62 protein-coding genes, 2 tRNA genes, 1 other RNA gene and 1 riboswitch (1 of these 66 cut by a window edge) are annotated in these 54,552 nt (G+C 63.9%); of the genes, 35 read left to right on the forward strand and 30 right to left on the reverse strand.

The window, feature by feature from the left end:
- Positions 1–150: 150 nt before the first annotated feature.
- A complete protein-coding gene (locus tag M3465_RS08420; RefSeq protein WP_349305032.1) occupies positions 151–450 on the reverse strand; it encodes a DUF1127 domain-containing protein in 300 nt (99 codons plus the stop codon).
- Between the two features lie 110 nt (positions 451–560).
- On the opposite strand from M3465_RS08420, the gene M3465_RS08425 reads away from it, so the two are divergent.
- The gene (locus tag M3465_RS08425; protein WP_249501292.1) at positions 561–1,628 is read left to right on the forward strand and encodes an Mrp/NBP35 family ATP-binding protein; all 1,068 of its coding nucleotides are present in this window, start codon (positions 561–563) and stop codon (positions 1,626–1,628) included.
- Positions 1,629–1,683: 55 nt separating this feature from the next.
- Here the strand turns inward: M3465_RS08425 and M3465_RS08430 are convergent, their stop codons facing one another.
- From M3465_RS08430 to M3465_RS08460, 7 genes are read right to left on the reverse strand one after another with little or no spacing between them, the layout of a single operon-like run.
- On the reverse strand, positions 1,684–2,484 hold the full coding sequence (locus tag M3465_RS08430) for a TonB family protein (protein WP_249501293.1): 801 nt from the start codon (positions 2,482–2,484) through the stop codon (positions 1,684–1,686).
- Entirely contained in the window at positions 2,484–2,864 is a 381-nt protein-coding gene (locus tag M3465_RS08435; RefSeq protein ID WP_249501294.1) for an ExbD/TolR family protein, read from the reverse strand. The genes M3465_RS08430 and M3465_RS08435 overlap by 1 nt, the downstream gene beginning before the upstream one ends.
- Complete coding sequence (locus M3465_RS08440) at positions 2,861–3,235, reverse strand: ExbD/TolR family protein (protein WP_249501295.1); 375 nt, start codon at positions 3,233–3,235, stop codon at positions 2,861–2,863. The genes M3465_RS08435 and M3465_RS08440 overlap by 4 nt, the downstream gene beginning before the upstream one ends.
- Entirely contained in the window at positions 3,228–3,854 is a 627-nt protein-coding gene (locus tag M3465_RS08445) for a MotA/TolQ/ExbB proton channel family protein (protein WP_249501296.1), read from the reverse strand. Before M3465_RS08445 ends, M3465_RS08440 begins: the two co-directional genes overlap by 8 nt.
- A complete protein-coding gene (locus tag M3465_RS08450) occupies positions 3,851–4,636 on the reverse strand; it encodes a cobalamin-binding protein (RefSeq protein ID WP_249501297.1) in 786 nt (261 codons plus the stop codon). The genes M3465_RS08445 and M3465_RS08450 overlap by 4 nt, the downstream gene beginning before the upstream one ends.
- Positions 4,633–5,391: an ABC transporter ATP-binding protein gene (locus tag M3465_RS08455; protein WP_249501298.1), complete on the reverse strand. Its 759-nt coding sequence runs from the start codon at positions 5,389–5,391 to the stop codon at positions 4,633–4,635. Before M3465_RS08455 ends, M3465_RS08450 begins: the two co-directional genes overlap by 4 nt.
- Complete coding sequence (locus tag M3465_RS08460) at positions 5,388–6,347, reverse strand: FecCD family ABC transporter permease (RefSeq protein ID WP_249501619.1); 960 nt, start codon at positions 6,345–6,347, stop codon at positions 5,388–5,390. The genes M3465_RS08455 and M3465_RS08460 overlap by 4 nt, the downstream gene beginning before the upstream one ends.
- A gap of 133 nt (positions 6,348–6,480) precedes the next feature.
- Positions 6,481–6,662: riboswitch (cobalamin riboswitch) on the reverse strand.
- Positions 6,663–7,316: 654 nt separating this feature from the next.
- Here M3465_RS08460 and mraZ point away from each other — a divergent pair.
- From mraZ to M3465_RS08555, 19 genes are all read left to right on the forward strand, one after another.
- Positions 7,317–7,826, forward strand: a complete 510-nt coding sequence (gene mraZ, locus M3465_RS08465) for a division/cell wall cluster transcriptional repressor MraZ (protein WP_249501299.1) — start codon at positions 7,317–7,319, stop codon at positions 7,824–7,826.
- Between the two features lie 4 nt (positions 7,827–7,830).
- A complete protein-coding gene (rsmH, locus tag M3465_RS08470) occupies positions 7,831–8,814 on the forward strand; it encodes a 16S rRNA (cytosine(1402)-N(4))-methyltransferase RsmH (protein ID WP_249501300.1) in 984 nt (327 codons plus the stop codon).
- Positions 8,814–9,158 carry a cell division protein FtsL gene (gene ftsL / locus M3465_RS08475; RefSeq protein WP_249501301.1) on the forward strand — a complete coding sequence of 115 codons (345 nt, stop codon included), beginning with the start codon at positions 8,814–8,816 and terminating at the stop codon, positions 9,156–9,158. The genes rsmH and ftsL overlap by 1 nt, the downstream gene beginning before the upstream one ends.
- A complete protein-coding gene (locus tag M3465_RS08480; RefSeq protein ID WP_249501302.1) occupies positions 9,155–10,942 on the forward strand; it encodes a peptidoglycan D,D-transpeptidase FtsI family protein in 1,788 nt (595 codons plus the stop codon). Before ftsL ends, M3465_RS08480 begins: the two co-directional genes overlap by 4 nt.
- A 36-nt stretch (positions 10,943–10,978) precedes the next feature.
- Positions 10,979–12,463, forward strand: a complete 1,485-nt coding sequence (locus tag M3465_RS08485; protein ID WP_249501303.1) for a UDP-N-acetylmuramoyl-L-alanyl-D-glutamate--2,6-diaminopimelate ligase — start codon at positions 10,979–10,981, stop codon at positions 12,461–12,463.
- A complete protein-coding gene (locus tag M3465_RS08490) occupies positions 12,460–13,917 on the forward strand; it encodes a UDP-N-acetylmuramoyl-tripeptide--D-alanyl-D-alanine ligase (RefSeq protein WP_249501304.1) in 1,458 nt (485 codons plus the stop codon). The genes M3465_RS08485 and M3465_RS08490 overlap by 4 nt, the downstream gene beginning before the upstream one ends.
- A gap of 7 nt (positions 13,918–13,924) precedes the next feature.
- Positions 13,925–15,007 (forward strand): phospho-N-acetylmuramoyl-pentapeptide-transferase, encoded by a 1,083-nt coding sequence (gene mraY, locus M3465_RS08495; protein ID WP_249501305.1) that lies wholly within the window; start codon positions 13,925–13,927, stop codon positions 15,005–15,007.
- A 107-nt stretch (positions 15,008–15,114) separates the two neighbouring features.
- Positions 15,115–15,594 carry a UPF0262 family protein gene (locus M3465_RS08500; protein WP_249501620.1) on the forward strand — a complete coding sequence of 160 codons (480 nt, stop codon included), beginning with the start codon at positions 15,115–15,117 and terminating at the stop codon, positions 15,592–15,594.
- A gap of 2 nt (positions 15,595–15,596) precedes the next feature.
- The gene (locus M3465_RS08505) at positions 15,597–16,046 is read left to right on the forward strand and encodes an arsenate-mycothiol transferase ArsC (RefSeq protein ID WP_249501306.1); all 450 of its coding nucleotides are present in this window, start codon (positions 15,597–15,599) and stop codon (positions 16,044–16,046) included.
- Positions 16,043–16,438 carry a ketosteroid isomerase-related protein gene (locus M3465_RS08510; protein WP_249501307.1) on the forward strand — a complete coding sequence of 132 codons (396 nt, stop codon included), beginning with the start codon at positions 16,043–16,045 and terminating at the stop codon, positions 16,436–16,438. The genes M3465_RS08505 and M3465_RS08510 overlap by 4 nt, the downstream gene beginning before the upstream one ends.
- Entirely contained in the window at positions 16,438–17,031 is a 594-nt protein-coding gene (locus tag M3465_RS08515) for a GNAT family N-acetyltransferase (protein WP_249501308.1), read from the forward strand. The genes M3465_RS08510 and M3465_RS08515 overlap by 1 nt, the downstream gene beginning before the upstream one ends.
- Positions 17,028–17,912 (forward strand): carbon-nitrogen hydrolase family protein, encoded by an 885-nt coding sequence (locus M3465_RS08520; RefSeq protein WP_249501309.1) that lies wholly within the window; start codon positions 17,028–17,030, stop codon positions 17,910–17,912. The genes M3465_RS08515 and M3465_RS08520 overlap by 4 nt, the downstream gene beginning before the upstream one ends.
- 82 nt (positions 17,913–17,994) lie before the next feature.
- Positions 17,995–18,213, forward strand: a complete 219-nt coding sequence (gene infA / locus M3465_RS08525; RefSeq protein ID WP_005978431.1) for a translation initiation factor IF-1 — start codon at positions 17,995–17,997, stop codon at positions 18,211–18,213.
- A 7-nt stretch (positions 18,214–18,220) separates the two neighbouring features.
- The gene (locus M3465_RS08530) at positions 18,221–18,799 is read left to right on the forward strand and encodes a Maf family protein (protein ID WP_249501310.1); all 579 of its coding nucleotides are present in this window, start codon (positions 18,221–18,223) and stop codon (positions 18,797–18,799) included.
- Complete coding sequence (locus M3465_RS08535) at positions 18,796–19,818, forward strand: ribonuclease E/G (protein WP_249501311.1); 1,023 nt, start codon at positions 18,796–18,798, stop codon at positions 19,816–19,818. The genes M3465_RS08530 and M3465_RS08535 overlap by 4 nt, the downstream gene beginning before the upstream one ends.
- A complete protein-coding gene (locus M3465_RS08540; RefSeq protein ID WP_249501312.1) occupies positions 19,815–20,006 on the forward strand; it encodes a DNA gyrase inhibitor YacG in 192 nt (63 codons plus the stop codon). The genes M3465_RS08535 and M3465_RS08540 overlap by 4 nt, the downstream gene beginning before the upstream one ends.
- A gap of 32 nt (positions 20,007–20,038) precedes the next feature.
- On the forward strand, positions 20,039–20,782 hold the full coding sequence (locus tag M3465_RS08545; RefSeq protein ID WP_249501313.1) for a 5-oxoprolinase subunit B family protein: 744 nt from the start codon (positions 20,039–20,041) through the stop codon (positions 20,780–20,782).
- Positions 20,779–21,798: a 5-oxoprolinase subunit C family protein gene (locus M3465_RS08550; RefSeq protein WP_249501314.1), complete on the forward strand. Its 1,020-nt coding sequence runs from the start codon at positions 20,779–20,781 to the stop codon at positions 21,796–21,798. Before M3465_RS08545 ends, M3465_RS08550 begins: the two co-directional genes overlap by 4 nt.
- A 2-nt stretch (positions 21,799–21,800) precedes the next feature.
- The gene (locus tag M3465_RS08555) at positions 21,801–22,586 is read left to right on the forward strand and encodes a LamB/YcsF family protein (RefSeq protein ID WP_249501621.1); all 786 of its coding nucleotides are present in this window, start codon (positions 21,801–21,803) and stop codon (positions 22,584–22,586) included.
- Here M3465_RS08555 and M3465_RS08560 read toward each other — a convergent pair.
- Both M3465_RS08560 and M3465_RS08565 read right to left on the reverse strand, forming a co-directional pair.
- On the reverse strand, positions 22,562–23,827 hold the full coding sequence (locus tag M3465_RS08560) for a glycerate kinase type-2 family protein (protein ID WP_249501315.1): 1,266 nt from the start codon (positions 23,825–23,827) through the stop codon (positions 22,562–22,564). The genes M3465_RS08555 and M3465_RS08560 overlap by 25 nt on opposite strands.
- A gap of 58 nt (positions 23,828–23,885) precedes the next feature.
- A tRNA-Tyr gene (locus M3465_RS08565) sits at positions 23,886–23,969 on the reverse strand.
- Between the two features lie 121 nt (positions 23,970–24,090).
- On the opposite strand from M3465_RS08565, the gene rlmB reads away from it, so the two are divergent.
- The 6 genes from rlmB to M3465_RS08595 all read left to right on the forward strand — a co-directional run bounded on the left by rlmB (position 24,091) and on the right by M3465_RS08595 (position 27,967).
- Positions 24,091–24,870 carry a 23S rRNA (guanosine(2251)-2'-O)-methyltransferase RlmB gene (gene rlmB / locus M3465_RS08570; RefSeq protein WP_249501316.1) on the forward strand — a complete coding sequence of 260 codons (780 nt, stop codon included), beginning with the start codon at positions 24,091–24,093 and terminating at the stop codon, positions 24,868–24,870.
- A 49-nt stretch (positions 24,871–24,919) separates the two neighbouring features.
- Complete coding sequence (locus M3465_RS08575; protein WP_249501317.1) at positions 24,920–25,258, forward strand: hypothetical protein; 339 nt, start codon at positions 24,920–24,922, stop codon at positions 25,256–25,258.
- Between the two features lie 147 nt (positions 25,259–25,405).
- Positions 25,406–26,530, forward strand: coding sequence for a 3,4-dihydroxy-2-butanone-4-phosphate synthase (gene ribB, locus M3465_RS08580; RefSeq protein ID WP_249501318.1), 1,125 nt, complete (start codon positions 25,406–25,408; stop codon positions 26,528–26,530).
- Positions 26,530–27,081 carry a 6,7-dimethyl-8-ribityllumazine synthase gene (locus tag M3465_RS08585; protein WP_249501319.1) on the forward strand — a complete coding sequence of 184 codons (552 nt, stop codon included), beginning with the start codon at positions 26,530–26,532 and terminating at the stop codon, positions 27,079–27,081. Before ribB ends, M3465_RS08585 begins: the two co-directional genes overlap by 1 nt.
- On the forward strand, positions 27,078–27,560 hold the full coding sequence (gene nusB, locus M3465_RS08590; protein ID WP_249501320.1) for a transcription antitermination factor NusB: 483 nt from the start codon (positions 27,078–27,080) through the stop codon (positions 27,558–27,560). Before M3465_RS08585 ends, nusB begins: the two co-directional genes overlap by 4 nt.
- Positions 27,561–27,643: 83 nt before the next feature.
- The gene (locus M3465_RS08595) at positions 27,644–27,967 is read left to right on the forward strand and encodes a hypothetical protein (protein ID WP_249501321.1); all 324 of its coding nucleotides are present in this window, start codon (positions 27,644–27,646) and stop codon (positions 27,965–27,967) included.
- 3 nt (positions 27,968–27,970) lie between these two features.
- Here M3465_RS08595 and ssrS read toward each other — a convergent pair.
- A non-coding RNA gene (ssrS, locus tag M3465_RS17190) (6S RNA) lies at positions 27,971–28,126 on the reverse strand.
- 98 nt (positions 28,127–28,224) lie between these two features.
- Here ssrS and M3465_RS08600 point away from each other — a divergent pair.
- Entirely contained in the window at positions 28,225–28,692 is a 468-nt protein-coding gene (locus M3465_RS08600; RefSeq protein ID WP_249501322.1) for an MmcB family DNA repair protein, read from the forward strand.
- A gap of 40 nt (positions 28,693–28,732) precedes the next feature.
- Here M3465_RS08600 and M3465_RS08605 read toward each other — a convergent pair whose 3' ends face one another.
- Positions 28,733–28,921: a DUF6324 family protein gene (locus tag M3465_RS08605; protein ID WP_249501323.1), complete on the reverse strand. Its 189-nt coding sequence runs from the start codon at positions 28,919–28,921 to the stop codon at positions 28,733–28,735.
- Positions 28,922–29,089: 168 nt separating this feature from the next.
- Between M3465_RS08605 and M3465_RS08610 the strand changes: the two genes are divergently transcribed.
- Positions 29,090–29,166, forward strand: a tRNA-His gene (locus M3465_RS08610).
- A gap of 3 nt (positions 29,167–29,169) precedes the next feature.
- Here M3465_RS08610 and M3465_RS08615 read toward each other — a convergent pair.
- Positions 29,170–29,475 carry a DUF6476 family protein gene (locus M3465_RS08615; RefSeq protein ID WP_249501324.1) on the reverse strand — a complete coding sequence of 102 codons (306 nt, stop codon included), beginning with the start codon at positions 29,473–29,475 and terminating at the stop codon, positions 29,170–29,172.
- Between M3465_RS08615 and M3465_RS08620 the strand changes: the two genes are divergently transcribed.
- Together M3465_RS08620 and rpoH are read left to right on the forward strand one after the other, a co-directional pair.
- Entirely contained in the window at positions 29,474–30,499 is a 1,026-nt protein-coding gene (locus M3465_RS08620) for an RluA family pseudouridine synthase (protein WP_249501325.1), read from the forward strand. The two genes, M3465_RS08615 and M3465_RS08620, sit on opposite strands and share 2 nt — an antisense overlap.
- A gap of 157 nt (positions 30,500–30,656) precedes the next feature.
- Positions 30,657–31,550, forward strand: coding sequence for an RNA polymerase sigma factor RpoH (gene rpoH, locus M3465_RS08625; protein WP_249501326.1), 894 nt, complete (start codon positions 30,657–30,659; stop codon positions 31,548–31,550).
- 5 nt (positions 31,551–31,555) lie between these two features.
- On the opposite strand, the gene M3465_RS08630 is transcribed toward rpoH, so the two are convergent.
- Positions 31,556–33,175 carry a DUF1217 domain-containing protein gene (locus M3465_RS08630; protein WP_249501327.1) on the reverse strand — a complete coding sequence of 540 codons (1,620 nt, stop codon included), beginning with the start codon at positions 33,173–33,175 and terminating at the stop codon, positions 31,556–31,558.
- Between the two features lie 131 nt (positions 33,176–33,306).
- Complete coding sequence (gene phaZ, locus M3465_RS08635) at positions 33,307–34,593, reverse strand: polyhydroxyalkanoate depolymerase (protein ID WP_249501328.1); 1,287 nt, start codon at positions 34,591–34,593, stop codon at positions 33,307–33,309.
- A gap of 110 nt (positions 34,594–34,703) precedes the next feature.
- Between phaZ and M3465_RS08640 the strand changes: the two genes are divergently transcribed.
- From M3465_RS08640 to phaR, 3 genes are all read left to right on the forward strand, one after another.
- Complete coding sequence (locus M3465_RS08640; protein WP_249501329.1) at positions 34,704–36,497, forward strand: PHA/PHB synthase family protein; 1,794 nt, start codon at positions 34,704–34,706, stop codon at positions 36,495–36,497.
- 123 nt (positions 36,498–36,620) lie between these two features.
- A complete protein-coding gene (locus M3465_RS08645; protein ID WP_249501330.1) occupies positions 36,621–37,076 on the forward strand; it encodes a phasin, PhaP in 456 nt (151 codons plus the stop codon).
- Between the two features lie 186 nt (positions 37,077–37,262).
- Positions 37,263–37,826 (forward strand): polyhydroxyalkanoate synthesis repressor PhaR, encoded by a 564-nt coding sequence (gene phaR / locus M3465_RS08650; protein WP_249501331.1) that lies wholly within the window; start codon positions 37,263–37,265, stop codon positions 37,824–37,826.
- A gap of 3 nt (positions 37,827–37,829) precedes the next feature.
- Here phaR and M3465_RS08655 read toward each other — a convergent pair whose 3' ends face one another.
- From M3465_RS08655 to secG, 14 genes are all read right to left on the reverse strand, one after another.
- Positions 37,830–39,134 carry an NAD(P)/FAD-dependent oxidoreductase gene (locus M3465_RS08655; RefSeq protein WP_249501332.1) on the reverse strand — a complete coding sequence of 435 codons (1,305 nt, stop codon included), beginning with the start codon at positions 39,132–39,134 and terminating at the stop codon, positions 37,830–37,832.
- Positions 39,135–39,233: 99 nt separating this feature from the next.
- Positions 39,234–40,598, reverse strand: a complete 1,365-nt coding sequence (locus M3465_RS08660; protein WP_249501333.1) for a glutamine synthetase family protein — start codon at positions 40,596–40,598, stop codon at positions 39,234–39,236.
- A complete protein-coding gene (locus M3465_RS08665) occupies positions 40,595–41,278 on the reverse strand; it encodes a type 1 glutamine amidotransferase (protein ID WP_249501334.1) in 684 nt (227 codons plus the stop codon). The genes M3465_RS08660 and M3465_RS08665 overlap by 4 nt, the downstream gene beginning before the upstream one ends.
- 61 nt (positions 41,279–41,339) lie before the next feature.
- A complete protein-coding gene (locus M3465_RS08670) occupies positions 41,340–42,674 on the reverse strand; it encodes a glutamine synthetase family protein (RefSeq protein ID WP_249501622.1) in 1,335 nt (444 codons plus the stop codon).
- Positions 42,675–42,754: 80 nt separating this feature from the next.
- Positions 42,755–43,561, reverse strand: coding sequence for an ABC transporter permease (locus M3465_RS08675; protein WP_249501335.1), 807 nt, complete (start codon positions 43,559–43,561; stop codon positions 42,755–42,757).
- Positions 43,558–44,439 (reverse strand): ABC transporter permease, encoded by an 882-nt coding sequence (locus M3465_RS08680; RefSeq protein ID WP_249501623.1) that lies wholly within the window; start codon positions 44,437–44,439, stop codon positions 43,558–43,560. Before M3465_RS08680 ends, M3465_RS08675 begins: the two co-directional genes overlap by 4 nt.
- A 61-nt stretch (positions 44,440–44,500) precedes the next feature.
- Complete coding sequence (locus M3465_RS08685) at positions 44,501–45,229, reverse strand: transporter substrate-binding domain-containing protein (protein ID WP_249501336.1); 729 nt, start codon at positions 45,227–45,229, stop codon at positions 44,501–44,503.
- 32 nt (positions 45,230–45,261) lie between these two features.
- Positions 45,262–46,035, reverse strand: coding sequence for an ABC transporter ATP-binding protein (locus tag M3465_RS08690; RefSeq protein WP_249501337.1), 774 nt, complete (start codon positions 46,033–46,035; stop codon positions 45,262–45,264).
- A 130-nt stretch (positions 46,036–46,165) separates the two neighbouring features.
- Positions 46,166–46,606 (reverse strand): tellurite resistance TerB family protein, encoded by a 441-nt coding sequence (locus M3465_RS08695; RefSeq protein WP_249501338.1) that lies wholly within the window; start codon positions 46,604–46,606, stop codon positions 46,166–46,168.
- A 45-nt stretch (positions 46,607–46,651) separates the two neighbouring features.
- Positions 46,652–47,338, reverse strand: a complete 687-nt coding sequence (locus M3465_RS08700) for a hypothetical protein (protein WP_249501339.1) — start codon at positions 47,336–47,338, stop codon at positions 46,652–46,654.
- Positions 47,335–48,102, reverse strand: a complete 768-nt coding sequence (gene rlmJ / locus M3465_RS08705; protein WP_249501340.1) for a 23S rRNA (adenine(2030)-N(6))-methyltransferase RlmJ — start codon at positions 48,100–48,102, stop codon at positions 47,335–47,337. The genes M3465_RS08700 and rlmJ overlap by 4 nt, the downstream gene beginning before the upstream one ends.
- A gap of 39 nt (positions 48,103–48,141) precedes the next feature.
- The gene (gene cutA / locus M3465_RS08710) at positions 48,142–48,450 is read right to left on the reverse strand and encodes a divalent-cation tolerance protein CutA (RefSeq protein WP_249501341.1); all 309 of its coding nucleotides are present in this window, start codon (positions 48,448–48,450) and stop codon (positions 48,142–48,144) included.
- Positions 48,451–48,664: 214 nt separating this feature from the next.
- Complete coding sequence (pyrG, locus tag M3465_RS08715; protein ID WP_249501342.1) at positions 48,665–50,308, reverse strand: CTP synthase; 1,644 nt, start codon at positions 50,306–50,308, stop codon at positions 48,665–48,667.
- Between the two features lie 219 nt (positions 50,309–50,527).
- Positions 50,528–50,899 carry a preprotein translocase subunit SecG gene (gene secG / locus M3465_RS08720; RefSeq protein WP_249501343.1) on the reverse strand — a complete coding sequence of 124 codons (372 nt, stop codon included), beginning with the start codon at positions 50,897–50,899 and terminating at the stop codon, positions 50,528–50,530.
- Between the two features lie 295 nt (positions 50,900–51,194).
- On the opposite strand from secG, the gene M3465_RS08725 reads away from it, so the two are divergent.
- A complete protein-coding gene (locus M3465_RS08725) occupies positions 51,195–52,490 on the forward strand; it encodes an adenylosuccinate synthase (protein ID WP_249501344.1) in 1,296 nt (431 codons plus the stop codon).
- 16 nt (positions 52,491–52,506) lie between these two features.
- Positions 52,507–52,731: a DUF2842 domain-containing protein gene (locus M3465_RS08730; protein WP_249501345.1), complete on the forward strand. Its 225-nt coding sequence runs from the start codon at positions 52,507–52,509 to the stop codon at positions 52,729–52,731.
- Positions 52,732–52,761: 30 nt separating this feature from the next.
- Here M3465_RS08730 and M3465_RS08735 read toward each other — a convergent pair whose 3' ends face one another.
- A protein-coding gene (locus M3465_RS08735) for a hypothetical protein (protein WP_502846104.1) crosses the window boundary here: on the reverse strand, positions 52,762–54,552 show its 3' portion. Its footprint extends 372 nt past the window's final position; only the last 1,791 of its 2,163 coding nucleotides appear in the window; the start codon falls outside the window, past its right edge; the stop codon is at positions 52,762–52,764.

Genomic DNA, 54,552 nt, shown 5'->3' on the forward strand with positions numbered 1-54,552 from the left:
CAGGCCGTATGGCCCGGAATATGTTGGCGGCGGCACGAGGGAGGAGGAGACATGCCGCCGCCAGATACGGAGCGCCCCAGGGAGGAGGAGAAGGGCGTCCGATGGGGTGGGCGGCGGGCAATGATGCGGCCCGCCAGGCCCGATATTGGATCAGCTTTCGTAAGCTGCCTGATACGCAACGCGCGTCAGCATCGATCGGTTCAATCCAAGATCGGCCAATTCGCGCGTGTTGAGAGCATTGAGCTCGCGCAGCGTGACGCGATAGGTTCTGCGGCGTGCCGCTTTCTCGCGAAGCGTGGTGACCAGCGCGGCAAAACGCTCGGAAAGACCGTGCGGCGCGGCATGTGTCGAAGTGCTGTTGTAAGCCATTTTATCGCTCAAGTTCGGTTGTGTGTGTTTTCGTTCGCTTGAGGGGAAAATAGGCAAATGCTGCGTGTGCACAATGATCATTCCGGCAATTCTGCTATGCAGCATCTGCATAGGCTCGAAACGCGACGTCGGTCTTGCCTTTTCGCGCGCGGGGCGCACCTCGGATTATGGAACTTCAAGGAGGCTCATACATGGCTGTGACAGAACAGGACGTCCGAAACGCGCTCGCGACAATTGCGATTCCGGGCGGACAGGATTTGATATCGGCCGATATGATCCGCGCGGTTCAGATCGACGGCGCGACCGTGCGTTTCGTGATCGAAGCGCCTTCGCCCGAGATCGCCCGTCAGATGGAAGCGGTGCGCAAGGCGGCAGAGGCGGCGGTCGCCGATCTGCCCGGCGTCGTCTCGGTCTCCGCCGCGCTGACGGCGCATGGGCCTGCCGCCGCGCCTCCGGCCTCGGGCGTGAAGATCGGCGGGCATCCGAAGAAGCAGGCCGGGCCGATCAAGCCATCGGGCGTTGCACGCATCCTCGCCGTGGGCTCTGGAAAGGGGGGTGTCGGCAAATCCACTGTGTCCTCGAACCTCGCCGTCGCGTTGGCGCGGTCGGGCCGGCGTGTCGGGCTGCTCGACGCCGATATCTACGGGCCGAGCCAGCCGCGCATGATGGGCGTGACCGACCGGCCGACCAGCGAGGGCGACACGATCATCCCGCTTCAGGCGCATGGCGTGACGGTCATGTCCATCGGTCTTATGCTGCCCGAGGACAAGGCGGTGATCTGGCGCGGACCCATGCTGATGGGGGCGCTCCAACAGATGCTGTCACAGGTGCGGTGGGGCACGCTCGACGTGCTGATCGTCGATCTACCGCCGGGCACCGGCGATGTTGCTATGACACTGTGCCAGAAGGCGCAGGTGACGGGCGCCATCGTGGTCTCGACGCCGCAGGACGTCGCGCTGCTCGATGCGCGCAAGGCGCTGGATATGTTCGATACGTTGAAAACGCCGGTGCTCGGGCTGGTGGAGAACATGGCCGTCTTCACCTGTCCGCATTGCGGCGGGCAAAGCCATATCTTCGGCAGCGGCGGCGTCGCAGAAGAGGCCGCGCAGCGCGGCGTGCCGCTTCTGGCGCAGCTGCCGCTCGATCTCGATACGCGGCTGGCCGGCGATGGTGGCGTTCCGGTTGCGGCCGGCGATGGACCTCTTGCAGAGGCCTATGGCGCGCTCGCGGCGCGGCTGATCGAAGGCGGTATGGCGTAGGCGGCGCGATGCGTCCACGCATCGCCGCTTTCCGTCAACGGAAAGCTGCCAGCGTTTAGCGGCGCACCGTCAGACGCTGGCTGAAGCGATAGGCCGGTTCGGTCAAGCCCTTCGGCGCAGGCGGGAACCGCGCAAGGCGCACCGCCGCAAGTGCTGCTCTGTCGAGCCGTGCGCTTCCCGACGATGCCGTGATCGACACAGCGCTCACCTGTCCTGCCGGGGTGAGGGTCAGGACCAGATCAACCGTTCCCCGCCCGGCACCGCGCGGCACGCGATGCGCGCGGCGCAGCGCGGATGTGACCTGCGCGCCCCACTTCTGGACAAGGCGCGCGCGGTCCGCCGCCGATGGCCCGCTTGCCGCCCTTGTGGCCGCGCTTTGCCGCGCAGTGCTGCCTTGGCCGGCGCCGCGCGCTTTGCGCTCGGTTTGCGGCGTGCTTTGGGCTTTGGGTTTTGCAGGCTCGGCCTGCCGTTTCGGTCGAAGCTGCGGCGTGAGCGAGGCGCGCGGCGCGCTCGGGCTCGCGTGGTCGAGCTGCGGAAGATCGGCGCTTTGCTGAAACGGCATCGGCAGCGGCGAGGCTTCAGCGCGCAAAGGTCGGGTGATCGGGGCGGCGGGCGCGACCAGTGCGGACGGATCGCGCGGGGCCGGGACCGATTCCGGCGCCGCGCCGATTTCGGGGGGCGTTTCCCAGTCTGCCACCATCGCGGCAAGCTGCGGCGTGGCTGCCGACAGCGTCACGCTATCGCCGCCGCCCGCACCCTCGCTGCCGCCCCCGGACGATGCCGGGCCGAGCGCGAGCGCGGCGACATGCAGTGCGCCCGACAGCGACAGAAACCCTGCGATCTCGACGATGCGCATTACCGGCCCTCCGTCACCAGTTCGATCCGCGTAGCCCCGAGCGCGGCCAGATCCCCGAGCACCCGCGCCAACACCGCCGCGTCCAACCCCGCATCGGCCACAAGCCGCAAAGGCGCCTCTGCCCGCGCCGAACGCTCCAGCGCGGACGGGCCGCGCAACTCCCCGAACGCGATCTCGCCCGCGGCCGAGACATAGAGCGTTGCGCGCATCTCGTCCCCATCGCCTTGCGAGGACGGGAGCGCAATGTCGAAGGGCGCGGGCGGAGCGATTTGCGCCGTCATCAGGAAAAAGATCAGCAACAGGAACACGACGTTGATCATCGGCACGACCGGCTCGCGCGAGGCGCGGCGCGGGTTGGTGGTGGGCAGCCGCAAGGTCATTCGAGCACCGCCATCGAAGACAACCCGGCGGCGCGCAGATCTTCCATTACATCGAGCAGCCGCTGCACCCTCGCACCGTCCTCAGGGCGCAGGATCACGAGATCGGACGGTGCCGTCATCAACGGCCGCAGCGCGAGGACAGGATCCGCCGTCGCGATCCCGTTCACGCGCAACTCGCGCGGCCCGACCGACACGAGGCGCGGTGGTCCTTCGTAGGCCGCGGCCGTGCCGCCGGGCAGGGCGAGTGGGATCGCTTCGGTCACGCCGAACCGCGCGGCCAGCATGAAAAAGACCAGCAGCAGGAAAACGACGTCGATCATCGGCGTCAGCCCGATGCGCCGCCGCGCCGGGAGGGGGGCGAGATCAAGCATCGGTGCCCCGCGAAGCCGGGTTGAGAATACGCGTGGCCAGATCGTCGAAATCATGCGCCAGCCGCGCGTTCACGCTATCGAACCAGCTTAGTGCCATGGAAGCGGGGATCGCGACTGCCATGCCGGCTGCCGTGGTCAAAAGCGCCTGCCAGATACCGCCCGCAAGCGCGGCGGGATCGGCGCGGGCGCCGCTGTCCTGAAGTGCCTGGAACGCTTCGATCATGCCCAGAACGGTGCCCAGAAGCCCGATCAGCGGCGCGATGGTCGCGATCAGATCGAGCGCGCGCAGACCCGCGCCTGCCTCCATCAGCACCGCGCGCGCCACCCGTGCGGTTTCCTCTCGTGCCGGCGCGCCGGGCTCTTCGCGCTCCGCCTGCATCGCCGTTCGCACCACCCGCGCGCGCAGACCGCTCCGCCCGCGCAGCCGTTCGAGCGCCTCGTCCCGCCGACCATCCCGCCAGAGCGCGACCGCGCGTTCCGCCGGACCGCGCCGCCACGCGCCGCAAAGCGAGAGCCGCCAGAGCTTCCACAGGATCAGGCCCAGCGTCACGACGCTCAGCACCGCGATCGTCCAAAGCGCCGGACCGCCGCGATTGAGGAACTCGACCGCCTGTGTCATGCCCTTGCCTCCGCACCGTGTATCGCCGCGATCATCGCATCGAGCCCATCCGTCAGGGCCGCCGGGCCGGGTTGCAGGATCAGCGGCGATTTGATTTCCAAGATCCGCCCCGCCGCCACCGCCGGGATCGCGCCCCAACCGGGGCGGGCGGCGATCTTTTCCGGGCGCAGTTTCTTGCCGCACCAGGATCCCAGGATCACCTCTGGCGCAGCCTCGATGACCGCCTGCGGGGAGATAATCCGATCCTTCGCGGCCTTCTCATCGCGCAGATGCGCAAAACAATCCGTCCCGCCTGCGATCTCGATCAGATCGGAGACCCAGCCGACCCCGGTGATGATCGGATCGTCCCATTCCTCGAAATAAACGCGGGGGCGCGCCGCGCGCGGGACCGCCCGCAATTCGGCGATGCGCGCTTCGAACCTCTGCGCCAGCGCCTCGGCACGCTCCGCGCAATCGACGAGGCGTCCAAGCGTGCGGATCATCCGCAAGATCCCGGCCACGTCGCGCTGATTGAAGGCCATCACCTCGACACCCGCGCGGATCAACTCCGCCGCGATCTCGGCCTGTATATCCGAGAAGACCAGCACCAGATCGGGATCGAGCGCGAGGATCTTCGGGATATCGGCCGAGATGAATGCGCTGACCCTCGGTTTTTCGCGCCGCACACGCGCGGGGCGCACGGCATAGCCCGTCACACCGACGATCCGGTGCTCCTGCCCGAGCAGGTAAAGCGTTTCGACCGTTTCCTCGGTCAGGCAGACGATGCGCTGCGGGGCGGTCATATATGCACTCCCATTGGAACGATCACCGGGCCTTGCGGGGTGGCGAAGATATCGGCCTTCAGATGAAAGACGCGGGACAACAGCGCCGATGTCAGCACCTCACGCGGCGGTCCGTCGGCGACGATCCGTCCGGCCTGCATCACGAGCAGCCGGCTGCAATAGCGCGCGGCAAGCGACAGATCGTGCAGCGATACGATGATCCCATGCCCTTCGGCGGCCAGCGCGCGAAACTCGTCCAGCGTGGCGATCTGCGCTGCCGGGTCCAGCCCGGCGATCGGCTCGTCGGCCATCAGCAGGGGCGTGTCCTGCGCCAGCATCCGCGCGATCAGGACGCGGGCCTGTTCGCCGCCAGAAAGCTGCGTCGCGATACGGTGGCGGAACCCCTCCAGCCCCATGCGCCGCAACGCGGCATCGACGGCGCTCCGATCCTCCGGCCCGAGCCGCGCACCGCGCGCGAGATAGGGCAGGCGGCCAAGCGCGACGACACGCTCCACGCTCATCGGCCAGGCGATCTCCCGCCGCTGGGGGAGCCAGGAGACGCGTGCCGCGCGCTCCCGCGGTGACAGAGCGGCCAGATCGCTTGCGCCCTCGAAGGGCAACAGGCCCAACGCGCCGCGCAAAAGCGACGTCTTGCCGGCGCCGTTGGGGCCGATCAATCCGATGCATTCGCCGGCCCGAACGGCAAAGCCCGCGCGATCGACCACAGGACATTCCCCGCGCCGCACGGTCAGGTCCTCGACATGCAGAAGGCTCATGCGATCTCCCTCCGCGTCTTGTAGATCAGGTGCAGGAACAGCGGCGCGCCCACCAGCGCCATGACGACCCCGAGCTTCAGATCGCGTTCCGGCAGGATGAGCCGCACCGCCAGATCGGCGGCCAGCACCATCGCCGCGCCGCCCAGCGCCGAGGCCCAGAGCAACGTCGATGGTTGCCCCTGCGCAAAACGGCGCAGCAGATGCGGCACGATCAGCCCGACGAATCCCACCGCCCCTGCAACAGCCGTTGCCGCGCCGACGGCGGCGGCGGTGCCGAAGAGCAGTTGCAGGCGCAGCCGGGTCAGCGATACGCCGAGAGCCTCCGCCGCATCCTCGCCCAGCGTCAGCGCATCGAGCCCCCGGCCCAGCGTGGCCAGCGCCAGCCAGCCCAGCGCCATGATGGGAAACGCGAGCCAGACATGCGTCATCGCCCGGTCCGCGACCGATCCCATCATCCAGAACACGATTTCCGAGGCGGCATAGGGATTGGGCGACAGGTTCAACGCAAGCGCCGTCAGCGCCGCCGCGAAGGCTGACACCGCGATCCCGGCGAGGATCAGCGTCAGGGACGCGCCGCGCGGTCCGGCCAGCAGCAGGATCAGGCCGACCGCCCCGGCGGCGAACAACAGCGCGCTGAGCGGCAGCGCGAGGAAGAAGGCCGCCGCAAATCCGGTTTGCAGCGCGATCACCGCGCCCAGCGCCGCCGCGCCCGACACCCCGATCAGGCCCGGCTCGGCCAGCGGGTTGCGCAGGAACCCCTGCATCGCCGCGCCCGACAGGCCAAGCGATGCGCCCACCATCGCCGCCAGAAGCGTGCGCGGCAGGCGTATCTCGCGCATCACCGTCTCGAACAGCGGATCGCCCACACCGAAAAGCGCGGCAAGCCCATCGGGCACCGGGATCGCTGCATAGCCGACGAACAGCGACAGCGCGAAAATCGCCAGCGTTCCGGTCATCAGCGCAATGAAGAGTTTCACTCCAAAGGTCTCCCGCGCGCGGTGCAGTCATCTGTTGCCTGGGCCACGCCCCGGGAACGTCGATTTGCCACCACGCCGGAGAACCGTCACATCCCGCACGCCCCGTGCAGGTGTAGGGTGATCCGTCACGGCAGGTCTCCTGACTTGCGGGTCATCGCGAGGTTCGGGCCTTCCCGGTTTCCCAGTGGCATTTGCCGAACACGCTCGCCGCTTACAGTTGCGGGGGCAGTCGTGGGGTTGCACCACGTTCCCTATTCACCGGGCGTCGCCCGGACCGTGACAAGATTTGCCTACTAAGCGGCGCGGTGTTTTGCAAGCGCGGCGCGCTCATGGGAAATGACGGGACGGTTTGCGATCCACGCCCGGCGGCGCGGGATCTTGGGGGAATCGCGACTGGGACGCGCGCGGAATCGATACCGCGAGTCGGAGGGCGGACGCGCGATGGAGGGCAGGTTCCGAGAATGTTCCCGCATGTCGGTGCGCGTCACGGGAAATCATGGGAAGTTTTTTGCCCATCGCCAGAATTCAATATATGGTGGTTCGGCAACGATAAGGGGGATCATCTGCCAAAATCTCCCTGATTCCGCTGCATTTCCACTGTGGCAAAAAGGCCATCACCCTTTGGAGGCAAGGATTTCCCGCAAAAAACAGTTGCCGCCCATGAAATCCCATGTCATCCCTATTGGCACGAGATGAGAGCAGGCAAGACAAGGGGAAGACAACAAACCCCACCTTCCTACCAAAAACAAAAAAAGCAGGTTTCATACAGGCACCCGCTTTCATCCAAAACAGAGATCCGGCGCGCGGGCGAGCAGACATCCCCCCAGGTGGCGCGCGCAGTCGGACTTTCCCGGAGACGGGACGCGGACGGCGGGTTGATCAGTGGCAGCAGATCAACCCGCCGTTTCCGTTTCCAGGGATGAGGTGCAGGAAAGGACCATAGGGACAGTGGCCCGCAAGCTGAGGTTCAGAGGCGAGAGTCGTCACAAGGTTGACGCGAAGGGCCGGGTGTCCATCCCGGCCCAGTTCCGCCGTGTCCTCGAAGCGGGCGATCCCGAATGGAAAGAGGGGCTGAACCCCGAGCTGGTCGTCGTCTATGGCGACAAGCGCCGCAACTATCTGGAATGTTTCACAGTTCAGGCCATCGACGAGGTCGATGAGAAGATCGAGGCGCTGCCGCGCGGCTCGCGCGCGCGCAAGGCGCTGGAGACGCTGTTCAACGCGCAATCGCATCCCACGAGCGTGGACGAGACCGGGCGGCTTGTGCTGCCGGCCAAGCTGCGCGCCAAGATCGGCCTGTCGAGCGAGGCCGTCTTCGTCGGCTCCGGCGACACGTTCAAGATCTGGGAGCCCGAGACATACGAGTCCGAGCATCAGGCCGAGATGGATGAATGGCTCGAATCCCTGCCGCCCGATCAGGACATCATGACCTTCCTCGACAGTCCGCCCGAGGAATGATCCGATGCCTGCTGCCGCTGCCAAAGACCCCCACATCCCCGTCCTTCTCGCCCCGCTGCTGCGGGCTGTCGCGCCGGTGTCCGGCATCTGGATCGACGGCACGTTCGGCGCGGGCGGCTATGCACGCGGGCTGATCGAGGCGGGCGCCGAACGCGTCATCGGGATTGACCGCGATCCTTTGGCTCATGAGATGGCGCAGGGCTGGATCGCAGATTACGAAGGGCGGATCGAGTTGCACCGCGCAAATTTCGCGCAGATGGACGAGATCGCGGCGCAGGTCGATGGCGTGGTGCTGGATCTCGGGGTCTCCTCGATGCAACTCGATCAGGCAGAACGCGGGTTTTCCTTTATGAAGGATGGCCCGCTCGACATGCGCATGGGGCAGGAGGGGCCGTCGGCGGCCGATATCGTCAACGATGCCGATGCCTTCGATATTGCCGACATCCTTTACACCTACGGCGAAGAGCGCGCGTCGCGGCGGATCGCAAAGGCAATCGTCGCCGCGCGCGCCGAGGCGCCGATCACACGCACGTTGCAATTGGCCGAGATCATCGAATCCTGCCTGCCGCGCGCCAAGCCGGGCCAATCGCACCCCGCGACGCGCAGTTTTCAGGCGCTCCGCATCGCGGTGAACGACGAATATGGCGCGCTCATGGACGGGCTGATGGCTGCCGAACGGGCTTTGAAGCCCGGCGGGCTTCTGGCGGTCGTCAGCTTTCACTCGGTCGAGGACCGGATGGTCAAGCGGTTCATGCAGGCACGTGCCGGCCAGACCGGGCGCGCCAACCGCTATGCGCCCGAGATCGAGGCCGAGCCCCCCGCCTTCGAGATCGTCACCCGCAAGGCCGTCGGCCCCGATGCGGACGAGTTGGAACGCAACCCCCGTGCGCGTTCGGCCAAGCTGCGCGTGGCGCGGCGCACCGGCGCTCCGGCGGGGCGGATCGACGCGGGGCAGATCGCTTTGCCCAGACTGAAGGAGGATCGCTGATGCGGTCGATGCTCTATATCGTGACCTTCCTCGCCGTGATCGCGGCCGCGTTCTGGGCCTATCACGAGAATTACAAGACACAGGCCGCTTTGGGCGAGGCGCAGCAGTTGCGCGGACAGATCGCCGATGCCCGCGCCCGGCTGGCCGTGCTGAATGCCGAATGGGCCTATCTCAACCGCCCCGACCGCCTGCGCGATCTCGTTGACGTGAATTTCGACCGGCTCGGCCTGATGCCGCTGCAACCCGAACAGTTCGGCCGCGTCGATCAGATCGCCTACCCCCGCCCGCCCCGGCTCGACATCACCGATCCGGTGGACGTCACCAGCGCAGGAGCCGACGAATGATCCGTACACCTCTTCGCCCGCTTGCCCGCATCCTCGACGCCCGCCGCAAGGGCGAAAACCCCGACGCGATCGAGCGCGAGAACCTGCGCATCCGGCACGAGCAGATGCGCGACAAGGCCCGCACCCGCGCAGAGGGGCGGCTTCTGGTCATGGCGGTGATGTTCTTCTGCGCCTTCGTCGTCATCGGCGCGCGCATGGGCGTTCTGGCTGCCTCCGAAGCCGAGGAGCCGCGCGCGCAGGCCAGCGGCGCGTCGATCATCGCAAGCCGCGCCGATATCGTGGATCGCGAGGGGCGCATCCTTGCGACAAACATGGAGACCGTGTCGCTCTACGCGCATCCGCAGCAGATGATCGACCCGCTCGGCGCGGCGGAAAAGCTGGCTGCGATCTTTCCCGATCTGGATGAAGCGCGGCTGAAAAAGGACTTCACAGGCAAGCGCAAGTTCCTCTGGGTGCGCAAGAAACTCAGCCCCGAGCAGAAGCAACTCGTGCATGATATCGGCGAGCCCGGCCTGCTCTTCGGACCGCGCGAGATGCGGCTTTATCCCAATGGCGCAGTGGCTGCCCATATCCTCGGCGGTGCAAGCTTCGGCCGCGAGGGCGTGCATTCGGCCGAAGTGATCGGCACGGCGGGGATCGAGAAGTTCTTCGATGAGGAATTGCGCGATCCGGCCCGCGAAGGCGCGCCGCTGGAGCTGTCGCTCGACCTGTCGGTGCAGGCCGCCACCGAACGTGTCCTTCTGGGCGGTATGAAACTGCTCAACGCCAAGGGCGCGGCCAGCATCCTGATGGATGTGCATAGCGGCGAGGTCATCGCCATCGCGTCGCTGCCCGATTTCGATCCGAACGACCGGCCCCGCCCGCTCACCAAGGGCGATGCCTCCGACAGCCCGCTCTTCAACCGCGCGGTGCAGGGGGTTTATGAACTCGGCTCGACCTTCAAGATCTTCACTTCGGCGCAGGCGCTGGAGCTTGGGCTGGTCCATCCGGCCACGGTGATCGACACGTCCGGGCCGTTCAAGGTCGGCGGGTTCCGCATCGGCGAATTCAACAACAAGAACTACGGTCCGCTTTCCGTCTCTGACATCATCGTGAAAAGCTCCAACCGGGGCACCGGGCGGCTCGCGCTCGCCATCGGTGCGGAGCGGCAGAAATCCTTTCTCGAAAGTCTTGGTTTCTTCAAGCCCACACCGCTGGAGATCGTCGAGGCGGCGGGCGGCAAGCCGCTTCTGCCGAGCCGCTGGACCGATCTGTCGAGCGTGACGATCTCCTATGGGCACGGGCTGAGTGCCAGCCCGCTGCATCTGGCGGCAGGCTATGCCGCGATCGCCAATGGCGGGTTCGAGGTGAAACCGACCCTGCTCAAGCAAAGCGGTCCGCGTCTTGGACCCCGGTTGATGTCCGAGCGCACCGCGGCGCAATCGCTCGACATGCTGCGCAAGGTCGTCACCGAAGGCACCGCCAGCTTCGGCGAGGTTCCGGGCTATTATGTCGGCGGCAAGACAGGCACAGCCGACAAGCCGAAACGCAAGGGCGGGGGCTATTACAAGGACAAGGTCATCAACACCTTCGCCTCGGTCTTTCCGGTGAACGATCCCAAATACGTGCTGATCGTCACGCTCGACGAGCCGGTCGAAACCAGCGGAACCAAGCCGCGCCGCACTGCCGGCTGGACGGCCGTGCCCGTGGCCGCCGAAATGATCCGCCGTATCGCGCCGCTTCTGGGCTTGCGTCCGGAGACCGAAACGCGGCATCTGACACAGATCGTCAACACGTCGAACTAGGGGCGCCGGCCCCGCGCCAGACAAAGGGGGTGCGTGATGCGGGCAGAGGCGAAAAGCCTGAGCGAGCTTGGACTGACCGCGCGCGGCGGCGGCGATGTTCGTGTCACCGGGCTCGCGGTGGACAGCCGCGATGTGAAGGAAGGCTACTTGTTCGCCGCCTTGCCGGGCACGCGGATGCATGGCGGCGAGTTCATTGAATACGCCCTGCGCATGGGCGCGCGCGCGATCCTGACCGACAGCGAGGGCGCGCGCATCGCGGCGCAGGAACTGGCCGCGTCGAGTGCCGCCGTCGTGCTCGCCGCCGATCCGCGCCAGACGCTGGCCTTCGCCGCTGCGCTCTGGTTCGGCGACCAGCCCGATACGATGGTCGCCGTCACCGGCACCAATGGCAAGACGAGCGTGGCAAGTTTCGTTCGAAGGATTTGGCAACTTCTGGGCCTTCCGGCGGTGAACCTCGGCACGACGGGGGTCGAGGGCGACTGGCAGATGCCGCTGGCACACACCACGCCCGAGCCGATCACCCTGCACCGCGCGCTTGCCGGCGCGGCCGAGGCAGGGATCGAACATGCCGCGATGGAGGCCTCCTCGCACGGGCTGGCGCAGCGCCGGCTCGACGGGGTGAACCTGCGCGCGGCCGGCTTTACCAACTTCACGCAGGATCATCTGGATTATCACAGCAGTTTCGAAGCGTATTTCGACGCCAAGGCGGGGCTTTTTGCGCGTGTGCTTCCCGAAGACGGGATCGCGGTCGTGAATATCGACGATGCGCGCGGCGTCGATATGCTGGCCATAGCGCGGGCGCGGGGGCAGGAGGTGATGACCGTGGGCCGCGATGGCGGTGCCGATATGAGCCTGCTCGCGCAGCGTTTCGACCCCACCGGGCAGGATGTGCGCATCCGCTTCGGCGGCGAGACCTTCCAGACCCGGTTGGATCTCATTGGCGGGTTTCAGGCCGAGAACGTGATGATCGCCGCCGGGCTGGTGATCGCTTGCGGTGCCGCACCTGACCGGGTGTTCGCCGTTCTGTCGGAACTTGAAACAGTGCGCGGGCGGATGCAGCTTGCCGCGACGCGCGGCAATGGCGCGGCGATCTATGTCGATTACGCCCATACACCCGACGCGGTCGCGACCGCCGCGCAGGCGCTGCGCCCGCATGTGATGGGGCGGCTCGTGGCGATCATCGGCGCGGGCGGTGACCGCGATCCGGGCAAGCGCCCGATGATGGGCGCGGCGGCGGCGGAATTCGCCGATCAGGTGATCGTCACCGATGACAACCCGCGCAGCGAAAACCCGGCGAGCATCCGCGCCGCCGTTCTCGAAGGCGCGCCGGATGCGACCGAAGTGGGCGACCGCGCCGAGGCGATCCTGCGCGGCGTCGATGCGCTGGGTCCGGGCGACGCGCTGCTGATCTGCGGCAAGGGGCATGAAACCGGGCAGATCGTCGGCGATACCGTCTATCCCTTCGACGATGCCGAACAGGCCAGCGTCGCGGTGGCCGCGCTTGACGGAAAACTGGCATGACGCTCTGGACCGGAGCGGAGGCCGCCGAGGCCACGGGAGGCAAGCTGACCTGCGATTGGCACGCGACGGGCGTATCCATCGACACGCGGGCCTTGCAGCCGGGCGATCTTTTCGTCGCGCTGACCGATGCGCGCGACGGGCATGATTTCGTCGCACAGGCTTTGAAGAAAGGCGCGGCAGCGGCGCTGGTGAACCGCGTGCCGGAGGGCGTGGCCGAGGATGCGCCGCTCCTGATCGTCCCTGATGTGCAGTCCGCGCTGGAGGCTCTGGGCCGGGCCGGGCGGGCGCGCAGCGATGCCAGGATAGTCGCGGTGACGGGCTCGGTCGGCAAGACCTCCACCAAGGAAATGATGCGCACGGTTCTCGCCGCGCATGGCCGTGTTCATGCCGCCGAGGCGAGCTACAACAACCATTGGGGCGTGCCGCTGACGCTGGCGCGGATGCCGCGCGAGGCGGAGTTCGCGGTGATCGAGATCGGCATGAATCACCCCGGAGAGATTGCACCGCTCTCGCGCATGGCCCGCCCGCATGTCGCTCTGGTAACGACGGTTGCCCCCGCGCATCTCGAAGCGTTCGACAGCATTGACGGGATCGCGCATGAGAAAGCGTCGATCTTTGAAGGGCTGGAGCCGGGCGGCGCGGCGATCTGGAACGGCGATCTGCCCACCAGCGGTATCCTTCGCGCGAAGGCCGAAAGCGCGGCCGGACAGAGCCTGTCTTTCGGCGAAAGCCCCGGTTGCGACTTGCGCGTGACCATGCTGCGCGAGCAGGGTTCGCTGAGCGTCGTGCAGGCCGAATGGCAGGGGCAGGAGATGCTCTACAAGATCGACACGCCAGGGCGGCACTTCGCGCTCAACGGCGCAGGCGTTCTGGCGGTCTGCGAGGCGCTGAATCTTGACCGCGCATTGTCGCTCGCCGCGATCGGGCGCTGGCATCCCGGCGCGGGGCGCGGCGCGCAAGGCAGGGTGATGCTCGATCCTGCCGATCCGAACGCGCATCTGACGCTGATCGACGACGCCTATAACGCCAATCCCGCCTCCGTCGGCGCGGCGCTGGAGGTGCTGGCGTCGGCCCCGGTGCAGCACGATATCGGCCGTGTCAGCCGTGGCCGCCGCATCGCGGTGCTGGGCGATATGAAGGAACTTGGCCCCACGGGCCCGAACCTGCACGCGGAGCTTGCCGCGCTGGACGCGATGCGCGCCCTCGACCGGGTGCATTGCGTCGGCCCGCTCATGCGCCATCTGCACGAGGCGCTGCCGCAGGAAAAGCGCGGCCACTGGTGTGAAAGCGCCGAAGAGATGGCCGCCCGCTTGCCGCGCGTGCTCGATGCGGGCGATGTGGTGATGGTCAAGGGATCGCTGTCGATGGGGCTTGCGCGTGTGGTTGACGCCATCCGCAATATGGGCGAAGGCAGCGACCTGCAAAAATCGGCCCCGAAGCCGGGCGAGGGATAGAACGTTCATGCTGTATTGGTTAACCGCCCTGTCGGATGGTGGCGATGTCTTCAACCTGTTTCGCTACATCACATTCCGCGCCGGCGGTGCGTTCCTGACAGCCCTGCTCTTCGGTTTCCTCTTCGGCCGTCCGCTCATCAACGTGCTGCGCAAGCGGCAGGGCAAGGGCCAGCCGATCCGCAGCGACGGGCCGGAAGGCCATATCGCCAAGGCGGGAACGCCGACCATGGGCGGGCTTCTGATCATCGGCGCGCTGCTGACCTCGACCCTGCTCTGGGCGCGGCTCGACAATCCGTTCGTCCTGATGGTGCTTTTCGTGACGATGAGCTTCGCGCTGATCGGGTTTGCCGACGACTACGCCAAGGTCAAAAAGCAGAACTCCGACGGCGTGTCGGGCAAGATGCGGCTGTTGCTGGGGTTCCTGATCGCCGGCTCGGCCGCCTATTGGGCCGCACAATATCACCCGCCGGAGCTGACCAACCAACTGGCCTTTCCAGTCTTCAAGGACACGCTTCTGAACCTCGGCCTTCTCTTCGCGCCCTTCGCCGCCATCGTCATAGTCGGTGCGGCGAATGCAGTGAACCTCACCGACGGGCTCGACGGCCTGGCGATCATGCCGGTGATGATCGCCGCCGGCACCCTGGGCGTGATCGCCTACGCGGTGGGGCGCGTCGATTTCACCGAATATCTCGATGTGCATTACGTGCCCGGCACCGGCGAGATCCTGATCTTCACCGCCGGGATCTTCGGCGGCGGGCTGGGGTTTTTATGGTATAACGCGCCGCCGGCTGCGGTGTTCATGGGCGATACCGGATCGCTCGGCCTCGGCGGCGCACTCGGCGCGATCGCTGTGGCGACGAAGCACGAGATCGTGCTGGCCATCGTCGGCGGGCTTTTCGTCGTGGAGGCGCTGTCGGTGATCGTTCAGGTGCTCTATTTCAAACGCACCGGCAAGCGGGTCTTCCTGATGGCCCCGATCCACCATCATTACGAGAAGAAGGGCTGGGCTGAGCCGCAGATCGTGATCCGTTTCTGGATCATTTCGCTTATCCTGGCGCTGATCGGGCTCGCCACTCTGAAGGTGCGCTAGGCTTCGGCGCTGCGCTGTCGAGTATTTATGACGAGAAGAAGCCAGGGCGCGGTTGCGCGCATTTCACCCGCGCAGTAACAAGATGCGCAGGCTTGGGAATGGCGCGTATGTCACATATCTCGCATATCGAACTCGATGACGGCAACCTTCCGCCGCCGACGCCCGAGATCGAACAGGAGCGCCGCGTTGCGATGTTCGATCTGATGGAACACAACCGTTTCGATCTGCCGGCCCGCAATGGCGACCCTGCGCCCGGCGGGCCGTATCGCGTCGGCCTGTCGATCCGCGACAAGCGGCTGGTCTTCGATGTGCGCACCGAAGAGGGCGAGAAAGCGGCTGAGTTTCACCTGTCGCTCTCGCCGTTCCGGCAAGTGGTGAAGGATTACTTCCAGATCTGCAAATCCTATTTCGATGCGGTCAAGACCCTGCCGCCCAGCCAGATCGAAACCATCGACATGGCACGGCGCGGCATCCACAACGAGGGCGCGCGGATCCTGCAGGAACGGCTGGAGGGCAAGGCGCAGGTCGATGACGACACGGCAAGGCGGCTTTTCACGCTGGTCTGCGTGCTGCATTTCGGGGGCTGAGGGTGGCGGACCTGCCGCAATCGGTCCTGTTTTGCTGCGATCACAATGCCGTCCGGTCGCCCATGGCCGAGGGGATCATGAAGAAGCTCTACGGCTTCGAAAGCTATGTGCAATCGGTCGGTGTCGTCAACGATCTGGAGATCGACGGTTTCGCGATCGCCGTGTGCAAGGAAATCGGCGTCGAGATGAGCCGCCATCGCAGCCGCAGTTTCGACGATCTCGAACAGATGGGCGAAGCGCTTTCGGGCTTCGATCTGATCGTCGCGCTGTCGCCGGCGTCGCAGCGCCGTGCGCTCGATCTGACGCGGTTCTATCATCTGACGGTCGAATACTGGTCGATCATGGATCCGACCGGGCTGGGCGAGACGCGCGAGCAAAAGCTGAACGCCTATCGCCAAACGCGCGATCAGCTGGTCGACCGGATGCAGCAGAAATGGGAAGGAACGATATGAGCAAACAGGTTCTGGAGCGCTATTTCGATGCGTTCAACCGCAAGGATATCGCCGGCATGCTGGATTGTCTGACCGAGGATGTGGCCCATCACGTCAACGAGGGCGATGTGCGCGAGGGCCGTGCGGCCTTCGAGGCGTTTTGCCGCCGCATGGCGCGCTGCTATGACGAGACGCTGACCGAACTGGTGATCTTCACCGCCGAAAACGGGGCGCGCGGGGCGGCCGAATACATGGTCAACGGCACCTATTTGCAAAGCGACGAGGGGCTTCCCGAAGCCCGCGGGCAGGGCTATCGGCTGCCCGCCGGATCGTTCTTTTCGTTTCGCGATGGCAAGATCAGCCGGGTCGTGACCTACTACAATCTCAGCGACTGGATGGCACAGGTGGCGTGATGCGGATCGAGGTTCTCAAGGGTGACGCGCTCGCAGCGGCGCTGGACGATGTGGCGCGGCTGCGCATCGATGTGTTCCGCGACTGGCCCTATCTCTATGACGGCGATCTCGATTACGAGCGCCGTTACCTGCAAAGTTACCGATACAGCGATGCGGCGATCCTTATCGGCGCGTATGATGGCGACAGGCTGGTCGGAGCGGCCACAGGCACGCCGATGGTCGATCACGCGGATGCTTTCGCGTCCGCGTTGACCGGCAGCGGGCTGGCGCTCGACGATGTGTTCTACTGCGCCGAATCGCTTCTTCTGCCGGAATATCGCGGGCAGGGGATCGGGCACCGGTTCTTCGACCTGCGCGAGGCGCATGCGATTGATTGGGGCGCGTCCTATTCGGTGTTCTGCAGCGTGACGCGGCCCGAAGATCACCCTTTGCGCCCCGAAGGCTACACGCCGCTCGATCCGTTCTGGAGGAAGCGCGGCTATGCACCGCTCGACGGGGCGGTTGCGTATTTCCACTGGAAGGATGTGGACCGGGACGAGGAAACCGAAAAGGCGCTTCAGGTCTGGATCAAGCCATTGAGGGACGCGTCATGAAACTGGCGGCGGCGGCTTATCCAATGGATGTGCTTTCCAGTTTCGCCGATTACGAACGAAAGCTGACAGGTTGGGTGAGCGAAGCGGCGCGAAACGGCGCGGAGCTTCTGGTTTTCCCCGAATACGGCGCGATGGAACTGGCGACGCTTGCCGGGCTGGAGGTGGCCGGTGATCTCGAAGCGTCTTTGAGGGCGGTGTCCGACAGGGTGCCCGAGGCCGATGCGGTGCATTTGAGGCTGGCGCGAAACTTCGGTGTGCATATCCTCGCCGCCTCCGCACCGGTTTTCGACCCCGAGATCGGCGCGCGCCCGGTCAACCGCGCGCGGCTGCTCACGCCGGATGGCGGGATCGGCTATCAGGACAAGCAGATCATGACCCGTTTCGAGCGCGAGGAATGGGGCGTCACCGGCGGCGCGCCGCTGCGCCTTTTCGAGACCGCGCTTGGCAAGATCGGTATCCTGATCTGCTACGACAGCGAGTTTCCCCTTCTGGGCCGCGCGCTGCGCGACGCCGATGTGATCCTCGTGCCATCCTGTACCGAAGCGCTTGCGGGCTTCAGCCGGGTGCGCATCGGCGCGATGGCCCGCGCGCTGGAAAATCAATGCGTGACGGTGATGTCCTCGACCGTGGCCGCGTGCGACTGGTCCTATGCCGTGGACGAGAACACCGGCGCGGGCGGGATCTTCGGCCCGCCCGATACAGGCTTTCCGCCCACCGGCATACTGGCGCAGGGCGATCTGAACGCGCCGGGCTGGACCTATGCCGAGATCGACATGGCCCGGATCGGCGAGGTGCGCGAGACCGGCGTGGTGCTCAACCGGCGCCATTGGGACGACCAGTCCGGGCGCGCGCAAGATGCCGCACTGCGGAAACTGCGATGAATAGCCCTTGATAATCGCGCCGTTTGCGCCCATTTAAGGGCGCGTCCCGCGAGCAAGCGGGTCCGTTCACGAAGGAGAAACCATGGCCAAGGAAGACACGCTCGAATTTCCCGGTGTCGTCAAGGAACTCCTGCCTAACGCGACATTTCGGGTCGAGCTTGAGAACGGCCATGAGATCATCGCACATACGGCAGGAAAAATGCGCAAGAACCGCATCCGCGTTCTGGCGGGTGACAAGGTTCAGGTCGAGATGACGCCCTATGATCTGACCAAGGGTCGGATCAACTACCGCTTCAAATAGCGCGGATATGCGCCTGATTCTCGGCTCCGGCAGCCCGCGCAGGCGGGAGCTTCTGGCGCAGATCGGGGTGATCGCGGACGAGATCCGCGCGCCCGAGATTGACGAGACCCCGAGGCGCGGGGAATTGCCGCGCCCCTATTGCGTGCGGCTGGCATGCGAGAAGGCGCGGGCCATCCGCGCCAGTGACGATGAGATCGTCCTGTCCGCCGATACCACCGTTGCGCTCGGGCGCCGTATCCTCGGCAAACCCGAGGATGCCGGAGAGGCGGCGGAGTTTCTTTACAATCTGTCGGGGCGTCGTCACCGCGTCGTGACCGCCGTAGCCGTTCGCCGGGGCGACCGGCTCTGGCAGCGCGATGTCGTCACGCAGGTCAGGATGAAACGCCTCACCGATGCCGAGATCAACGCCTACCTCGCCACCGACGATTGGCGCGGCAAGGCGGGGGGCTACGGCATTCAGGGCCCGGCGGGTGCCTTTATCCCTTGGATCAACGGCAGTTTCACCGCCGTCGTCGGGTTGCCGCTCGCGGAAACGGCCAACCTGCTCGCCGCTGCCGGGTATCCGCTCTACGAGGCGGCGGCGTGAAGGGCCGGCTTATCGCGCTCGATCACCTGAACGGCCGCGAAGCTGCGGCGCTGATGGTGGACGGGCGGTTGGAGGATCTGTTCCTCGGCACCGATCTGCCCGCCCCCGGCACGATTTATCGCGGTATCGTGGAACGCCCGATGAAGGGGCAGGGCGGGATGTTCCTGCGAACCCCCGATGGCGCTGCCTTCGTGCGACAGGTCAAGGGGCTTGCCCCGGCGCAGCGATTGATCGTGCAGGTCACTGGCTATGCCGAACCGGGCAAGGCGATCCCGGTCACCGCCAAGGTGCTGTTCAAGAGCCGTTACGCCATCGTCACCCCCGATGCGCCCGGCCGCAACGTCTCGCGCCGGATCAAGGACGAGGATGTGCGCGAGAGCCTGCTCGAAATCGCGCATGACGCGATGGCGGGCAGCGATTTCGGCGTGATCCTGCGCTCGTCCTGCGAAGGGGCGGAGCAGGGCGAGGTTGCCGACGATATCGCCGCCATGCGCGATCTGGCAGAGCGTGTGTCCGGCGATCTCGATGGCGAGGTTGAAACGCTGGTCGATGGCGACGGCCCGCACCTTCTTGCGTGGCGCGAATGGACGGACCGGGCGGAGATCGACACCGGCAGCGGCAGTTTCGAGCGGCATGGCGTTCTCGATGCGCTCGACGATCTGGCGCGGCGCGATGTTCCGCTGGGAGGTCATGCGTCGATGGCGATCGAGCCGACGCGCGCGCTGGTCGCGGTCGACGTGAACACGGGCGGCGATACCAGTCCGGCGGCAGGGCTGAAAGCGAACCTTGCCGCGGTGAAGGATCTGCCGCGCCAGTTGCGCCTGCGCGGGCTTGGCGGGCAGATCGTCATTGACCCCGCCCCAACCGCCAAGAAGGACCGCCGCCAGATCGAAAGCGCCTTGCGCGCCGCGCTCAAGCGCGACAGCGTGGAGACGGTCCTTGTCGGCTGGACACCGCTGGGCCATATCGAATTGCAACGCAAACGCGATCGTTTGCCCTATCGCGGAGATATGACATGAGCTGTCCAATCTGCGGCAAGCAGACCGATCCCAAGCTGCGCCCCTTCTGTTCGAAGCGCTGCGCCGATATCGATCTTGGACGCTGGCTCAGCGGCCAATATGCCGTGCCCTCCACCGATCCCGAAGATGTCGAAGCCGCGCTGGATGCCGCCGAGGCGTCGGACGCCTCCGAAGATAAGCTGCACTAGGCGCGCGGCGGGCGGTGCAGTAGGGCTGGGACATGACAACACCGCCCGAAAATCACACGCCGCAAATCCGGCCTGCCGGACTGGATGGCGTGCTGGTGACATTCGCGGACGCGCTGACCGAACCGGCGAACCGCGCGGCCCTCGCCTTTGCCGCCGAACTGGCGCGGCGCGGGCTCGACGGGATAGAGGAAGCCGCGCCCTCTCTGGTCTCGGTCTATTTGCGCTTCGATCCGCTTCATCTGTCCTTCACCGATCTTTCCGCGCGGCTTCGCGGGCTCTTGCAGGAACGCGACTGGTATGCCGCGCCGATGCCCGGCGGGCGCCGCCTGATCCGGGTGCCGGCCGTGTTCGGCACCGATCTTGCGCCGCAACTGGACGAAGCGGCAGAGGCCGCAGGGTTTCAGCCAGACGAGGCCATTGCATCGATTTGCCGATCCCCCTTGCGCGTGCAAACCATCGGTTTCGCGCCGGGACAGCCCTATCTGGGGCTTTTGCCAAAGGCGTGGGACATCCCGCGCCAGACCGATCTGACCCGCGCCGTTCCCGAGGGCGCGCTGGTCGTGGCGATCCGGCAGATAACGCTCTTTTCGGTCTCCAGCCCGACCGGGTGGCGACATGTCGGCCAGACCGCACTCAAGCTCTTTCAGCCGAACGCCGAAGAACCGTTTCTCCTGCGCCCCGGCGACGAGGTGCAGTTCTGCCGGGTTTCGCGCGAGCGGTTCGAGACGCTCCGCGCCGCGCCAGCCTCCGGCATCGAGATCGAGCGTCTGCCATGAGCGCGCTCCACATCCATCGCATCGCGCCGGGGGCCAGCGTTCAGGACATGGGCCGCACCGGCTATCTTGGCTTCGGCCTTTCGCGGGGCGGGGCGGCCGACAGGCTGGCTCTCGCAGAAGGCGCGGCGCTTTTGCAGCAAAGCCCTTCGATGGCCGTGCTGGAACTGCCTGGTGCCGGCGGAATTTTCGAAGCGCAGGGCGCGCTGCGCATTGCTCTGACAGGCGCGCCCATGATGGCGCGGATCGACGGCACGCCGGTGGCGTGGAACGCCTCGCACCTGCTTGCAAAGGGCGCGCGACTGGAAATCGGCGCGGCGGAAGCGGGGCAATACGGGTATCTGCATCTTGGGGGCGGTCTCGATCTGCCAACGCATATGGGATCGCGCTCCGCACATCTCAAAGCGGGCGTGGGACGCGCGCTGAGCGCGGGCGACACCCTGCAAGCCGGAAAGGATGACGGGCGGGAAACCGGGCTATACCTGCCGCCGGAGGGTCGTTTCGAGGGCGGCACGCTGCGATGCGTCGAAAGCCTCCAGACGGCGCTTTTCGACGAACGCGCGCTGGCCCGTTTCCTGGGAACCGAGTTTCGCCGCGATCCGCGCGCAAGCCGCATGGGCGCCAAACTCAATGGCGGCGGCGCGGGCTTTTCTATCGCTGGTGGCCTGAACATCCTGTCCGAAATCACTCTGCCCGGAGACATCCAGATCACGGGCGACGGCACGCCCTATCTGCTGCTCGCCGAGAGCCAGACCACCGGCGGCTATCCCCGCATCGCCACGGTGATCCCGGCCGATCTGCCCAAAGCCGCGCAAACGCCCGCCGGCGCGCCGGTGCGGTTTTCCCTGATCCGGCGCGGGGCGGCGCTGGAAGCGGAGCGGCGGATGCGCGACGATATCACCCGCTTGCCGGAACGGCTCAGGCCGCTCGTGCGCGATCCGGCGCAGATGCGCGATCTGCTGTCCTATCAACTCATCAGCGGCGTGACCGCCGGCGATGTCCGTTTCGACGAAAGGTGACGATCATGCGTGTCGATCTCAATGCCGATATGGGGGAAAGTTTCGGGGCTTGGCCGATGGGCCGCGACGCAGAGCTGCTCGATATCGTGACCTCGGCCAACATCGCTTGCGGATTTCATGCGGGCGATCCCGATGTGATGGCCCGCACCATGACCGAAGCGGCGCGAATGGGTGTCGGTCTTGGCGCGCATCCCGGTTTCGCCGATCTGCAGGGGTTTGGCCGTCGCCGGATGGATCTCGGCCATGACAGCCTGCGCAACCTTCTGCGCTACCAGCTTGGCGCGGCGCAGGCGATGGCCCGCTCGGTCGGAGAGCGGGTTCGGCATTTGAAACTGCACGGCGCATTGGCCAACATGGCCTCCGAAGACGCGGAGCTTGCGCGTGTCTGTTTCGAGGCCGCGCTGACGATCGATTCCGAAATCACCATCATGGTCCTCGCCGCCACGGCGCAACAAGAGGCGGCGGAGGCGCTGGGCTGTCGCTGGGCGGGAGAGATTTTCGCGGATCGCGCCTATAACGACGATGCCACCCTCGTCGATCGCAGCCAGCCCGGCGCGGTGATCCAAGATCCCGAAGCGGCCGCGCAACGGGTCGTTCAGATGGTGCGCGCCGGGGCGATCATCTCGGAAAGCGGTAAGCATATCCCGTCGGCGATAGACACGATCTGTTTGCATGGCGATGGCGAGAGCGCCGTACAGATCGCGCGTACGGTCCGTACGGAACTGGAGCGAAACGGCGTGACGCTGGCGCGGCTCGAAGGCCATCAGGGCGCGATCAGCAGCACCTGAACGTCGGCCACATTCGTACCCGTCGCGCCTGTCTTCAACAGATCTCCCGACGCGGAGAGCGCGGCATGACTGTCGTTATTTGCCAGCAACCGAGCAGCATCCAACCCCGCGCCGGCGATCCGCGCCAGGCTGCCGGGATCGACGATCCCGCCCGCAGCATCCGTAGGCCCATCGCGCCCATCGGTGCCGCCCGACAGGAACACCCATGTCCGCCCACTATCCTGCGCCGCCATCGCCACGCGCAGCGCGAGTTCCTGGTTGCGTCCGCCGCGCCCGGTGCCGCGCAGCGTGACGGTGGTTTCCCCGCCATAAAGCAGAACGACTGGCTGCGCCGCTGCGCGCAGATCGGCGGTGATCTTTCGCGCCGCGTCTTCCACATCGCCGGTGAGCGCGTCATCCATAATGCGCACCGCCCATCCCATCCGGTCCGCCGCGGCCTTCATCGCGTCGAGCGACACCCTGTTCGACCCGACCAAGCTATTGACGACATTCGGGAAAGGCGCGGGCATCTCGTTGTCCGTGCGTTCGAGATGCAAGCGGATCGAGGCAGGGATGCGGCCCCAAACCGCTGCATCGCGCAGCAAGGCGATGGCTTGCCACGCGGTGCCGACGGGCTGCGCGGTCGGACCGGATGCAATGACGCGAAGATCGTCGCCGATCACGTCCGACAGGATATAGGCGTTCACTCGGGCCGGGGCAGCGAGCCGCGCGAAGCCGCCGCCCTTGAGCCGGCTCACCTGCTGGCGCACGAGGTTCATCTGCGTGATGTCGAAACCCGCGGCAAGCAGCAATTCGTTCAGCTGCGCTTTCTCGTCAAGCGTGATCCCGGACGGAGGGGCCGGTAACAGTGCCGAACCGCCGCCGGAGATCAGCGCAACGATGCTGTCCTGCGCCTCTGCCTGTTCCAGCACCGAAATCACACGCCTCGCGGCGTCGGCCCCGGCCTCGTCGGGAACGGGATGTCCGGCGCGCATGATCTCGGCCCCCGGAAGGGACGCCACGTTTTCGTGATGCGTCACGCAAAGCGACAGCGCCGCGCCGGGAAAGGCGGTCATTGCTTCGCCCAGCATCGCGGGGGCGGCTTTGCCGACGGCGATCAGAACCCGGCGCCCGCCGGGGTCCGGCGCGGCTGGCGGGCAGGAAGCCAGTCCCAGGCGCACCGCATGGGCGGGGTCAGCGGCCTCAACGGCGGCATCGAAAAGCAGACGCGCCCTGGCGCGAAGATCGGGTATGGAAGCCATGCGCCGAATAGGGCGGTTGCGCCGGATAAAGTCAAACCGAAGATCGGGAAAAGGAAAGTGGTGGGCGACCTAGGAATCGAACCTAGCGTGCGTCTCCGCGAGGGAGTTACAGTCCCCTGCCACACCTTGCGGCCTGTCGCCCACTTTCGGCCCGGAGCGCGGCCCCGAACGTGAGCGGGTGATTACATTTGCCCCCTTGCGGCGTCAACCGGAAAATCCCATCAAGCGGCAGCGATATGCGGGCGGCGATATGGGAGCCGGGAATGGCCAAGAAACCGAAATGGGTGGTGGCGAAAGAGCAGTCCAAACGGGCCGCGGCGGCGGAGACCGTATGGCTTTTCGGGCTTCATGCGGTGCGCGACGCGCTGCTCAACCCCCGGCGTGAAAAGCTGCGGCTGGTGGTTACACCGAACGCGCAAGTCAAGCTGCAGGACGCCATCGCCGAGGCGCGGATCGCGCCGGAGGTCAGCGATCCGCGCAAATTCGCCGCGCCGCTCGATCCGCAATCGGTGCATCAGGGCGCCGCGTTGGAGGTCAAGCCGCTCGACTGGGGGCGGCTGGAGGATGCCGCGCTTGGGCCGGGCGACGGGGCGCCGCGCGTCGTGATGCTCGACCGGGTGACCGATCCGCATAACGTGGGCGCCATCCTGCGCTCGGCCGAGGTGTTCGGCGCGGCGGCGGTGGTCGGCACACTACATCACTCGGCGCCCGAGACAGGCGCGCTGGCGAAAACCGCGTCGGGCGCACTGGAACGTCAGCCCTATCTGCGCGAGCGCAACCTCGCGGATGCGATGGAGCGGCTTCGGGCGATGGGTTACGTGATCTTCGGGCTCGATGGAGAGGCCGGGCAAACCTTGGAGGAGGCGATCGCGCCGGTGCGAGACCGGCCGATTGCGCTGGTGCTGGGCGCGGAAGGGCCGGGGCTTCGGCCCAAGACGAAGGAGACCTGCGACGCGCTGGTGAAGATCCCCTTCGCGCGCGCCTTCGGATCGCTCAACGTGTCGAACGCGGCAGCCGTGGCGCTTTACGCCGCAGGGCGGTGATCTTGTCGCGCGAAGCACGCGTTCCAATATTCGCTGCGAAGGAGACGCCATGCCCCATGCCCCCAAGATCGCGACCTGTTGCTATTGCGGCACCCGCACGGCGCTTGTCCTGCGCGGCAAGGACCGGCACGAACTGAGCTGCGCCTCCTGCGGCGCGCCCTTGCATGATATGAAGATGCTGCGCCGCGATGCCGTCGAGGCGCGTGTCGCGCGGCCGGAGCATTATCCGGACCGTCCGGTCAGGCAGCGAAAACGCGCTCCGGCGCCGGATTGGAACAGGGGGCCGCGCAAGGGCTATAAAACGCGCAAGAACAGGAAAAAGCGCAAGGGCCTCGCGGTGCGGGTGTTGGAGGAGGCGTTCGACATCATCGAGGACATTTTCGATTGAGGGAGGGGCGCTGCCCCTCTTGGCCTTGCGGCCAATTCACCCCGAGGTATTTCGAGCCCAAAGAAGCGATTATCGTGGTGACGTTGTTCTGGCAAAGGCGGCCTGTGTGATTTATGGGCAGGCGGGACAAGACATAAGGTGCACGCGATGAGCTTTGAGAAACCCGGTGCGGTCGAGGAAAACTGGAAGGACGCGATTTCCTCGGTCGAGGAGATCGTCGAGGACGCGCGCAACGGCAAGATGTTCATCCTCGTCGATCATGAGGATCGCGAGAACGAGGGCGATCTGGTGATCCCCGCGCAATGGGCCACACCCGATGCGATCAATTTCATGGCGATGCATGGGCGCGGGCTGATCTGCCTCGCGATGACCTCGAAGCGGATCGAGGAGTTGGGGCTGGAGTTGATGTCGACCAACAATTCCAGCCGGCACGAGACTGCGTTCACCATCTCCATCGAGGCGCGCGAAGGCGTGACGACCGGCATTTCCGCAGCGGACCGGGCGCGCACCGTTTCGGTGGCGATCGACGGAACCAAGGGCGCGCAGGATATCGCGACGCCCGGCCATGTGTTCCCGCTCCGCGCCAAGGAAGGCGGCGTATTGGTACGTGCGGGCCATACCGAGGCGGCAGTGGATGTGAGCCGTTTGGCGGGGCTTAACCCGTCTGGCGTGATCTGCGAGATCATGAACGAGGACGGCACCATGTCGCGCCTTCCCGAGTTGGTGGCCTTCGCGCAGCGGCACGGGCTCAAGATCGGCACGATCAGCGACCTGATCGCCTATCGCCGGCGGAACGACAATCTTGTGCGGGTGCAGAGCGAGGAGGTGATCCGCTCCGAGTTCGGCGGTGAATGGAAGATGCGAATCTATACCGACGAAACGCATGGCGACGAGCATATCGTATTGAGCAAGGGCGATCTGTCCGGCGACGACCCGGTCCTGGTGCGGATGCACGCGATGGATCCGATGCTGGATGTGGTCGGCACCGGGCCGAAGGGCCGGGCTGACGAATTCAAGCACGCGATGGAAGCGGTGGCATCCGAAGGGCGCGGCGTTGTCGTGCTTCTGCGAGATACGTCGATGAAGCTGGAAGCGACGGAGGGCGTGTCGCCAAGGACGCTGCGCCAATACGGACTCGGGGCGCAAATCCTCTCTTCGCTTGGCCTGTCGAAGCTCGTGCTCTTGACCAATTCCCGCGCGCCCAAGGTGGTCGGGCTGGAGGCTTACGGGCTCGAAATCGTCGGCACGCGCAAGATTTCGGAGTTGGGATGATGGCATCGGCTGAAGAACATTACACCTTGGCGCGGCCGCAATTCGACCGTCCTGTCAAGCTGCTCATCGTGGTGGCGCCCTATTACAGGCAGATCGCCGATCAACTCATCGAGGGCGCGCAGGCCGAGATCGAAGCTTGCGGCGGGACGCATGACCTTGTCGAAGTGCCCGGCGCTCTCGAAGTGCCCACCGCCATCGGGATCGCCGAACGAATGTCGAATTTCGACGGTTATGTCGCGCTGGGCTGCGTCATTCGCGGAGAGACGACGCATTACGAGACCGTTTGCAACGACAGCTCGCGCGGGATCACGCTACTCGGGCTGCAGGGGCTGTGCATCGGCAACGGCATCCTGACGGTCGAGACCATGGCGCAGGCGCAGGCCCGCGCCGAGGTGGCCGGGCAGAACAAGGGCGGCGGGGCCGCCGCGGCAGCCTTGCACCTCGTCGCGCTCAGCCGTAAGTGGGGCGCTCAACGCAAGGGCGTCGGGTTCGTGCCGCAACGGGACGAATACCGGATCGCCACTGCCTCCAGGGATTCTGACATCGCATGACCTCCGCCAAGCCCAACAAGCTGGACCGAAAACGCCAGATGCGCTCCGCCTCGCGGCTATATGCGGTGCAGGCGCTGTTCCAGACCGAACAATCCGGGCAAAGCGTCGACAGGGTCGCGGTGGAATTTCTCGATCATCGCTTCGGGTTGGCGCAGGTCGAGGGGCAGGAGATGGCAGAGGGCGATATCGACCTCTTTCGCCGTATCGTCGATGAAGCGGTGAACTGGCAGGCGAAAATCGACCAGATGACCGATCGGGGGCTCGTGGCGAAATGGCCCATCGCGCGGATCGATCCGACGCTGCGGGCGCTTTTCCGCGCGGCCGGCGCGGAGCTGGTGGCGACGGAAACGCCTCCCCGCGTGATCATCAACGAATATGTCGATGTTGCGCGTGCCTTTTTCCCGGAAGGAAAAGAGCCGAAATTCGTCAACGCGGTTCTCGATCATATGGCGCGGGAGGCACGGCCCGAGGCGTTTTGAAGCGTCCTCTGTGCGGTTGCGCGGGTTGGAAACCGACGCCGCGCGTATTACATTCGTGCTTCAGGATGCAAACGGGGGCGGCCATGCCGAACTTGATTCACGTCTATATCCGCCAATGCCTGATCGGATTCGCCTTGTCGGCTGTGTTCGTTGCGACGTTGCTTTATTTCAACGTGGTCAATCTTTGGCATCTCGTCACGCATACGAGCGGCGGTTACCTGGCTGTCCTGCTGCTTTGGGTGTTCAACGGGATCGTCTTTGCGGGTGTGCAGTTCGGCATCCGCATCATGTCGATCAAGTCGGACGATGACGATGACGACGATCATCGCGGACGCGGCGTCGTGCTGACGCCGATTCCGGTCGAGGCGACCGCGAATTCGCGCAACGGCGGATACAAACGCCGCTGAGTGGCGGGAACCACACCGACCGTGCGGTTCTCTCATTCCCGAGGACCTGTATATACAGGTGGGCGTCGGGTAACCGGACCACGATCCGGACAGAGCCAACTCCCTCGGAATTGCTTAAGGCCACCGGAATGCAACCTTTCACGAGAAGGGCAGAACCCGCCTGAGGCTCAGATAAGTCGCACCGCCCGGTGCGGCAAGGGGCGTGGTGAAAAACATCGTCACCTTGCCTTTGTTCCTGGAATGTTCATATTGTGTGCATGACGTTTGATCTGCCGAACATTGCGACACCGCGGCTCCAGCCCGGCCAGCTTCTGGCGCGCGGCGTGTGCCGGTATTTGGCGCGCTGCGGGTTCTCCGTGATCGAGGAATTCGTGCCGGAACGCGGTTTGCGCGTCGATGTGATGGCGCTCGGGCCAAAGGGCGAGGTCTGGATCGTCGAGTGCAAATCCTCGCGCAGCGATTTTCAATCGGACTGCAAGTGGCAAGGATATCTGGCGTATTGCGATCGCTATTTCTGGGCGGTCGATACGGAGTTTCCTACCGAGCTTCTGCCGCTGGAAACGGGACTGTTGATCGCCGATGCCTATGATGCGGAAATCCTGCGCATGCCGGAGGAAGACAGGCTAACCGGCGCGCGGCGCAACAAGTTGATTCGCAAGTTCGCCAGTCATGCAGCGCGGCGTCTTCACGCGTTTCGCGATCCGGATGCGCGTTTGGCGCTATAATGCGCGTTTGGTGCCGAACGGTCGCAGGCGGGATCGTTGATCAGCCTTTCAGCTTCCGAGCGCCTTGGCTGGCCAGCCGGATCTCCTCCGCGATCTCATCGGCCTCCTCGGGCGAGAAATCCATCGGGATCTCGACCCCATCGGCGATGACAAACAAGCGGACCATGCCCTGATCCGTTGGGCCGATTTGAAGATTTGCCTCGATGTCGCGTTCGGTATTGATGCCCATGTCGCTGCTCCGATGTGCCGTGTCGATCAAGTTCCCTAGCCCCCGGCACATGGGTTTGCAAGCGGCAGCACGTCGTTTGGCCGCCCGGCAGCGAATACGGAGATGCCCGCCGGAATCGTCACTTCGGTCTTGCAAAGACCCGGGCGGCCCGTTATCCCGCCCCCGTGTGCCGACATAGCTCAGTTGGTTAGAGCGCTTGATTGTGGATCAAGAGGTCCCCCGTTCGAGCCGGGGTGTCGGTACCATTTCTACTCCATTTCGATTCGAATTCGGCGCATCAGGCGCCCGGTGTCGCGTGCGAAAATCAGGATTTGGTCGTCTTCGGTCACAACCGCATACCAGTTCCGGGCCTGTGTGAAGGCCATGGCGTCGGTTCCGTCCGGGAGAGTGATCACCTCGGGCAGGGGGGTGGCGGATTGATTGTAGCGGATGACAATCAGCGCGGTGATCAGTATGACGCCTGCGATCATAGTCACGGTGAGGGTCGTGACCAGCCGGCGCAAAAAGCGTAGGTTGGCAGGCTCTTCGATCCGGTCCTTGGGGGCGTTTTCCATGTCTGACTCCAAACTGAGCGTCACCATCGGCGCGTCACCGCCCGGCCGCCTTGATAAGGCCTTGGCGCGCGACGTGCCAGAGGCGGCGGCATTGTCCCGCACTCGGCTGGCAAAGCTGATTGCAGCCGGTGCGGTTCGGCGCGGCGATGAGGTTCTGCACGATCCCAAAGGGAGCGTTCTCGAAGGCGACGTGATCGATATCCGTATCCCCGAAACGGGCGAGACGTATCTGGAACCCGAGGCGATCCCGCTCGATATCCGGTTCGAGGATGAAGACCTCATCGTCGTGATGAAGCCGGCGGGCATGGTGGTTCATCCTGCACCCGGCACGCCTTCGGGCACGCTTGTCAATGCGTTGCTTCACCATTTCAGCGGGAACCTGTCCGGCGTTGGCGGGGTCGGCCGGCCGGGCATTGTTCACCGAATCGACAAGGATACCAGCGGGCTTCTGGTCGTTGCCAAATCCGATCGCGCGCATCACGGGTTGGCGGCGCAGTTCGCGGCCCATTCCGTGGAACGCGTCTATCAGGCGCTTGTGCATGGCCATCCCGATCCGGCCGATCCACGCCTGCGCGGTGTCCGCGGCGTATCGGTCGAGCCCGGCGCCGTGATCCGCATCACCAGCGATCTGGCGCGCCACAGGACGGATCGGCAAAGACAGGCGGTTTATTTCGGACATGGAAAACATGCGATCACCCGTGCGCGTGTGATCGAGACATTCGGAACGCCGCCGCAGTTCTCCTTGCTCGAATGCCGGTTGGAGACCGGGCGAACGCATCAGATTCGCGTTCATCTCGCGCATGCCGGTCATGGCCTTGTGGGGGATCAGGTCTATGGCGGACGGCGGCGGCCCGCGAAGAGCGCGCTGCCGGAACCCGCCATCGCGGCGGCGTCGCAGTTCGACCGCCAGGCGCTTCACGCGGCATCGCTCGGATTTGAACATCCCGTGAGCGGCGAAACAATCCGCTTCGATGCGGCGTTACCTGAGGACATGGCGACGCTGATCGCGGCGCTGCGTGCGTGAAACCGGGCTCGCATCTGCGTGAAAGCACGGAAGTTTGTATTCGGTTCGGCGAGATCGGAGTTACAAGCACACAGGCAAGGCATGCAGGTGCCTTGAAGAAATTGCTGAACGTTCCCAATTGGAATGTTAAGGGCGTAAACATCGAAGGGGCAAGGACATGGCCAATTTTGCAAATCTCCCGGCACCGTCGCCGGAAGCCGGCCTGAGCCGATACTTGCAGGAAATCCGCAAGTTTCCGCTGCTCGAGCCGGAAGAGGAATACATGCTCGCCAAGCGTTGGGTCGAGCAGGAAGATACCGAAGCCGCGCATAAGATGGTGACAAGCCATCTTCGCCTCGCCGCGAAGATCGCGATGGGGTATCGCGGCTACGGATTGCCGCAGGCGGAGGTGATTTCCGAAGCCAATGTCGGGCTCATGCAGGCGGTCAAGCGGTTCGATCCTGAAAAGGGCTTCCGGCTTGCAACATATGCGATGTGGTGGATCCGCGCCTCCATTCAGGAATATATCCTGCGATCCTGGTCGCTGGTGAAACTGGGCACCACCTCGGCGCAGAAAAAACTGTTTTTCAACCTGCGCAAGGCCAAGTCGCGCATCGGCGCATTGGAGGACGGTGATCTTCGACCCGAGCAGGTGGAGAAGATCGCGCATGATCTGGGGGTGAAGGAAGACGAGGTCATTTCGATGAACCGCCGCCTGTCGGGTGGGGACGCGTCGCTGAATGCGACGGTCGGGTCCGAGGGCGAAGGCACGATGCAATGGCAGGATTGGCTTGAGGACGAAAGCGCGGATCAGGCGGGCGATTACGAGGAACAGGACGAATTGGAGACGCGCCGCGCGCTTCTGGCCGAGGCAATGTCGGTGCTCAACGACCGCGAAAAGGACATCCTGACCCAGCGGCGATTGTCCGAGAAGCCGGTGACGCTCGAGGATTTGTCGGGCCAGTATGATGTGAGCCGCGAACGAATTCGCCAGATCGAGGTGCGCGCATTCGAGAAGCTGCAGAAAAAAATGCGGGAGCTTGCGCGCAATCAAGGTTTGCTGCCCGCCTGATACTGTCATCGCCCGTACAGGAGGGGCAGCACCCCTCCAGACGCCCCGCCGCCCAGGAGTGCGCTGGCCGGTGTTGTGGTCGCGCTGGGCAAATCGGCGAAAAGCAGAAATCTTTCCCGCAAAGCATCGAGCGTTTCGGGCGCGGTGAAATCTGAAAGCCGATCGGTCCCAAATCGTTCGTTCGCGCGGATCTTCAGGTCTTCAACTTGTCGGTCGATATCAAGCCTGTTGAAACTGTCCGGTGTGTTCAAGGCGGTTTCGAAAACCTCGCGGAGTGGGTTCGAGGCGAGGACCGCGAACCATTGGGCGTCGTTGGAACGTTGCTTGGCAACCACTTGCGCCAGGTCGCGATTCAATCCAAGCGCAAGGCGCATGTTGGGATCCGCTTCTCCGATCCGGATTTCGAATTGCCTTTCGACATAGATATCCACGATCGCGTCGGCGAAACCTGGCGGGTGGCTACGGCCCGGCTGTTGATCGGGCAGGTTGAGCGCCGCGACAAAGGGTTTCAACCGCGGATCGGGCAAGACGTTAATGAGCGACGTTGGATCGTTCTTGTCCGAGGCGATCAACCGATTCGCGAAGGCGGCGCTGTCGCTTCGAAGGGGCAGACCGAAGAAATCGAATACCTTGAGCATCAGCTTTGCATCTTGCAGAAAGTCCTTGGCCGATTGCGGCGGGGTTTCGCGTGATGCCACGGTTTCAACGAAACTCTGCAGCTTGCTGACATATGCCTCGTTCGGGGCAGCCGCTCTTTCGGCGAAGCCGAACAGATCCGACCATGCGGCATAGCGCGGGTCGTCAAGCTGGTTCGCGAAAGACGAGTCGTCGCTTAAATCGGACGATAGGACCGAAGTTAGAAAGTCCTCCCTTCCGAGGTCGGATTGCAGACCGAAAATGCGCAAGGAGGCGGCCAGCAGTTCCGTGTCGCCCAATAGATCGGACGGTTCCTGCAAATCGGCCGCTTTGCCCAAGGCGCGATCTGCGAAGCCGTAGATGCTATCGGCCGCCGCGCGTTTTTCGGCAAATCCCAGCGCCCCGGCCAGTTCGGCATATCGCGGATCGGACAACCGGTTCGCGAACGAGCTGTTATCGGCAAGGTCCGACTCCAACACGCGCTGCAGGAAGAAAAGATTGTTGCGATCGCTTTCGAGGCCGAACCGTTCCAGGGTCGCCCGGAGGAGGGGCGGGTTGGTCAGCAGGTCATCGGCCGTTCGTAGCTCGGCCAGTTGGGAGCGAATCCGGTCCTCCTTGGCCGCGCCGGGCAGTCTGGCGCTTTCGCCGAAGAAATTGAACGTCTCGGCCAGCTCCCGATAGCGTTTGTCCGCCAGTTTGTTGGCAAGCGATGTGTCGTCCGACAGATCGGATGTCAGAACCTTTTCGATGAAGGCACGGTTCTGGATATCCTCGTCCAGTCCGAAGGCGCCGAGCGCGACCGTGAGCAAGGCACGATTATTCAGAAGCTGATCTGCGCTTTCCAGCGTGCCTAGCCGGTCACGCGCGGTTTCAATGTTCCGCGCGACATCGGGGGAACGTGCGAGCGACGCCTGTTGATCCGCGCGCGTGCGCTGCAGAAACGCATAGCCGGCCGGACCGGATCCGAGAACGGTTGGAGAAAACGTCATGCCGGCGCCTTCCTGACAATTACAGTGTCAGTTAGCCCCGAAAAACGTTAACGACCCATATACGAGCGAGACTGAAAATCCGTTCGATTTAAGTCGAATTGCGATAAAACGACCAGCCCCCCGGTTTTCTGTCACGCTACATTGGTATTGGCAGGCTTGGGCTTCGCCTTTCCACTCCGGGGTGCATCGCCTGCATTGCTGTCGATGAAATCGAGAACCATCGGGCGGATGTTGTTGCGCCAGCTGCGCCCGGCAAAGATACCGTAATGTCCCGCGCCGGGTTCGACATGAGAGGCCTTCTTTTCATCCGGAAGCCCGGTGCAAAGATCAAGGGCGGCGATACACTGGCCGGGCGCGGAGATGTCGTCATTCGCGCCTTCCACCGTCTTGACGGCGACACGGGTGATCGCGCCCATATCGACCTTGTGGCCGGCGACGTGAAAATCGTTCTGCGCAATTTCGCGCCGCTTGAAGATGCGATTAACGGTCGAGAGGTAAAACTCCGCCGGCATGTCCATCACCGCCAGATACTCGTCGTAGAAACGATTATGCGGGTCATGGTCCGACGCGTCGCCGCGCATGACGTTCTGGATTTGGTTCAGAAACGCGCTGGCATGGCGATCGCCATTCATGGAAATGAAGGACGCAAGTTGCAGAAGGCCGGGATAGACCATGCGTCCGACACCGGGATATTTAAAGCCGACGCGCTGGATCATGGTTTCCTCGAGCTGGCCCATTGTCACGCGGCGGCCGAAATCGGTCACGTCCGTGGGCGTCGCATCGGGATCGACAGGCCCGCCGATCAGGGTCAGGGTTCGCGGCTGCGCGTCGGGATCGAGCTCGGCGAGGTAAGCGGTTGCGGCAAGGGTCAAGGGAACGGGCTGGCACACTGCGATGACGTTCGTATCGGGGCCCATCGCACGCATGAAATCCATCAGGTAGAGGGTGTAATCCTCAACGTCGAATTTGCCCGCGCTCACGGGGATGTCCCGCGCATTGTGCCAATCGGTGACATAGACTTCGCAATTGACGAGCAGCGATTTGACGGTCGAGCGCAGCAGGGTCGCGTAATGGCCGGACATGGGCGCAACCAGCAGGATCTTGCGCGGCTGTTCCTCGCGACCAGCGACCTTGAAGTGAATGAGATTGCCGAAGGGGCGTTCCACGACGGTCTCGATTTCAACGAGGTGGTCGCGGCCATCCTTGCAGGTAAACGTGCGAATCCCCCAGGCGGGTTTGACGATCATCCGCTCGAATGTGCGTTCGGTCACTTCGCCCCAGGCGGCCATCCACTGCATCGCCGGATTGGGCATCATCGCCCAGGCAGGGTAGGAGGCCATGGTGCGAGCCGTTGCGCCAAGCCATTGGTTTGTATTGCGAAACGTCTCCATGAGATCGTATGTCACCATGTAACGCATTCACTGTCTCCTGATCATCAGGCCGCGCCATGCGGCCAAACCGCAGCTTTGCTTTTCAGCGCAAGCGGCGGTATTCTGCACGGCAGCATAGATAGGGGGGAATAACAGTCATGACAACAACGGACGTTGCAACGCCGGAAATGAGCGCGGAACTTGAAGCAAATCTGCAAAAGATCGAAGCGCTCACACAGCGGCTCATGACCGCGATTTCGCAGAAGAAGCAGATCAATCCCGCCCTGCATGGCCCCGACAGCGCGCTTTATGGCAAGGCGATGCAAGCCTACTGGCAGGAGTGGTTGCAAAACCCCGCCAAGATCATCGAGCATCAGATCGAATTTTGGGGCAAGTCCGTCACGCATTATGTCGAGGCGCATCAGGCGCTCGCCAAGGGAAAGCTGCAACCCCCCGCAGATCCCGGCCCAAAGGATCGTCGGTTCAAGAACCCGCTCTGGGACGAGCACCCGTATTTCAACTTCATCAAGCAGCAATACCTCATCAACGCTGATGCAATCCGGGGTGCCGTCGAATCCATCGAGGACATGGACGAGACCGAAAAGCGCCGCCTGCGCTATTTCGCGCAGCAGATCGTCGATATGTTCGCGCCGACCAATTTTCTCGCCACCAATCCCGATGCGTTGCAAAAGGCGCTCGAAACCGAAGGTGAGAGCCTCGTGAAGGGGCTAGAGAACCTTGTCGCGGATCTCGAGGCGAATAACGGCGAGCTGGTCGTGCGGCTGGCCGACGAGAACGCCTTCGAGATCGGAAATAACATCGCGACGGCCGAGGGGGATGTTGTCTTTCGCAACGATCTGATGGAGGTGATCCAATACGCGCCGACCACCGAGAAGGTGCGCGACACGCCCATCGTCCTTTTTCCGCCGTGGATCAACAAGTTCTACATTCTCGATCTCAAACCGGAAAATTCCTTCATCCGCTGGGTTGTCGATCAAGGCTATACGCTCTTTGTCGTAAGCTGGGTCAACCCGGACGAACGCCATGCCGATATCGGTCTCGAAAATTATATCGAGGATGGCTACCTGCGCGCGATCGGTGAAGTGAAGGAGATCTGCGACGTCGAGAAGGTCAACGCCATCGGCTATTGCATCGCGGGAACGACGCTGAATCTCACGCTGTCGCTTATGAAGCAAAGGGGCGATGCGTCGATCAAATCGGCAACCTTTTTCACCACGCTCACCGATTTCGCCGACCAGGGCGAATTCACGCCCTTCCTTCAGGACGATTTCATCGACGGGATCGAGGCCGAGATCGGTGATACCGGCATCCTCAAATCCTTCATCATGGCGCGGACCTTCAGCTATCTGCGCTCGAACGATCTGATCTACGGCCCGGCCATCAGGAGCTACATGATGGGGGAGACCCCGCCCGCCTTCGATCTGCTCTACTGGAACGGCGACGGATCGAACCTGCCCGGCAAGATGGCGATGCAGTATCTGCGCGGACTGTGTCAGGACAACAAGTTCTCCGAGGGCAGGTTCGAGCTGATGGGCCATACGCTCGACATAAAGGATGTCGATGTTCCGCTCTGCGCAATCTCCTGCGAAACAGATCACATCGCCGCCTGGAAGGACTGCTATCGCGGCGTTCAGAAGATGGGGGCGAAATCCAAGGAGTTCATTCTCTCGGAATCGGGCCATATCGCCGGAATCGTCAACCCGCCAAGCAAAAAGAAATACGGCCACTACACCCATGCCGACCTTTCCCAGCCCGCCGACGAGTGGCGTTCGAGTGCCGAATATACCGAAGGCTCGTGGTGGCCACGCTGGGAGAAATGGATCGCAAAACGGTCGGGTAGATGGATCAAGGCGCGGAAAACCGGGGATAAAAATCACCCGTCTCTGGCGCCAGCGCCGGGAGAGTATGTCAAGGTCAAAGCCTCTGCTTGACGCAGGTGGAGGTTTTTTGCTGCGACGCAGAAAAACCTCTTGAAATGCCGCGCTGCAGCATGTAGATACCTCTCATCGCTGACCAAGCGGGGTGGGCCCGCTGCGCAGGAAAGGAATTGACCAATGGCTAAGACCAACGATTACACCGCGACCCTTAAAGAAATGATGGGCGCATTCCCCGTCGATACCAAATCGATGGAAGACGCATTCAAGACCACGGCAACTCTGAACGAGAAGCTGTCGGGCGTCGCTCTGGAAGCGGCTGAGAAGTCCTCCGAGATCTCCTCCAAGTGGACGAAGGACACGCTGTCCAAGCTTGCCGAGATGAACAAGGCGAAGGCGGAGCCGGCAGACTATGCCAAGGCGATGACCGATTTCGCATCCGCTCAAGCCGAAGTCGCTGCGGAGAAGATGGCCGCTTTCGCCGAGATCGCGAAGAAGGTCCAGATGGACACCGTCGAGCTGATGATGGCCGCAGGCAAGGATCTCTCCGAAGATGCGACCGCCGCTGTCAAGAAGGCAACCGCCGACGCGACCAACGCTGCCAAGAAGGCAACCGCGACCGCTGGCGCGAAGTAAAAGATCACGACTTAGCGTTCTCTCCTCCCAAACTGGAACGCTATGCTTGGGCCGGACCTGCAAGGGTCCGGCCCTTTTTCGGTCTCGACCGCGTTTCCGCCCCCGGTGCGATGCGCAGAGCGCTTTCATTTTCCGTAACATGCGCTTAGGCTGCGGTGCAGCAAACCTATCGTCAAGGAGGCCAGCGTGGCCGAAGACAGCAAACCGCTCCTGATCAAGCGTTACGCAAGCCGGCGTCTCTACAACACGGAAACATCCGATTACGTCACTTTGGAAGACATCGCGCGCTTCATCCGCGAGGGCAGGGAGGTGCAGATCGTCGATCTCAAATCCGGCGACGATCTGACCCGGCAATACCTGCTGCAGATCATCGCCGAACACGAAAGCCGCGGCGAAAGCGTGTTGCCGACCAATATCCTCAACGATCTGGTGCGCAGCTATACGTCCTCGGCCACAAGCGCGGTGCCACAATTCCTCGCAGCCAGTTTCGAGATGTTCCGCGATAGCCAGTCCAAGTGGATGGAGAAGATGAACAAGGCCAACCCGATGACCGGCATGCCGGGCATGGGCGCGTTGCAGGCCCAACAGGAAGCGTTGCTCAAGGCGATGACCGGGGGCATGACGCCCGGCTGGTCCGGCCCCGCCAAGGACGAGAGCGATGACCGGTCCGCCAATGACAGCGAGGATCTCGACGCGATCAAATCGCAGCTCGCCGAGCTGCAGAGCAAGCTTTCCAAGCTCGAGAAATAGCGCCTACCAGCCGATCCGGTCGCGCATCGCATACCACGACATCGCCAGCGTCAGGAGCGGCGTGCGAAACATCCCGCCGCCCGGGAACGCGCCATGGGGAATTCCGGCGAAAGCGTCGAACCCGTCCGATGTCCCGCGCACCGCTTCGGCCATGAGCTTTCCGGCCTGCACCGCGTTGCCGACGCCATGGCCGGAATAGCCGGAGGCCGACAGGATATTCGGCGCGAGGCGCGCAAGATACGGCATCCGCTTCATCGTGATCGCCAGGGTTCCGCCCCAGGCATAGTCGATCTCGACGTTCCTGAGATGCGGAAAGACGGTGCTCATGGGTTTGCGCACCAATGCCGCGATATCTTCCGGGAAACGGTAGCCATAGCTCTCACCGCCCCCGAAAAGCAGCCGCTTGTCATGGCTGAGCCGAAAGTAATTCACCACGAAGCGCGAGTCCGCGACGGCGATATCGCGGGTCAAAACCCTCGCGGCTTCATCTCCGAGCGGTTTCGTCGCCACGACATAATTGTTGATCGGCAAGACCCGTGCGGCAACGCTTCGGTCCAGCCCGCCGAGATAGCCGTTGGCGGCAAGGATCATGTGATCGGCCACGACGTGACCTGCATCCGTGCGCACCGTCACCTTGTCACCCCGCTCGATCCCATGCACATGGCTGCGCTCATGGAGTCGCGCGCCCGCCGCATCCGCGGCCCTTGCCAACCCAAGCGCAAAGCGCAGGGGGTGCAGATGCGCGGCTCCCATATCGAGGATCCCGCCCCGGTAATCGGGCGACGGGCAGAGCGCATGAAACGCCTCCACATCGAGTGTTTCGATCTGCGTGTAGTCATAGCGCCGCGCCAGATGCGCCGCATAGCCGTGCAATTCGCGCACCTCCCGATCGCGCGATCCGGCCCAGGCCACGCCGTCCTTCAGATGGCAGTCGATCGCATGACGCGCGATCAATCCCCGCACGAGCGCCTTCGCATCCTCCGCCAGATGCCATAGCCGCAACGCGGCATCGAACCCGACCATCTTTTCCAGCGTGATCTGATCCTGGCGCTGCCCCGAACCCAGCTGCCCGCCATTTCGGCCCGAAGCACCGAAGCCCACGCGATGCGCCTCCAGCAGCACCACGTCCGCGCCCATCTCGGCCAGATGCAGCGCCGCCGACAAACCCGTATAGCCCGCCCCGACCACGCAGACATCGGCCCGCGCCGCGCCCTGCAGCGGCGCGAAAGGCGCAATCGGCTCGGCGGTGGCCGCATACCAGCTATCGGGGTAGCGGCCGCGCTTGTCATTGGAGAACAAAAGGTTCAAACGACGCTCCCTCGTCTTCTTCTCGTCAAAAATACTCCGGGGGTTTGGGGGCTGGCCCCCAACCGATCGGACCGGCTTTGCCGGTCCGATCCTCCACCCTCAAACATTCAAGAGCAGATGTTCACGTTCCCACGGGCTGATGACCTGCAGGAATTCCTCGTATTCTGCGCGTTTCACGATGGAATAAACACGACAGAACTCCGGCCCCAGCACCTCGTGCAGGGCCTCCGCCTCATCGAAGAGATCGAGCGCCTCTCCCAGAACACGCGGGATGTCCCCTTCGCCCTCATAGGCGTCGCCGCGGAACTGCCGCGAGGGGCGATCCTCGTTCATCAGCCCCAGATAGCCGCAAGCCAGCGAGACCGCGATGCCGAGGTAAGGATTGCAGTCCATGCCGGCGAGACGGTTTTCAACCCGGCGGCTGCCGGGACCGGCAAGCGGGATCCGTATGCCCGTGGTGCGGTTGTCGCGGCCCCATTCGAGGTTGATCGGCGCGGCCTGATCCTTCACGTAGCGGCGGTAGCTGTTTACATAGGGGGCCAGAACCGCGATTGCCGCCGGCAGATGCTTTTGCAGCCCGCCGATGAAATGAAAGAACGCGTCCGTTTCTCCCCCCTGAGGTCCGCTGAAGATATTGCGGCCGGTCTCGATCTCCATGATCGAATGGTGAATATGCATCGCGCTGCCCGGCTCGTCCTCGATGGGTTTGGCCATGAACGTCGCAAACGCGTCGTGCCGCAGCGCCGCTTCGCGGATCAGCCGTTTGAAATAGAACACCTCATCGGCGAGCTTCACCGGATCGCCATGCAGCAGGTTGATCTCGAGTTGACCCGCGCCGCCTTCCTGCGTGATCCCGTCGATCTCGAAGCCCTGCGCTTCGGCGAAATCGTAGATGTCGTCGATCACCGGTCCGAACTCGTCGACAGCGGTCATCGAATAGGCCTGCCGCGCGGCGGCGGGCCGGCCCGAGCGACCCATCATCGGCTCGATCTTCTTTGCCGGATCGAGGTTCCGGGCCGTGACGTAGAACTCCATTTCGGGCGCGACCACCGGTTCCCAGCCCTGATCGCGGTAAAGCTGCACGACACGCTTGAGCACGTTGCGCGGTGCATAGGGCACAGGGCGCCCCTTGCGATCATAGGCGTCATGGATCACCTGCAGCGTCCAGTCGCCGGTCCACGGGGCGGCGGTGGCGGTGCTCATGTCCGGTTTGAGGATCATGTCCCGCTCGATGAACCCGCCGTCCTTTTCATCGGCAGCTTCGCCCCAGTCGCCGGTGATGGTTTGGAAAAATATCGAATCCGGCAGGTGAAAATACTCCTGCCGCGCAAATTTGGAGGCGGGAACGGCCTTGCCGCGGGCGATACCGGGCAGATCGGCGATGATACACTCGACCTCGTCGAGCCGTTTGCCTTCAAGATAGAGCGCGGCAGGTTCGGGAAGTGTTGCAGTCCATTCTTTCATGCCAGACGCCTTTCCCGAAAGAATGTCGCGAATTGCTGCGCCATGCGGTGATTGTCGAGCCTGCCGCCCATTCGCGCCCGTGCCTTGGCGATCAGGTCGTCGGGCACGACGCCCTTTGCCCGCTCATCGAGCAGGCCTTGCACATAAGCGTCCTCGAATTCCGGATGCGGCTGAACGGTATAGGCCTTGCCCGGATAGAGCAGCGCGGCATTGGCGCAGTGATTGCCCTGCGCCACCAGCCTCGCGCCCTCTGGCGCAACCGTCACCTGATCCTGATGCCAGGCATTGATCGTCAGAGTTTCACCGCCGTAATCATAGTCCTGCTGGCCGACGACCCAGCCGCCTTCGTATTTCGTGACCGTCCCGCCGAGCGCCTGCGCGATGATCTGATGGCCGAAACACACTCCGACGAGCGGACGATCCGCGGCGACGATGTCGCGGATGAGCTTTTCCAGCGGGGCAATCCAGGGATGATCTTCGTAGGCGCCGTGTTTCGAGCCTGTGATGAGCCAGCCATCCGCGCTTTCCGGCCCGTCGGGAAATTCGCCCGTTACCACCGACCAGCTTTCGAAGCTGAACCCGTGGCCATCCAGAAGCCGCTCGAAGAATTGCGGATACTCGTCGAATTCGTCCCTGAGCGCCTCGGGTACCAGTCCGGTTTGCAGTATTCCGATCTTCATGAAGCACCGATGGTTGTTGCGATTGATAGCTATGATGGCCGGCGAAGCGTGGCAAGCCGGCCTATACGGTGTCGAGATAGATTTCGACGCGTTCGGCGGGGGTCAGCTCGTTCATGTAGTGAATTTCCTGTTTCTTGGTCAGAACGAGATTGCGGATCAGCTCCGCGCTGAAGATGCGCGGTATGAGGCGGCTCTTCTCGAACGCATCGACGGCCGAGGACCAATCGCCGGGGATCTGCGGCAGATCGAGCGCGTAGGCATTGCCGCGCACCGGCTCGGGCGGCTCTTTCGCGTCTTCGATCCCGACCATCGCAGCGCCGAGAATGGCGGCGAGCGTCAGGTAGGGGTTCACATCCCCGCCCGCCACACGATGTTCGATGCGCCGCGCGGACGGGCTGCCCGAAGGGACGCGAATGGCCGTGGTGCGGTTCTCATAGGCCCAGGCGATCCCGGTCGGCGCATGGGCCTCGGGGACCAGGCGTTCGTAGCTGTTCATATGCGGGGCAAAGAGCAGCGTGCTGTCATGCATCGCGCTCAGACATCCGGCGATGGCATGGCGCAGCGTATCCGTTCCCTTTGGCCCGCCATCGTCGAAGATATTGTCGCCGTTCCTGTCCAGCACCGAGAAATGCGTGTGCATCCCGGAGCCGGAATAATCGGAGTAGGGCTTGGCCATGAAGGACGCCGCAAAGCCGTGTCGCCGCGCCAGTCCCTTGACCAGCATCTTGAAGAGCCACGCATCGTCGGCAGCGCGCAGCGCGTCGTCGCAATGCATCAGGTTCATCTCGAACTGGCCCAGCCCTGCTTCGGAGATCACGGTATCGGCGGGAATGTCCATCGCCTCGCAGGCGTCGTAGAGATCGGTGAAAAAGCGGTCGAACTGGTCGATCAGGCGAATGGACAGGATCTCCCCGGCCTTGCGCCGCTTGCCCGAACGCGGGGAAGCCGGCACCTGCAGGTTGCGGGTGCTGTCATCGATCAGGAAGAATTCGAGCTCCATTGCCACCACCGGCGTCAACCCACGGTCGGCATAGCGCTGCACGACGCTGGCGAGCGCGTGGCGGGGATCGCCCTCGTAGGGCTGTCCGTTGTCGCGATACATCCAGAGCGGCAGAAGCGCGCTCGGCGCCTCCAGCCAGGGCATCGGCACGAAACCCCGCGCGGTGGGATAGAGCACGCCATCGGCATCCCCGGCCTCGAAGACAAGCGGGCTGTCGTCGATATCCTCGCCCCAGATGTCGAGGTTCAGAACCGAGAGCGGAAACCGTGTGCCGCCATCGAGCACCTTGCCCGCGAAGCGCGCCGGCACGCGCTTGCCGCGCGCTTGTCCGTTGAGATCGGATGCCGCAACGCGAATGGTGCGCACCTGCGGGTTCTTGCGAAGCCAGTTTCGGATTTGAGGGTCCATGTTTCACTGCGTCAGAATTTGATCAAATTCAGGAATATGCAGGAGCCCCGCCGTTTAGCAAGGAGATTTCACCGCAAGAGGTTCAGTTTCACCCGAAGCCTCGCGACCGCGCCCGTCGGCAGATGGCGGTTCAGCCGCCGATTGACCGCGCCGAATATGGCGATGATGCAAAGCGTCAGCAGAATGAAATATAAGGCAAGGATCGGGTAGGGGATGAACGGGTTGAATGTCTTGTCGGCGAAGTAGTTGGCGTAATAAAGCGCGTCGCCCCGTTGCTGCCACGCCGGAAAGCCCGAGAAAAAGACCAGCGTCGTCGCGTGAAAGAGAAAGATCGCCTCGTTCGTATAAGCCGGCCATGCCAGCCGAAGCATGGTCGGCCAGGTGATCCGCCGAAAGCGCGGCCAGCCGCTCATGCCGTAGGCATCGGCCGCTTCCATATCGCCCCTCGGCACCGACATGAGTGCGCCGTAGAAAATCTCGCCGGAATAGGCGGCGGTGTTGAAGAACAGCACGACGAGCGCGCCAAGCCAGGCCGAGGTGAACGGATCGAAGATCGGTGAGACCGGCTTGAGCGACAGGAACAGGAAATACGCAAAGAAGAACTGGATGAAGAGCGGCGAGCCGCGAAAGATGAAGATGAACCATACGCTGATCTTGCGCAGCACGACGTTGCGCGACGCCTTGCCAAGCGCCAGCGCCGTGGCAAGGAAAAACCCCGCGGCCAGCGCAAGGACGCCGAAATAGACGTTCCAGAGCATGCCTGATCCGATCAGCGTGAATTGCTGGCAGATCGTGAAATCGTCGCGCGGCAGGAGCCGCTCTCCGATGCCGATGGAGCGCAGGCCGTAATCGGTGATCGTCTGCCAACAGCTCACGTGGCGGACCTCTGCGCAGTGCCGCCGATCGTGGCCTGCCCGTGCCGCAACCGGGTGGTGATCCGGTCCAGCACGATCTCCGACACGCGCGTGAAGGCGAGGTAGAAGACCAGAAGGAACAGGAAATACCACATGCGCCAGTCGGGATGCGGGTAATCGGTGAAGCGCGGCGTCTTGGCCCCGCCAAGCTCGCGCGCCCAATAGACGATATCCTCGACCCCCAGCAGGAAAAGCAGCGGCGTGGCCTTGATGAGCACCATCCACAGGTTCGACAGGCCGGGCAGGGCGTAGATCCACATCTGCGGCACGAGGATGCGCCAATAGACCTGCCGGCGCGACATGCCGTAAGCCTCCGCGGTCTCGAGCTGCGCGCGCGGCACGGCGCGCATGGCGCCGAAAAGAACGTTGGCCGCGAAGGCACCGAACACGATGGCGAAGGTCAGTACGGCAAGGAAAAACCCGTAGGTTTCATGCACCCATTGCGGCGCGTTGCCCAAGGGCAGTTTGGCGGCAGCGCAGACGACGAAATCATTGCCCTGCCAGATCGGCTGGTCCCAATCGGGGCATTTGATCTCGTGCCGGATCCATTCGAAGAAGATGTCGAGCGCGAGCACGAAGAAGAGGAAGAACGCAATGTCCGGCACGCCGCGCACGATGGCGATATAGGTCTTGCCGATCCAGCGCAGCGGCGCAACGCGCGACCGCGCGGCAGAAGCGCCGGCGAAGCCGAAGGCCAGCGCCGCCGGAGCCGTGATCGCCAGCAAGAGCAGAACCGTGCCGAAGGACGCATAGAATGCCAGATGCTTGCCCGTGGTCAGGTAGCAAATCAGCCACGTCAACCCGGACAGGCTCGATGGATCGGCGCAGGCGGTCAGGATGGCATTGTCCTCGGCAGAAGGCTCCCGGCGCGACCCGTGCGCCGGAAACAGGTTCGCGCGATCAGAATCTCGGGCTGTCCTCGCCCAGATGTTCGATGATCATCTCGTTCAGCGTGCCGTCATCCTTCATCGACTGGATCGCCGCGTCGAAGGTTTCGCGCAGTTCGGGATCGCTCTTGCGGAAAGCCATGCCGATGCCGCCGCCGAGAGGAATGTCCTCACCGATGAACTGGATGTCGTCCGACCCCTCGACGACCGGGATGAGGTAATCCTTGTCCGAAAGCACGGCATCGGCCTCACCCGCCCGCATCGCGGCGACGGTCTCGTCCGGCGTCGGGTATTCGAGCAGCGTCGCGCCATCCATCCCGGTCACATGTGCGGCCTGAATGGTGCCGGTCTGCGCCGCGATCACGGCGCCGGACAGATCGACATCACCCATGGCGGCAAAGGCCGAAGGCGAGGGCGGGGTGTAATTCTGCGTGAAATCGACAACCTCCTCACGTTCCGGCGTGATCGACATGCCGGCGATGATGGCATCGTAATTGCCCGAAACGAGGTTCGGAATGATGGAATCCCAATCATTCGTGACCCATTCGCAATTCAGCTCCGCCCGCTTGCAAAGCTCGTCACCGAGCGCGCGCTCGAACCCGTCAACTTCGCCGGCATCGTTGATGAAATTATACGGAGGATAGGCGCCTTCGGTGCCCAGCCGAACGACCGAGTCGTCTTGCGCCGAGGCGAAGGATGCGCAAACCGCAAGCGCCGCGGCGCCGAGGATAATGTGTTTCACTGTCTGTTCTCCCTGTTTTCGGTTGGTATTTCTCAAGCGGCCATGGTCGAGGACAAGAACCCCCTCAGCCGCTCCGATTTGGGCGCACCGAACAGAACTTCCGGCGCGCCTTCTTCCTCGATCAGGCCCTGATGCAGGAACACGACGTGATCGCTGACATCGCTGGCCATCTTCATGTCATGTGTGACGATCAGCATGGTCCGCCCCTCGGCCGCCAGATCGCGGATCACCTTGACAACTTCCTGCTCAAGCTCCGGATCGAGCGCCGATGTCGGCTCGTCGAAGAGAAGCGCCTCGGGCTCCATGCAAAGCGCGCGCGCAATGGCGGCGCGCTGTTGCTGGCCGCCCGAAAGCTGCGCGGGCCAGGCGTCGCATTTATCGCCGATCCCGACCTTGTCGAGATAGCCGCGCGCTGCGGTCTCGACCTCTGCCCGGTCGCGCCCCAGCACCGTCACGGGCGCTTCCATGACGTTCTGAAGGATCGTCATATGCGACCAAAGATTGAATTGCTGGAACACCATCGACAGGTTCGTGCGGATGCGCAGCACCTGTTTTGGATCGGCCGGATGCCGGCCAAGCCCGCTGCCCTTCCATGCCACTGCTTCGCCCTTGAACAGGATCTCGCCCTGCTGGCTGTCCTCCAGCAGGTTCGCGCAGCGCAGCAAGGTGGATTTACCAGAGCCCGAAGAGCCGATCAGCGAGACGACATCGCCGCGGTGGGCCAGAATATCGACACCCTTGATGACTTCAAGTTCGCCATACTGCTTGTGCAGGTTCCGAATTTCGAGGACAGGCGTGTGCGTCACGTAATCAATCTGGCATTGGACAAGGGCTCGGTAGGCAACTTGATCGCAAAACGCGGCGCGATGCAATCTTCAAATGCCGGCCATGCGCCCAGCGGGCAGCTGACCTAGCGTCAGACCGTGCGGCAAGCCCTTATCGGTCGGGATCCACTCTCTGACGGGCAAGCGCGCTGTCGCGGTCGTTGACGCCGAGCAATTTGGAAACAAGGCGCAAGAGCGCGTCCTCCTCCGCTTCGCGCACACCGTCGGCAAGGACCACCTGCCACATCGCCTCGATCACTGCGATACGGTCCTCGTAGGCGACAGCTTCCTTGATCGCCGAGGTGAAGCGCACCGTATCGGGGGCCTCCGCCTCAAGCGATTCCGCCTCGCCGCGCAGCTTGGATGCTTCGAACGGCGTCAGCCCATAGCGGGATGCGGCGATACGGTCGATCCTCGAGCGTTCGCTATCGTCGTAATCGCCATCGGTGCGCGCGACGCGCACGAGCAGGGCGGTAAGGGCAAGCCGCGCATCGCCATCGGCGAGCGGGGCGGGATCGGGTGCGGTCAGCCGCTTGAGAAAATCTGCAAACATGGGTCTGGATATATGCCGCTAGCCCCGCTTCGCCAACGGCAAACCTCATCCGGCGAGATCTTCGACCTCATAGAGGATATCGTCGATGGCGATACCGCCGGGATCGGTATTTTCGAGGGTGATCGCCGTTACGCCGTAACCGCTGCGCCAAGCAAGGGCCATCACGCCGCGCCGCAGGGGAACGACGAACCGCGTCAGCCGCCTTGCCTGTGCGTCGTAAAAGGCGATTTGTGCCGCGCGGGGCATCGGGCGCTGCCCGAGCGGGTCGGGATATTCAGCGTGCAGTTTCAGGCCGAAGGCGAATTGCGGATCGTCGAAGACGATGGCCAGACTGCCTTCGCCGCGCCCGGAGGCGCTGGCATAGCCTTCGGGACCGAGCGGAAAGAGCGCGTTCGAACCGAACCCGTCGTGATATGCGACCGCGAGGTTCTGGCCCGGCGCGCCCGGAACGGCGCGCGGCGGCGCACCGGGCAGACCGCGAAGACGGTCGAACCGCCCATGCCCGGTATCGGCCTCCGCCGCGCTCTGGCCCAGAAGCCGCTCCCCGATCGACAGCCCGGGCGCGCGCCAGTGCCGGTCGAAATTGAGCCCCGGCTCGACCGCGCTCGGCACACCGTCGAAGGTTTCGATCCGGTTCGGTTGGCCCAGCAGGCTCTCATAGGGCACCTTGCGCATTTCGTCCGAAGCCGCCAGCACCGGGCAAAGGCACAGGAGAAGGACAAGGCGCATCATGCTCCGCGCTCGAACAATGCCGAAAGCCCCGCAAGCCCGGCGTCGATCCGGTAGGGCGGGTTGGCGATGAAAAGCCCCGATCCGATCATGCGATGCCCCTCCCTTGCGGGTGGGAAACGCACCTCGTGCGCCAATGCATCTGGATGATCTTTCTTCATCTGTTGGACCATCGGCTTATGGGCTTGCGAGGTCAGCAAAGGATACCAAAGCATCACCACGCCGACATTCCATTTCCGCGTGATCCCGGCCAGCCATTTCGGCAGCCGGCCATACTCCGCCTTCACCTCGTAGGACGGATCGACCAGCATCACCCCCCGGCGCGGCTCCGGCGGACAGAGGCTCTGCGCAAGGGCTAAACCGTCCTGCCGGTAAATCCTCACATTCGGAGCGGTCAGGTTTCCCTTGAGCGCGGAATGTTCCATCGGGTGCAACTCCGCAAGATGCAAGCGATCCCGCGGCCGCAGAAGGCCAAGCGCGACCGCTGGAGATCCTGGATAAAGCCCGTTCTGGCATCTCTCCAAAGCGCGGATGTAAGGATGATCGGACGGAAAGCCGGACTTGAGCCGTGCAATACCCTGCGCGGCCTCGCCCGTCCTGACGGCTTCGGGGGCGCCAAGATCATACACCCCGCGCCCGGCATGGGTTTCGATATAGCTCAGCGGTTTGTCCTTGACCGTCATGTAATCCAGAACGAGCGCAAGAGCCGCGTGCTTGTGAACATCCGCCGCGTTGCCGGCGTGATAGAGATGTTGGTAGGAGAGCATGGCGCGTTGATAGGCCAGTTGCGCGGCGCGTGATAGGGGTCAGCCGGTCGCGGTGGCATCGATCCAGCCGAGGAAACTCTCCGAGCCATCGGCGATCTCGAGCGCCCAGAGCGCCGGCTCGTCATAGGGATGGTCGCGCAGGATCATCGCCTTGAGCGCCGGCCAGGCGGCACGGCTGGTTTTGAACATCACCCGGATCTCGGCGTCTTTCTGAAGGCCGTTCCACTCGTAGATCGATGTGATCGGCTGGAGGTGAACGCATGCCGCGAGCTTGGCCCCGACCGCTTGGCGGGCGAGCGCTTCGGCGGCGCGCTCGGTGTCGAGGGTGGTATAGGCAACGAATGGCATGGCGCGAGGATAGCGAACGATACACGATTCCGAAAGCCGACGACGCATCGACGCGGTCATAAGGCCGCATCAACATTCGACAGGCGCCCCGCCGCGTTGACGCGGCGGTTACGCAGCCTTGAGGCTGCGTTGGCATCCGACAGGCGCCCCGCCGCGTTGACGCGGCGGTTACACAGCCTTGAGGCTGCGTTACTCTTCGACGTGACGAAAAACTTTACACCAACCGCGAAACATCCTTCGCCGCCCGCACGAAATCCTTGAACAAGGGATGCGGATCAAACGGTTTGGACTTCAATTCGGGGTGGAACTGAACGCCGATGAACCACGGGTGATCGGGCCATTCGATGATTTCCGGAAGGCGCCCGTCGGGGCTCATGCCGGAAAAGCACAGCCCTGCTTTCTCCAGCGCCTCGCGATACTGGATATCGACCTCGTAGCGGTGGCGGTGGCGTTCGTCGATCCTCGTGCTGCCATAGACCTGCGCGACCTTCGAGCCCTCCGTCAGCACCGCATCGTAGGCGCCGAGGCGCATCGTGCCGCCCTTGTCATCCAGAACCGAGCGATTGACTTTCTCGTTGCCCTGCACCCATTCCTTGAGATGGTAGACGACCGGCGTAAAGCGTTTCTTGCCGGCCTCGTGATCGAACTCCTCCGACCCCGCGTCGGGAAGTTTGGCGACATTCCGTGCGGCCTCGATCACGGCCATCTGCATACCGAGGCATATTCCGAGATAGGGCACCTTGTGCTCGCGCGCGAATTGCGCCGCCTTGATCTTGCCTTCGGTGCCGCGCTCACCGAAGCCGCCCGGCACGAGGATGGCGTGGAAGCCTTCGAGATGGGCGGCGGGATCCTCGCGATCGAAGATTTCCGAATCCACCCATTGCACATTCACCTTGACGCGGTTGGCCATGCCGCCATGCGTCAGCGCCTCGGCGATGGATTTATACGCATCCTCGAGCTGGATATACTTGCCGACGATGGCGATATTCACCTCGCCCTCGGGGTTGTAGATGCGATCGGCCACATCGTCCCACTTGGCAAGGTTGGGCTTGGGAGCGGGCGTGATCTGGAACGCGTCGAGCACGGCCTGGTCGAGCCCTTCGCGATGATAGGCCAGCGGCGCCTCGTAGATGGATTTCAGATCCTGCGCGGCGATCACGCTATCGGGGCGCACGTTGCAGAACAGCGCCAGCTTCTCGCGCTCCTTGGCCGGGATCGGCCCTTCGGACCGGCAGACGAGGATGTCGGGGGCCAGTCCGATGGAGCGCAGCTCCTTGACGCTGTGCTGGGTCGGCTTCGTCTTCAACTCGCCGGACGCCTTGATGTAGGGCAGCAGCGTCAGGTGCATGAAGAGACACTGCCCGCGCGGCTTGTCCTGGCTGAACTGGCGGATCGCCTCGAAAAAGGGCAGGCCCTCGATATCGCCCACCGTTCCGCCGATCTCGCAGAGCATGAAATCGACCTCATCCTCGCCGATGGAGATGAAATCCTTGATCTCGTTGGTGACATGGGGAATCACCTGGATCGTCTTGCCGAGGTAATCGCCGCGCCGTTCCTTCTCGAGCACGTTAGTGTAGATGCGCCCCGACGAGATACTGTCGGTCTTTCGCGCCGGCACGCCGGTAAAGCGTTCGTAATGGCCCAGATCGAGATCGGTTTCCGCGCCGTCGTCGGTCACGAACACCTCGCCATGCTCGAAAGGCGACATCGTGCCGGGATCGACGTTCAGATAGGGGTCGAGCTTGCGCAGCCGCACCGAGTAGCCCCGCGCCTGCAAGAGCGCGCCGAGCGCTGCCGAGGCAAGCCCCTTGCCGAGAGAGGACACCACGCCGCCGGTGATGAAGATAAAGCGTGCCATAGGGTGAAAACTCCCGCGATATGCCTGCAAATCGAGTGCCCACGCATGCCGGAGCCGCGCGGTATCACGGGATTTGACGGGTAAGGGATTCGGCTGCGAAAGGCAAGCCGCGCCCAAGATGCTGTTGAGAATGGGGCGAACGCCTCAAGGGGTGGTATCAAATAAGGCGGTCACGGAAAATCCAGCGCAAACCGGTGCTTGCGCCGGAAAAGGGCGAATTCAGTCGGCGCTCGGCACGAGAGGCATGTTGGTCTCGCCCGCGCTCGGCGGAGGCAGGAGGCCTTCGGGATCGATCCCGCCTGCCGGCTCTTCGGCCGGCACCTCATCGGCGCCGCCGAACCGGTCCATGATGGAACTGCCCGACGCGTTCTGCGCCGCGATCACCGTCAGGATCAGCGAGGTGCAGATGAAGGCGATGGCGAGGATCCACGTCAGCTTGCCCAGACCGGTGGCCTTGCTGCGTGCGCTCACCGCGCCGCCGCCCCCGCCGCCCATCGCGCCGAGCCCGCCGCCATCGGAGCGCTGTAGCAGCACGACGCCGATCAGCGACAGCGCAAGGAGGAGGTGGATGATGAGAACGACGTTTTCCATGGTTGATCCGGTCTGCCTTCGGGACAGGCTGGTATCTAGGGGGAACGGGCCAATCGCGCAACCCGTGATCCTGATGCGGGGCGGGAAAAGAAACGGCGGGCAGGGCGGGCGTTTGCCGCTATATCCTGACTATCAACCGGCTCGCCCGGCGGAGGCCGGTCGCATTTGAGTATTTTTTACGAGAAGAAGCGGGGGCGGAACGCTGGGGGGCGGCTTTATCGTCTTTCGCCCTGCGGCGAGGGCCGCTATACCGGCGCGGGTTTGACACAGGCTATCGGGAACGAGGATCGGCAACATGGCGAATGTGGTGGTCGTTGGCGCGCAATGGGGCGACGAGGGCAAGGGCAAGATCGTGGACTGGCTTTCGGAGCGGGCCGATGTGATTTGCCGTTTCCAGGGTGGGCATAATGCCGGGCATACGCTGGTGATCGATGGCGCGGTCTACAAGCTGCATGCGCTGCCGTCCGGTGTGGTGCGGAGCGGCAAGCTCAGCGTGATCGGCAACGGGGTGGTGCTCGATCCGTGGCATCTGATGCGCGAGATCGAGACCATTCGCGCCCAAGGGGTCGAGATCACGCCAGAAACGCTGATGATCGCCGAGAACACGCCGCTGATCCTGCCCATTCATGGCGAGCTCGACCGTGCGCGCGAGGAAGCGGCGAGCAAAGGCACCAAGATCGGCACCACGGGGCGCGGCATCGGGCCGTGCTACGAAGACAAGGTGGGCCGCCGCGCCGTGCGCGTTGCCGATCTGGCCGATGCGGCGACGCTGGAGGCGCGGGTGGACCGCGCGCTTCAGCATCACGATCCGCTGCGCAGGGGGCTGGGCATCGCGCCTGTGGATCGCGATGCGCTCATCGAGGCGTTGCGCGAGATCGCCGCGCGGATCCTGCCCTTTGCCGCGCCGGTCTGGAAGGTGCTGAACGAGAAGCGCAAGGCAGGCCGGCGTATCCTTTTCGAAGGGGCGCAGGGCGCGCTGCTCGACATCGATTTCGGCACCTATCCTTTCGTGACATCCTCCAACGTGATCGCGGGGCAGGCGGCAACCGGTGTCGGGATTGGGCCGGGCGCCATCGATTACGTTCTGGGCATCGTGAAGGCCTACACCACCCGTGTCGGGGAAGGCCCGTTCCCGACCGAGCTTGAGGATGCGGATGGCCAGCGGCTCGGCGAGCGCGGGCATGAATTCGGCACGACCACGGGCCGCAAGCGGCGCTGCGGCTGGTTCGATGCCTGTCTCGTGCGCCAGACCTGCGCGACATCGGGCGTCAACGGCATATCGCTGACCAAGCTCGATGTGCTGGACGGGTTCGAAACGCTGAAGATCTGCGTCGGCTACGATCTCGATGGCGAACGGCTCGACTATCTGCCCACCGCCGCCGAGAGCCAGGCGCGGTGCATCCCGATCTACGAGGAGATGCCGGGCTGGAGCCAGTCAACCGAAGGCGCGCGCTCCTGGGCGGATCTGCCAGCCGAGGCGATCAAATACGTGCGCCGGGTCGAGGAGTTGATCGAATGTCCGGTGGCGCTACTTTCCACCTCACCCGAGCGGGAGGATACGATCCTCGTGACCGATCCATTCGCCGATTGAGCGGCGGGAACAAATGATGGCGCTGAGTTACAAGGCACGCAGAAGATGGTCCCTGGTGATCCTGCTCGTGGGGTTGCCGCTTTACGTCGTGGCCTGTGTGACTGTTCTGGGGTGGCTGGAGCGTCCGCCATTCTGGCTCGAGCTGGTCGTCTATGTCGTGCTCGGTATCGTCTGGGCCTTGCCGTTCAAGTTCGTCTTTCAGGGTATCGGGCAACCCGACCCTGACGATGATCGATCCTGACACGAAAAAGGGGCCATGCGGCCCCTTTCCTTAGCCCGCCGCGCGGGAACTCGGTTTGAAGCCGATATTGTCGGATGCGGCGAACCGGCCTCCGCCTTTCTTCTCGATCTTCCCGTCGCGCAGAAGCTGACCGAAACTGCGCAGACGTTCCTCGCGCGAGCTGGCCTCGCCTTCGGCCTGGTGCAGCTTCGTCATCAGTTGCGGGCGCGAGAATTGGTCGCGGCCCTCCACGAAGGACATATAGGCCGCCGCCGCTTCGAGCAGTTCGGGCAGAGTATGCGCGCCGGCCTGTTCGGCGAATTCGGCGAAGCCCGAATCGTCCGACATATCGGCGGCGAGCGGGGCCGTGTCCTCGGCCCGAATGACGCGGCGGGGGCGCACGGGGGCGGCGTCGGGCTCGGCCTCGACATCGACGCGCTGCTCGGCCACCAGCTTGAGCGGCGCCGGGCGCACCGGGGCGGGGCGCTCCGAGCGGGCTTGCGTCAGGCTGGGCCTGCGCGGGCGAACCGCATCCGCGAGATCTTCGCGATAGGGCTCTTCCTCGTCGGCGTCTTTCTTGCCGCGGCCCAGAAGCCGGTCCGCCTTGGTGGCAGCGACGGCGGCGCGCAGATGCGCGATGGCGCTGCGGCGACGGTTGCCTTCGGGTTCGTCCATCTCGGTTTCGGTCTGGTCGATCAGGCGGTCGACGGAAGGATCATCCGCTTCGATCGCGCTATCTGTCAGCATCGCACGCCCCGGGCTCGTCATCTTGACGGCCTTGCGGATATTCGCCTCCGCCTCGTCGTCGATCCGCGCGTGATCTGCGGTTTCAGAGCCGTCTGTATCGCCGAAATTCCAGTCCTCGTCTTCCTCGATCTCAGCCTGTAGCTCGGCAAGTTCACGCTTCAATTCGGCTTCCTGCTCCGGACTGAGCGTGCTGTCATCGCTGTCGGGAACCGGGTCCGCACCCGCTGCCTCGTCATATTCCTCGATCACGCCGCTGGCGAGCGCTGCCTCGACATCGCTGCGTTTCGCCTTGCCGACACGGGCGACAATGGCGGGGGGGTCATCCTCGGCGCGTGCTTCCGCAGCGGGTGCATCGTGTTCCACCGGTTCGGCATCCGCCATTTCGTCCGGTTCCCGCTCTACGGCAGCGTCCTGCGAAAGTTCGGGTTCTTCCTCCGCTGCATCCTCGCTCGCGGCGGCCTGAGCCTCCAGTTCTGCGATCCTGGCGCGCAACGCTTCGATCTCGCTCAGTGCGTCGTTCTCGGCTTCGGAGGCGCTTTCGGGTTCACTCCCTTGAGCAATCTCGCGCTCGTCCTCATCCTCTTCGATCCGGTCATTGACCAAGGCGGCAATCGTGTCCGCAAAGAGGTTGTCGGCGTTTTCGTCCCACTCCTCTTCTTCTTCGAGCGGCTCATCCACAGACGCCGCCTCGTCGGCAGAGGGCTCTTGCGCCGTTGCACTTGCGTGTTCGTCCTCGATATATTCGGGATCGTCCTGCGCGCGCGAGGCTACGACTGCGCGAATTCGTTGCAGCTTGTCGGCAACGCTCTCGGTGCTTGGGGCGAGGCTTGTCTCTTCGTCGTCCTCGGCATCCCATTCGATCGCTGCATCTTCATAGGATGGCGTGTCGTCGGCTGAAGCAAGCTCTCCTTCATCCTCGCGCACGTTATGCGTCTCGTCCAGAACGCGTTCCGTCTCGCCGGTTTCCGCTTCAGGTTGCTCCGCGATCACCTCGTCGAGGTCCGGCGCGTCCGGTTCGTCGAACTCGGCCAACGTATCCGCGGCCGGATCGGATGCGGCGATGTCTTCTTCGTCATCCTGCGACGTGTCACCCGC

The sequence above is a fragment of the Marivita sp. GX14005 genome (genome assembly GCF_023370775.1).
Lineage (GTDB): Bacteria > Pseudomonadota > Alphaproteobacteria > Rhodobacterales > Rhodobacteraceae > Marivita.

Bases quoted from the DNA above. Each gene is read 5' to 3' on its own strand.
- M3465_RS08550 (WP_249501314.1), top strand. From the start codon at position 20,779: ATGAGCGCGCTCCACATCCATCGCATCGCGCCGGGGGCCAGCGTTCAG.
- M3465_RS08595 (WP_249501321.1), top strand. From the start codon at position 27,644: ATGCCGAACTTGATTCACGTCTATATCCGCCAATGCCTGATCGGATTC.
- secG (WP_249501343.1), bottom strand. From the start codon at position 50,899: ATGGAAAACGTCGTTCTCATCATCCACCTCCTCCTTGCGCTGTCGCTG.
- rpoH (WP_249501326.1), top strand. From the start codon at position 30,657: ATGGCCAATTTTGCAAATCTCCCGGCACCGTCGCCGGAAGCCGGCCTG.
- M3465_RS08660 (WP_249501333.1), bottom strand. From the start codon at position 40,598: ATGAAAGAATGGACTGCAACACTTCCCGAACCTGCCGCGCTCTATCTT.
- cutA (WP_249501341.1), bottom strand. From the start codon at position 48,450: ATGCCATTCGTTGCCTATACCACCCTCGACACCGAGCGCGCCGCCGAA.
- M3465_RS08695 (WP_249501338.1), bottom strand. From the start codon at position 46,606: ATGTTTGCAGATTTTCTCAAGCGGCTGACCGCACCCGATCCCGCCCCG.
- M3465_RS08450 (WP_249501297.1), bottom strand. From the start codon at position 4,636: ATGACCGCCCCGCAGCGCATCGTCTGCCTGACCGAGGAAACGGTCGAA.
- M3465_RS08615 (WP_249501324.1), bottom strand. From the start codon at position 29,475: ATGGAAAACGCCCCCAAGGACCGGATCGAAGAGCCTGCCAACCTACGC.
- M3465_RS08435 (WP_249501294.1), bottom strand. From the start codon at position 2,864: ATGACCTTGCGGCTGCCCACCACCAACCCGCGCCGCGCCTCGCGCGAG.
- M3465_RS08455 (WP_249501298.1), bottom strand. From the start codon at position 5,391: ATGAGCCTTCTGCATGTCGAGGACCTGACCGTGCGGCGCGGGGAATGT.
- M3465_RS08480 (WP_249501302.1), top strand. From the start codon at position 9,155: ATGATCCGTACACCTCTTCGCCCGCTTGCCCGCATCCTCGACGCCCGC.
- M3465_RS08500 (WP_249501620.1), top strand. From the start codon at position 15,115: ATGTCACATATCTCGCATATCGAACTCGATGACGGCAACCTTCCGCCG.
- M3465_RS08430 (WP_249501293.1), bottom strand. From the start codon at position 2,484: ATGCGCATCGTCGAGATCGCAGGGTTTCTGTCGCTGTCGGGCGCACTG.
- M3465_RS08520 (WP_249501309.1), top strand. From the start codon at position 17,028: ATGAAACTGGCGGCGGCGGCTTATCCAATGGATGTGCTTTCCAGTTTC.
- M3465_RS08575 (WP_249501317.1), top strand. From the start codon at position 24,920: ATGCCCCATGCCCCCAAGATCGCGACCTGTTGCTATTGCGGCACCCGC.
- M3465_RS08460 (WP_249501619.1), bottom strand. From the start codon at position 6,347: ATGACCGGAACGCTGGCGATTTTCGCGCTGTCGCTGTTCGTCGGCTAT.
- M3465_RS08425 (WP_249501292.1), top strand. From the start codon at position 561: ATGGCTGTGACAGAACAGGACGTCCGAAACGCGCTCGCGACAATTGCG.
- M3465_RS08445 (WP_249501296.1), bottom strand. From the start codon at position 3,854: ATGACACAGGCGGTCGAGTTCCTCAATCGCGGCGGTCCGGCGCTTTGG.
- rsmH (WP_249501300.1), top strand. From the start codon at position 7,831: ATGCCTGCTGCCGCTGCCAAAGACCCCCACATCCCCGTCCTTCTCGCC.
- M3465_RS08540 (WP_249501312.1), top strand. From the start codon at position 19,815: ATGAGCTGTCCAATCTGCGGCAAGCAGACCGATCCCAAGCTGCGCCCC.
- nusB (WP_249501320.1), top strand. From the start codon at position 27,078: ATGACCTCCGCCAAGCCCAACAAGCTGGACCGAAAACGCCAGATGCGC.
- M3465_RS08560 (WP_249501315.1), bottom strand. From the start codon at position 23,827: ATGGCTTCCATACCCGATCTTCGCGCCAGGGCGCGTCTGCTTTTCGAT.
- M3465_RS08530 (WP_249501310.1), top strand. From the start codon at position 18,221: ATGCGCCTGATTCTCGGCTCCGGCAGCCCGCGCAGGCGGGAGCTTCTG.
- M3465_RS08725 (WP_249501344.1), top strand. From the start codon at position 51,195: ATGGCGAATGTGGTGGTCGTTGGCGCGCAATGGGGCGACGAGGGCAAG.
- M3465_RS08630 (WP_249501327.1), bottom strand. From the start codon at position 33,175: ATGACGTTTTCTCCAACCGTTCTCGGATCCGGTCCGGCCGGCTATGCG.
- rlmJ (WP_249501340.1), bottom strand. From the start codon at position 48,102: ATGCTCTCCTACCAACATCTCTATCACGCCGGCAACGCGGCGGATGTT.
- M3465_RS08645 (WP_249501330.1), top strand. From the start codon at position 36,621: ATGGCTAAGACCAACGATTACACCGCGACCCTTAAAGAAATGATGGGC.
- M3465_RS08730 (WP_249501345.1), top strand. From the start codon at position 52,507: ATGGCGCTGAGTTACAAGGCACGCAGAAGATGGTCCCTGGTGATCCTG.
- M3465_RS08605 (WP_249501323.1), bottom strand. From the start codon at position 28,921: ATGGGCATCAATACCGAACGCGACATCGAGGCAAATCTTCAAATCGGC.
- ribB (WP_249501318.1), top strand. From the start codon at position 25,406: ATGAGCTTTGAGAAACCCGGTGCGGTCGAGGAAAACTGGAAGGACGCG.
- M3465_RS08640 (WP_249501329.1), top strand. From the start codon at position 34,704: ATGACAACAACGGACGTTGCAACGCCGGAAATGAGCGCGGAACTTGAA.
- M3465_RS08440 (WP_249501295.1), bottom strand. From the start codon at position 3,235: ATGCTTGATCTCGCCCCCCTCCCGGCGCGGCGGCGCATCGGGCTGACG.
- ftsL (WP_249501301.1), top strand. From the start codon at position 8,814: ATGCGGTCGATGCTCTATATCGTGACCTTCCTCGCCGTGATCGCGGCC.
- M3465_RS08620 (WP_249501325.1), top strand. From the start codon at position 29,474: ATGTCTGACTCCAAACTGAGCGTCACCATCGGCGCGTCACCGCCCGGC.
- M3465_RS08665 (WP_249501334.1), bottom strand. From the start codon at position 41,278: ATGAAGATCGGAATACTGCAAACCGGACTGGTACCCGAGGCGCTCAGG.
- M3465_RS08600 (WP_249501322.1), top strand. From the start codon at position 28,225: ATGACGTTTGATCTGCCGAACATTGCGACACCGCGGCTCCAGCCCGGC.
- mraY (WP_249501305.1), top strand. From the start codon at position 13,925: ATGCTGTATTGGTTAACCGCCCTGTCGGATGGTGGCGATGTCTTCAAC.
- rlmB (WP_249501316.1), top strand. From the start codon at position 24,091: ATGGCCAAGAAACCGAAATGGGTGGTGGCGAAAGAGCAGTCCAAACGG.
- M3465_RS08700 (WP_249501339.1), bottom strand. From the start codon at position 47,338: ATGATGCGCCTTGTCCTTCTCCTGTGCCTTTGCCCGGTGCTGGCGGCT.
- M3465_RS08420 (WP_349305032.1), bottom strand. From the start codon at position 450: ATGATCATTGTGCACACGCAGCATTTGCCTATTTTCCCCTCAAGCGAA.
- M3465_RS08545 (WP_249501313.1), top strand. From the start codon at position 20,039: ATGACAACACCGCCCGAAAATCACACGCCGCAAATCCGGCCTGCCGGA.
- M3465_RS08515 (WP_249501308.1), top strand. From the start codon at position 16,438: ATGCGGATCGAGGTTCTCAAGGGTGACGCGCTCGCAGCGGCGCTGGAC.
- infA (WP_005978431.1), top strand. From the start codon at position 17,995: ATGGCCAAGGAAGACACGCTCGAATTTCCCGGTGTCGTCAAGGAACTC.
- pyrG (WP_249501342.1), bottom strand. From the start codon at position 50,308: ATGGCACGCTTTATCTTCATCACCGGCGGCGTGGTGTCCTCTCTCGGC.
- phaZ (WP_249501328.1), bottom strand. From the start codon at position 34,593: ATGCGTTACATGGTGACATACGATCTCATGGAGACGTTTCGCAATACA.
- M3465_RS08490 (WP_249501304.1), top strand. From the start codon at position 12,460: ATGACGCTCTGGACCGGAGCGGAGGCCGCCGAGGCCACGGGAGGCAAG.
- M3465_RS08585 (WP_249501319.1), top strand. From the start codon at position 26,530: ATGGCATCGGCTGAAGAACATTACACCTTGGCGCGGCCGCAATTCGAC.
- M3465_RS08510 (WP_249501307.1), top strand. From the start codon at position 16,043: ATGAGCAAACAGGTTCTGGAGCGCTATTTCGATGCGTTCAACCGCAAG.
- M3465_RS08485 (WP_249501303.1), top strand. From the start codon at position 10,979: ATGCGGGCAGAGGCGAAAAGCCTGAGCGAGCTTGGACTGACCGCGCGC.